Below are 54,421 nucleotides of genomic sequence, written 5' to 3' on the forward strand. Positions count from 1 at the left end.
ATGATGTACTTCATGAAGTAAATGATTTCGTTATTACACCTAATAAAGTTGAAGAATTTTACTTGCCAGAAGTAATAAAACCATATATGCAATTTAGAATAAGGGTTAAATCTAGGTATGGAGACAATTCTTGGGGGATATATGAGTTAGCATTTTATGAGCTGCTTTATGAAAAAAAGATATTGATTAAAAATAATAGTAGTTATTACAAATATGATGGTATATCATGGAGACTTTTAGAAAACTCTGTTCCAACTGAAGAAGATTACTTATTACATGGCATGAATATTGACGACATCTCAACTATTCCCGAATCTGCATGGGCAGAACTAAAGGGTGACGTTGAACTTTGCTACTACACAGACGCTCTAAACAAAACAAAAGTATCATTCAATATCGAAACTGAACCCTTTACCCTTGCTGAAGAGTTTGATGGTCAAACAATCAAAATCATTGAATATACTGATAATCCTACACAAGAAGAATCCATTATCACATTAGAAACTGAACCATTTACGTTTTATGACGAAGTTGGCAATAGCTTCGATGTTCTCTATTACACAGATGATCCAGATAAGACCGAAGCTGAGCTAGAGATAAATCATAACTATTCCCCATGGGATGAGCTTGATGGTGATTTTGAATTAGTTACGTGGACAATGGAAGAAGAAACGGAAGTGCAAGAAGAACTGAAGCCAATATTTAAAGAAAAGATTGAAGATGGCGATTTTTATAGCGCAAAAGTAGATTTATCAAAAGGAATTGTAAATATGAAGTGAGGCAGTCACTAGAGGGCTGTCTCTTTTGTTTGCATATCTATTGAAAGGAGATGATTTTGTGGCAGGAAGTGCAAAGCCGAATGTACCGAATTTAGGTGATGAGGGTAAAATTGAAATAATTGATGCATATAATATTGCTTATATTGACAAACAGTATGGTGGCAAAGAAGATGTTGCAACTTTATTTGACGGTATAGTAACGAAACAAGGTGGTTACAATGCTGTTATATTAAGACAAGATTCCTACATAGAGTTTAGCACAGTCAATAAATTATGTAACATATGGACAAATAGTGGTGGTTACTCTGATAGTGGAGGTAGTGCAGGAAAACAAATTAAGTTAGAAAAATGGAATGGTCAAAAGTATGAAGAAGTTGGAGTTTATAATACAACGAATTCGTCTGATTGGTATTTATTATTGCCTAACTTGGAATCAGGAAAATATAAAATTGCTCCGACAGGAAATTATGTGGCTTTCAATGAATGGTATGTTGAACATGCAATTAAAAATAAAAGTCTAATTCAATTGAGCAACAATGAATATAGAAAATATCATGCGAAAAGAATTGACACTACAACAGCAATTCCTAAAATGAACTCAAATACTGCTCCTATTGGAAGAGCATTTGCGAGAGACGTTTGGAGTACTGGATATGATGCATGGTATGGATTTAATCAAATAGTTGATAGTGAGGGATATTGTTCTCAATCAGGGAGTGGAGGCGTTGGATATTTAGGCTATGAGTTTAGCGAAGCCAATTTGATATTGAAATATTCAATTAGAAGTATGAGTTATGGGGACAAATTCGATAGACTTCCCAGAGACTGGACTTTCGAGGGAAGTAATGACGGTCAAAAGTGGGACATTTTAGATGCACAAAAAAATCAAACTTGGACTACCGTCAACACAGATAAAGATTACTACATCATAAACCCAAAAGCCTATAAAATGTATCGATTGAATTGGACTGCTAACAATGGGAATACAGGATATACAGTCATTAACGAACTAAAAATGTATTCTGGTGAATTGGGTAAAGGATGGGAATTGATAAATAATACTACTCTTACTCAACAAGACTTCGATGAACACGGAATGACCGAGCTATCTATCATTCCACCGGAAGCGTGGCAAGAACTGGCCCAACTCTCCCCCACTATCGAGATCGTTACATACGTGCCAGAGGGCAACAAAGCCAAGCCTTTTACCGAGACATACATGGACATCCCCTTACGCATCGACATGACTGCTTTGCCTATTGAGCAGCTTATCGTACAGCCATCCGATTTTGACTTGCACGGCAACCTAATCTCTATTGTTGCCAATAAACTCCCTGCCGAAGTGAACGCCTATGACGGTACCTGCAAGTTTATCGTGTCGTTCGATAAAGGCGCTACATGGGAAGCTTTCAAAAACGGCAAATGGAAAACAGTGAATGCTGCCGATATGGTGAAAGTCCGAGAACAGGGAATGAGCTTCAAAACCCTTGCTCAAGTGAATGAGAAGCATTTCTTGGACAAAGGCAAGCAGATTCGAATTGGCTATTACTTGGATGACAGCATACACCGCGAGGAAGAAGTTAAGCTTGATAATTCGCAGTTAATTGTGAAATCTGCTCTTGATGATGTGAAATTCGAAGACATGACCTTTCATTTACTCAATACGACAGCGACGATTCATCTACAACTAACCGGAAATAAGCTGACTGGCGAGCTGGATGACGCAGATAAAGGTAAAGTCCAGTATCGGGTGCTGCTGAACGAGAAGCCGTATTATCCAGACAATGGCGAGTTCACGCGCTTGGCTTCTTCTCCGTTGGATATCAATCTTTACATTTCCGAAAGAGAGATTCTGTTCAATCAGGAAAACAAGCTGACGGTCGAGTTCCAAGATTACTGGGGGCAGACCGATCAATGGGAAACGAAGTTTATCGGCACCTATTCCGGCTTGATGTTCATGGACAAGACCGGAAACTATTACTCGGACACGTTCGGCGGGATATTGAAATACCTGGACTTCGGAATCATCATCGCGGGTCAAACGACCGTGGATCAGAAAGTGGTTGTAAAAAACCAGTTGGGATATGAAATCACGAATCTTACACTGGAGGTGGCCAAAGACTCTCTGCCCCAAGGCGTTACCATTGAGTTGTCACGATCCAATAAGCCATTTATCGCCCAGGATAAGCTGCTCTTCAGCCAGATCTTTCAGCAGGATGATACGGTTGAATTTTACGTCCGCATTGCTACTGTAATAGAAGCCGAGCCAACGGTGAATGGTCAATTTGAAATCCGCGCAAAAGCGGATCGGGTATAATCTCAATACAATGAGATCGGATGTGAATAACATTGAATGAATGTAATGATATAAGCTCCCCCTTTTACGTTAAAAAAGCGGAAAACAAACTAAAAGGCAAGTTTTTTCTCTACGGTTCAGGCAGCGATGATGTAAAATCAACCTTTGTGGTCGCGACCCGAGTTCGGGAAGACCTTGATGCGAGCCTATCTGTAAAAGTCGAGAGAGCATATGATTTGTCCTCCCGCTTGGAAGTCATGTATCGCGGCAACGGAGATTTGCCTTCCAGCATCCAAGCGATAGCAGCCGAATATTTGCCGGCTTCGCTTGAGGTTAGACCGCATAATCAAATGTTCGGCAAATTCGAATTGTTAGAAGCTCCAAGGATTGAAACAGGGTTCCCTTCGCTGGAAGACGCAACGACCCGCAGCCGTACCGACCTGCAGACGATTAATTTCGGCGATACGCAGCAAATGATGATAGGCGCGAATAACGGAGAGTTTTTTGATTCATTTGTGAAGTTTGGACGTCTGAAAGAGTTAATGCCTGATTTGCATCTATTAGAAAAGGCAAAATTGAAAATATATTATACCGGATCATTACCGGACGGCACTAACATTGAGCTGCACCAGCCGCATCGATTCTGGGAGGAGCTTGGAGTTACACACGCCAATAAACCCCGCTCCGCTGAGCTCCTGTCAAGTGAATATACAATCAATCGGCAAAAACGTTACATTGAATTCGATGTGCTGGACATCATGAAGCGATGGCAGACTGGCAGCTTGGTGAATTATGGGTTTCTGTTCAAATCTTTTAACGATTACCCCGTTTATTTCTATACTCGGGAATCAAGCAAGCCGCCACTTTTAGAAGTAAAATATATATCAAATCTGATTTACAGCGTCGGCAGAAGCGCGACTGAAGCAACCATGTTTATTTATGGCGTTGGCAATTCCGAGCGTTCGGCTTCGCTTACCGTGCATAGTGACCGAGGCGAGGATTCCAAAGAGGCTACTATATATATTCATCGGCCAGAAGTGCCTGTGCCTATCGATAAAACGGGAACCATTGCCGTCAGTCGTGCGAACATGATATCCAACATGACAGTTGGCATAAGAAAAGAAGACGTGTTATACGGCAGCATCAGCGTTCCTGATTACGGTGTAGAAGATCTTGATTCAATCGTTCAGATCAACACTCCGGAAAAGCATGCAGTCCTAACAGTCGATCCGAACATCAGTCTGCCAAGTATCATGACGGTAGCCAAGATAGAATGCACGAGTCGCCCCGGCCATATCTATGTATCGGTTCCTCATCTGCATTCGCGTCTCGAAGTTTCCAAATACAGAAGAGCGTCCAATGACTTAGACGCTTCGCTGACCGTACAAAAAGAGAAATACGAAGATCGTAAAGCGTTTTTGACTGTCAATCAACCCGACTTGGGCGGAATTTTTATAGTAAGAGCATATAAAGAAGACGATGTTGCAGGGCGAATTGAGATTCCGCATTACGATGACAAAGAGTCGTTCATCTATGTTTCTAAGCCTAATCTTGCATCTTCCTTGGATGTGAAATATGGGCACTCCTTGAATTCAACGATTTATGTGAAGCATCACGAGTATATGGAGTCGTTCATCGAGATAAAGCGGATTTCTCAGATTCATGCAACAATTGACATTCGACAAGTTGCCGATGCACCTGCACATCTGTCGATAAGCATTCCAGATTTACAGGCTTATTTGTACCCAAGGGTAATCGATAAGGATGATTTACGTGCAATTGCAAGAATCCGGAAGAAAAATGCAACCGACCTTCACGGACGAATAAATGTGAATGGAGTCGCTGGAGCGTATTACTACATCCTGTAATTGATGTATTGAAGTTGAAGTCGTCCCATTATGGGGCGGCTTCTTTTATTTTGAACGAGGAGGATTTTAAATGAATACATTTGATTGGAGTAAATATGGCTTTGTTCGCGTCACCAGTCCATATGGCTGGAGGAACGATCCATTCAACGGGAAGAAAGTATGTCATACCGGCGTGGATGTAGTCAAATTACATCAGGCTCCCATACATGCTTTTGCAGCTGGCGAAGTCGTTCATGCCAGCATGGGTGCTGCAGGAAGCGGCTTTGGCGGCTTCGGCAATGTCGTCGCTATCAAGGATAGCAATGGACATCTGCAATGCTATGCTCATCTGGATAGCATAAGTGTCACAGTCGGGCAAATTGTTAAAGAAGGCCATGAGCTTGGCAAGCAAGGAACGACGGGGCGCTCTACGGGCTCGCATCTGCACTTTGAAGTGCGCAGTAAAGCCTTCCCGAGCTTTGGATTCGGTCATCACATCGATCCGGGGCACTATTTATCGAATTATTTTTCCGAGCACACACGAAGTGAAAATAAAAAAGAATGCAAAACAGTACCCATCCGTCTTAACAATCAAGCGTTCTATGAAGGATTTCTGGAGGGAAGCATTACGTATGCCCCGTTGCGTGCCATCAGTGAGCAATTAGGAGCCCGGGTAACTTGGAACGGCAAGGAAGCAGCAGTCAATGGAACCCGAATATTAGGCGGAAAATTAATCAATGGACGTACGTACATACCTGTTCGAGCCTTTGAAGAAGCCATTCAGGTCAAGGTGGTATGGAACGGTCAAGAGGTTAACATTATGCAGTAAACTGGAAACAGTAAAAACCCCTGCCATCGCGAGGATGACAGGGGTTAAGATTACGCTTCTTCCGTCACTTTTACTTCTTTCATTTTGTCGCCTTGCTTGATTTCATCGACGACATCCATGCCTTCTACAATTTTACCGAACACAGTGTGCACGCCATCCAAGTGAGGGAATGCCGCATACGTAATGTAGAACTGCGAGCCGCCTGTATCTTTGCCGGCATGCGCCATCGCCAGAACGCCGCGTTCATGCTTGTGCGGGTTGCCTTGGGTTTCGCATTTGATCGTGTAGCCAGGACCGCCTGTGCCTGTTCCGTTCGGGCAGCCGCCTTGTGCTACGAAGCCCGAGATGACGCGATGGAATGTTAACCCGTTGTAGAAACCTTCGCTTGCCAGCTTCTCAAAGTTGGCAACTGTGCCCGGCGCCTCTTGATCGTGAAGTAAAACTTTGACGACTCCGCCTTTTTCCATTTCAATCTGTGCGTATTTGCTCATATGTATGAACTCCCTTCAATATGCGTTGTGTTAGAACTACCCTCACGATTATACGATAAATCAGCGTAAAAAGAAAACAGATACGCAAGCACAAACAGACCCCGAGACCCGCTGCCCAACCCTACGCAGCGAAACTCAGGGTACCGTCAATCTTTCCTCGCTTTATTTCAGAACCGCTTGCTTGTTCAGGCGTGCCGGAATGCAATCATTCATGACGATGTCACGATGAGACTCACGGCGTACGACAATGTCGGCTTCGCCGTCTTGAACGAAGACGACAGCGGGACGCGGGATGCGGTTATAGTTGCTGGCCATCGAGTAATTGTACGCTCCAGTGCAGGACACAGCCAACAGATCGCCTTGGTTTACTTTAGGCAAAGCGACGTCCCAAATGAGCATGTCACCGCTCTCGCAGCATTTTCCTGCAATCGAGACCACTTCTGAAGCTTCCTCATTTCCCCGGTTCGCCACCATCGCTTCATAGCGGGATTCATACAATGCCGGGCGCGGATTGTCCGTCATACCGCCATCTACCGCCACGTACTTGCGAACGCCTGGAATGTCCTTGACGGACCCGATCGTGTATAATGTCGTTCCCGCTTCACCAATGATGCTTCGGCCCGGCTCTACCCAGATTTCCGGCAGACGATCGCCGATTCCCGCAAAGCAGCTCTTCACAGCTTCCATAATCGAACGCACATATTCGCTTACTGCAAGCGGTGTATCGCCTTCCACATACCGTATTCCGAAGCCTCCGCCCAGATTAACGACTTGGAACGCCACGCCCGCTACGTCCTTCACTTGACGGGCGAATTGCGCTACGCGCTCCACCGCCAGCTGGAAGCCTTCCGTTTCAAAAATTTGCGAACCGATATGCGAATGAATGCCGAGCAGCTCCAAACCTTCGGCATCCGCAGCCGCTTGTACGGCTTCGAGCGCCGTTCCGTTCCCGATATCGAAGCCGAACTTGGAATCAATCTGGCCTGTGGAAATATACTCATGCGTATGTGCCTCTACCCCTGGCGTGACGCGGAGCAGCACGGAGACGGTCTGTTTGCGTTCTTTTGCCATGGCATTGAGCAGATGCAGCTCGGTAAAATTGTCAATGACGAAGCAGCCGATACGGGCATCCAGTGCCATTGCGATCTCGTCTGGCGTCTTGTTGTTGCCGTGGAAATGAATGCGCTCAGCCGGAAATCCGGCTTGCAGCGCCGTGTATAGCTCCCCTTCAGATACGACGTCAAGCGACAAGCCTTCTTCATCCACGATCCGGCACATCGCCATCACACAGAACGCCTTGCTCGCAAAGGCAACCTGAAATGTCAATCCAGAGGCGCGAAACGCCTCCATATACTCCCGGCACCGTTCACGCACGAGATGTTCATCTACTATATATAACGGAGTGCCGAATTGAGCCTTCAATTCAGCAGCATCACAACCGCCGATTTCCAAATGTCCGTTGGCATTGATTTTACTGGTTCCATGTAAGTACATCATCTTTTCTCCCCATTCCCTAATCTATCCACGCTGTCTGAATCCATTATATTGCATCATGAAAAATATTACATCGAGTATATCAGCTAAGCTTGTCATTGAAGAATGGATTTTTTGGCTCAAGGTTTGCATTATGTCCCTGACATGGTTCACTCCGTTCAGGCTGCGATTTGCATTCATTTTATGAAGCATTCTTTCTGTCAGTGCAATTTATAGGCAATATTCATTTTACATAGTATGCATACAACCAAAACAGGACATACACGAGCAAAAACACTCGAATATAAGGAAAATACAACTGTAATGAAATAGCTTTGGAAAATACGAACAGAAAATCACGCTCAGACTGCCCAGACACCATTTGCAAGTGAATTTCTCTACTTTCTCTACTTTCTCTACTTTCGGTATGCTCCAACAATGTATGAAAACCGTTCTCTCCTCTACGAAAAGGGTTCCAAAAAGTCCTTTTGCCCACTAACCCCTTGATTCAGAAGAACAAGAACTCCTTTGAATCATTAGTAGGTAAAGCTCAATCAATCTTCAGTACTTAAGTTGTTACTTTGCATAGTCTGAATAATGGGGATAGTGAACAAAAGAGCACTTCGACAACTCTTGCCTTACGCCATCTGACTCTCTAGGAGAGTGGACATAAGGGTACAGCAGAACTATTTAGTTACACATCCATTAGCCGACATATTTTTCTCGCCCACCCCCTACTTCAAGAAATTTTTCGCAGACCCCCAATTTATGCTTTCTCATCAATATAAAAAAGCCTTGGATTTTTAAACTGTACCCTTTGTAAAGGACAAATGTAAAAAAGGCTACGCTGCCCTGAGAAGATGATCCCTGTATTGAATGGGGGTCATCTTCTTTAAGTTCCATTGATATCTGTAGTGGTTGTAGTAGGTCATATAGTCCTTAATCTCTCGTCTAAGCTCTTCCATAGTAGTGCAGGGTTTGATGGAGGCCTCATCTTTGAAATGGCCGAAAAAGGATTCTTGGGGTGCGTTATCCCAACAGTTCCCCCGTCTGGACATCGATTGCCCCAAACCCATTTGCTTAACCAGCTTTTGAAAATCAGGATGTGTGTAATGGGTCCCTTGATCAGAATGAATAAAGGCACCTTCCGCCTTTTTAAACCTTCGATTTTTCTTCAGGTTCAGAAGGGTCTCTGTCGCAAGGTCCATGGTGATTCGATCCGACACATGATAAGCCACGATTTCATTGGTTGAACTGTCCTTGATCGTTGACAAATAGGCTTTCCTGCCTGTGCCGTAATATAAATAGGTGATATCCGTCAGTAATACCTTACCGGGGATGTCCTGCTTAAACTCCCTGTTCAACAGGTTAGGCACAACGCGGTGCTCCTGTGTTGCCTTCATCATCCGTTTATAGGGGTTTGCCTTGCGGAAAGGACACATAATGTCGTATTTCTTCATAATTCTCCTGATCCGTTTCAAATTGTAGACAATCTGAAACTGCCCCTCCAGTGTCATCTTTATGGAACGGGCTCCTTTCTTGCGTCTTTTGAAATGGAAGGCATTTAGTATAATTTCTTTTACTTGTTCATCTTTCTGTTCTCTTTGGTTCCGCATCTTCACGGATGCGGAAGACCAGTACCTGTAATAGCCGCTTCTAGAGATCCCGGCTATCTTACATAAGTAGTTCAACATCCGGTGAAGGTGATATTTCTTGATAACAGTGCGGATTAGGATATATTTCTTACAAGGCGGCAATTCTACTTGTCTTTCAACCCCCATCCCGCAAAACGGATCTTTTTTAATAGCTCGTTCTCCGCTTTCAATAAGGTGTTTTGCGCTTCGAGCCTGGCATTCTTCTCCTCCAGTGTCAGTTCCCTTGAGGATGGCCTTCCTGATGATTGGCCTCTTGCATCTTGCAGACCCAGGACACCGCTCTCCCTGTAGCACGCACGCCATCTTTTGCCCGAGGATTGTACCCTTTTCAGTCCAATCACATTGACGTCAAACCCGCATTCTTCAAATATTTCTCTCGGCAACTTGCCTTTTTGATTGGATGCAATAAAGAGTTGTTTGAATTCGTCAGTATAGGTGATTCCTCTGGATGTCACTGACTTAACATAAGGATTTTGGGAAAGCTTTTCGATTTCTTTCTCTGAAAATGTCTTTTTACTCATTACGTTCACCCTGTCCCATTTATTTCGTTAAACAAAAAATACCCTATAGAGAGACTTTTTTAAAGTGTCTACTCTACAGGGTACAGTTTATTTCTCCAGGGCTTTAATGCTTAAGTGAAGTATATGTGCAATTCGGTTTTTTCGCCAGGGATACACTATCTATCAGCTGGGTGAGTTCTATTGGAAAATATGTAGTGTAATGTTTCGGTTAGGCGGGTAAACGACAAGTTGACTGCATTTTGTACAGTGGATCCGGCTGTTTTTCTGCATTTGCTGCTTAGGAGTGTCAAACCATTGGATGAAATCCAATGAAACTAACCAATAAAGTAATTCAGGAGCTTTTTCACTGTACAAAATCCAATGTGAACAAGAGTTACCAAGCCTTCATTCCGCATTGTGTTGAATGATCATAACAAATCAGGCTCCTGCGGGAGCCCAAACGTTGCTGATGCTTAAAGATGCTCACGATTCATGTCCGAAACTTGCACCAAATTGTGCATTTACGTCACATCCACCACTGGAAATCAGTTACTACGGCGTTGTATCCGGCGGCATTTTTGTATTATCCCGCGTTTTGTTAAAGCTCGGACGCTGCTTCATGTAGAGAACGGGCTGGCGCACGAGGATGTTGAATAGCGCATTGGCGTTAAACGGAATAAACGGCCATAGATAGGACGAGTTGTACGAGCGATTAACGGCCAGGTACACTACCCATATCGTTGTGCCAATGACCAACCCTGGTACTTTGAATAGCGCCACCGCCACCAATAGGAACAGGCGCACGATGCGGTTCGCAAGTGACAATTCATAGCTCGGCGTGGCGAACATGCCGACAGCCGCAATAGCCATATAGAGAATGACCTCATTGACGAATACCCCTGCTTTGACCGCGATATCCCCGACGAGAATGGCCGCCAGCAAGCCAAGCGCAATGGCAAGCGGCGAAGGCGTATGCACGGCGGCCATCCGCATGAGGTCCACCCCGAGCTCGGCTAGCAGGAACTGAACGATTAACGGGATTTTCCCCGTTTCCATCGGACCGATAATCTGCAGCGCTGCCGGCTTCAAGCCCGGCTCGATAACAAGCAGCAGCCATAAGGGCAGCAAGAACAGTGAAGCAAAAATGCCGATAAACCTCACGCTTCGCAAATAGGTGCCCATGAAGGCCGTCTGCCGATTCTCCTCTGCGTGCTGGCACAAGTCAAAAAACGTCGTCGGCAAAATAATGACGGAAGGTGATGTATCCACGAAAATAACGATGTTGCCGTCCAGCAGATGTGCGGCGACGACGTCCGGACGCTCCGAATAACGGACCAACGGATACGGATTCCAGCCTTTATTGATAATGACTTCCTCCAGCTGCTTATCAGCAAGCGGCAAGCCATCGATATTAACCGCTTTTATCTTTTTGCGCACCGCTTCCACTTGACGTTTATCAGCGATATCATCGATATACGCAATACACACATCCGTCCTTGTTCGGCGCCCTACCTGCACCATCTCATACTTCAGTCCAGGATCACGCAGCCGTCTTCGGACCAAGGTGACGTTCGTGAGCAAGGTTTCGGTAAAGCCGTCCCGCGAACCGCGGACTACTTTTTCCAGTGATGGCTCTTCCAAGCCTCGAGTCGGGAACGACTTCACATCGACCATCAGCGCTGTCGTTTCATGTTCGATGAAGAAAACGCTGCTGCCCGCCAAAACTTTGTTGATTGCTTCACTCATTTTATCTATTTTTTCAACTTGAATGTGCGGGATGTAGCACTCAAAAAATGCTTTTAACGCATTCGAGGTGATGGATAATTTGTTCAGGAACGATAATCGCGCCAGAATCATCGTCATTACTTCATCCTTGGCAAATCCGTTGAGATAGAACAGCCCTACTCGTCGGCCGCCGAATGTCATCTCCCGGAGCAGAACATCAAAGGATTCCTCCAGACCGACCACATTTTGCAACGTATGTCTGATCATCTCCATCTTCTTGGGGATTGCATCATCATCCTGCCAATATTTAATCGATTCTTCTACCGTATTGGATACTTCATGCTGCTTCTTCTCCACATCCTGCTGCTCGTCTTGAGGCTGGCCAGGGGGCGGCATGCTGCCTTCTGGATGGGACGGCTCCGTCACTTGCTCTGTCATCGTTCTTCCTCCTTCTGCCTTCGCGCGCATTGTAGACTCTAGCCAAGCTAATGAGGGTAAATAAAGCAATCAAACCATGAGCCTATAATTTTGCCGAGGACCATGGCGGTTAATAAAAACGTTAGAATACCGGACATCCCAAGGCGCTTCGCCAATATTGGGAGCACATTGAGCACTTCGGTCAAAGCAGCGGCCAGCAAGCCTATGAATACACCGTCCAACAGACCTATCACCGGTGACAACCAGCCGGCATAACGAAGCTTGATGCTCCACAGATCGATAACGGTGAAGAACAGCGCTCCGGTAATGATCGCAGCTTCGAACCAATGCACGCGATGAAAGGAATTTGTTATCTGCGCAAGCCTCGGCAGCATGTCCAGTACGACAAATAAAGCCACCATGCCGCCACCTACCGCGATGCCGCCCGCCAAGCCGAGAAATGCGGCGAATATTTGGATGAATACGTTCACTAGAGCATTACTCACGCTTCTCATCCGCCTCTCGCAGCCGCTGGTACTCTTCCGTCACAATATATTGATTCAAGTTTTCCTGATACAGATACATTTCCACTTCCAGTGGCGTCGGTTCCTCATTGAATTTTTTGCGGAAGATGTGGTTGAAGAAGATGACCATCCCCAGCCCGATTCCGATGGAATAGCATGCCTGAAACCAGAAGGAACTCGCTTCTTTGCGTCCGGTAAGCAGTTCTATAATCCTATGGTGGACTTGCAGCATGCTGACATCGGCATGAAAATTCATAATGGCCAGCCCGGAACCGAAGAATAAGAGCAGCCACACGATTGCAATAAAAAACGGATTCGGCCGCTTCGCCTGCTTAACAATCTCCACAAGTGTATGCGGCTGTCCGAAGCATTCGATGCCAAGAGCGGGAGCTACCGCTTTGATGGCCCTGACGATGGCCATCATGTCGACGAGGAGAATATTGCCGTCCTTAGGCTTCGGATTCAACAGCACTAGCTGCTTCAGCTTCGCCTCCCAAGACGAATCTACGATCACTTCCGCTACGTCCCCCAACCGGACGGGTTGTCCCGGCGGAACCTTGGACTGCTTTCTTAGTCGGATGTAGCATGTCGATGGCTTATCATCCGATATCACCATGTCCATCACTCCTTCCTCATTGTTCTTAGTATGGTTGAGTTGCGCTGCATTATGAGGAGATGGGACAGCAGGAAACATTTGCATTCCTGCTGGAAGAGTAGACACAAAGACACCGCAAGGATGATTCCTTACGGTGTCTGCATCACTGCGCGATTTGCGCCTTTATGGACTGTAATATTTTCTTTTCCAACCGGGACACCTGAACCTGCGAGATGCCCAAGCGGCTGGCAACTTCCGACTGTGTCTGGTCGCGGAAATATCGTAAATAGACGATGAGCTGTTCGCGTTCACTCAATCCTTCGATAGCTTCGTTCAGAGCGAGCTTATCGAACCACCGCTCCTGTGATTCGTCCGCAATTTGATCCATGAGCGTAATCGGATCGCCATCATTTTCAAATACCGTCTCGTGAATAGAGGTCGGAGGCTTGTTCGCTTCTTGGGCGAAGACAACCTCCTCCGGTGTAACACCGAGTTCTGCAGCCACTTCTTTAATCGTTGGAAGACGACCGAATCGCTTCGACAGCTCATCCTTCGTCTTTCGCACTTTGTTCGCCATTTCCTTCAATGAGCGGCTTACCTTTAACGTGCCATCATCCCGCAAGAAGCGCTGGATTTCACCGATTATCATCGGGACCGCGTACGTAGAGAACTTCACGTCGTATGACAAATCGAATTTATCGACGGATTTAAGCAAGCCGATGCATCCGATTTGAAACAAATCATCCGGTTCGTACCCTCGGTTCATAAACCGCTGTACGACCGACCATACGAGACGAATGTTGCAGTTGACAAGCGTATCTCTTGCCACCGTATCCCCAGCTTGGCTGAGCGCAATCAGACGCTTCACTTCCGCGTCGTCCAAATAACTTTGTGACGATTGCTTCAAATCGACTTTCATGGCTTCAACCCCTAATTATAGAGCGCTTTTTTCGATTCTATCCGCTTCTTCATGCGGATGGTGGTACCAACGCCAAGTTCGGTTGTCACTTCAAACTCATCCATAAAGTTCTCCATAATGGTAAAGCCCATGCCAGAACGTTCCATATCCGGCTTTGACGTGAACAGAGGCTGTCGCGCCAGCTCGATGTCTTCAATGCCTTGTCCTTGGTCGGATACCGTCAACGTAATGTCTTCGCCTTCAATCGCAGCAGTAATGCTGACCATTCCAGTCGGTTCATTATCATATCCGTGAATAATACAGTTCGTTACCGCTTCAGAAATGACTGTCTTCAGATCCGTCAGTTCATCCAGTGTTGGGTCCAGCTGCGACACGAATGCCGCAACGGCTACGCGGGCGAATGCTTCATTCTCGGAACGACTGGAAAATTGCAACGTCATAACGTTAGCTTCGCTTTGTCCGTTCATGATACGACCTCCAGACCGTTGAGCGCTAAATGCTCGTTATCGTAGACATGCATAATTTTGAACAAGCCCGACAATTCAAATAATCGGCGCACGGCCGGATTCATCTCACAGACCGCCATTTTTCCGCCTCTGCCTTTGATTTGCTTGTACCTACCCAAGATAACACCGAGGCCAGAGCTATCCATAAACGTCAATTCACTAAGGCTTAGCACCACATGGTTCACTTGTCCGCGTTGAATCACCTCATCGAGCTGAAAGCGTACAATCTCTGCTGTATGATGATCCAGTTCCCCCCTCAAACGGGTAATTAACACGTTACGCCGATGTTCCAATTCCACCTGCAAATTCATGCGTATCACTCTCCTCCCACGATGCCGAAACATTCGTCACAGAGAAACCCAATTCCTGCTAGGCGACAAAACTAGAAGCAGCGCGTCTTTATTTGACAAAAAACAACTTGCCGCAGGTCCGTTTAAATAAAGTCCACCAGCCGGCTTTCGCTACGTTTTGCGTTGCTTCGACAGGAAATTCCCGAATCATTTTATCCCCTTGATACACCACGATGCGTCCAATCGGCTGTCCGGCTTCAATCGGTGCCTTCACTGATTTCGGAGCGTCCAGCTCGAAGCGAATATTTTGCTTGGCGTCGCCCTTCTTCAGCAATACGGTGTACGGCCGCTGCGCTTTGATTTCCAGGTTCTCAATCATCCCTTTTTCCACGCGCACGCCACCGATTCGTTCCCCTGCCTTCAATAGAGGAACATTTGTATATTGGGCGAAGGCATAGTCGAACATTTGAGTCACTTCCGCATTTCGAGTCTTCGTATTCGGTTCGCCCAGCACGACCGCAATGACACGCATATTTTCACGCTTTGCCGTTGCCGACAGGCAGTATTTCGCTTCCGACGTGTAGCCTGTCTTCAATCCATCCGCCCCTTGATAGAATCGAACGAGCTTGTTCGTATTGACGAGCCAGAACTTCTTGCTTGTATTCTGACGTAAATAATCTTCATACGCGCCGGTATATTTCGTCACGTTCGGATATTGCATCAATGCCTGAGACATTAATGCGATATCATGGGCTGACGTATAATGATTTTCAGCAGGAAGACCGTTGCAGTTCTCGAAATGAGTATTCTTCATGCCAAGCTCTTTTGCTCTATCGTTCATCATTTGAACAAAAGCCTTCTCCGAGCCGGCAATCTTCTCCGCCATAGCGACTGATGCGTCATTGCCCGATGCCATGGCAATGCCCTTCATCATTTCTTCGACCGTCATTTCTTCACCGGGCTCCAGAAAAATCTGCGAACCGCCCATCGATGCCGCATATTCGCTGGTCGACACTTTATCTGACAGCTTCAGCTTTCCTTCATCGATTGCTTCCATGACGAGCAGCATCGTCATAATTTTAGTGATGCTGGCCGGAGGAAGCTTGTCATGACTATTTTTCTCGAAAATAATCGTTCCCGTGTCCGCATCCATCAGCACAGCAGAACGAGCATTCTCCGCCAATTGCACTTCTGTCGCATTCGAGGAGGATGTCGCTTGGCTGGACGGTTCAGCATCTGTCCACGGCGGCAAATCTGCTTGGAGCGCAGCGGTGCTGGACGGTAATATAACAGCGCTTGCCAACACGACGCACACACTAGCATGTAGCCATTTGTTCAAAGAATGTCCCCTCCTAAAGAGATGTGCACAACCTTAATGGCAAACTCAATATAGCTGGATGTGCCTTATATCCATTCTTGTCCGAACGCAAGCAAAATATTCCACATTGTCGATGGATAGGCATAAAAAAAGTTTCTACCGAAAAGAGTCTTCGATAGAAACGGATGATTGGCTTTTTATTTTATGAAGCGTGATCAAGAGGGGGATTATGAACAATCTCTTATACGAATCGTTGAACGCCGTCTTTGGTTACAACCGCATATACGAGCGGCTTCGCGGCAACTTCCTGTGGCGTAATCTCGTAGGCCTTCAGAATCCGCTCCTTGGCTTCTTCCATCCGCCCTTTATCATTTACATGCAAAATGGCGAGCACATCGCCAACCCGTACCGATTCGCCGACTTTCTTGCACAAATCAATGCCTACGGCCAAGTCGATGACTGAATCTTTGGTCTCCCGGCCTGCGCCAAGCAGCATCGCGGCAATCCCGATATGCTCAGCCTGAATGGCAGCCACGGTGCCGTCCGTCTGCGCTGCGACCTCAATCCGGTCTCCCGCATGCGGCAGACGGCTCGGGTCGTCGATCATCGAGGCGTCTCCCCCTTGGGCTGCGACTAGCTGCTTCAGCTTCTGCAGCGCGGTGCCGTCCTGCAAATGCTGCTCCAACTGCCGACGGGCATCCGCTTCGTCCTGTGCCTTGCCGCCCAGTACCAGCATATGTGCTCCCAGGATGAGACACAGCTCATGCAAGTCAGCCGGCCCCTGTCCGCGCAGCGTCATAATCGCTTCTTCCACTTCAAGGGAGTTGCCAATCAGATGGCCGAGCGGCTGATCCATATCCGAGATGACCGCAATCGCGTGACGGCCGACTTCCGTCCCGATATCGACCATCGCTTGCGCCAAGGCGATAGAATCATCCAGCGTCTTCATGAACGCGCCGCTGCCCGTCTTAACGTCGAGCACAATCGCATCAGCGCCGGCTGCAATCTTCTTGCTCATGACGGAGCTGGCGATGAGCGGAATCGATTCGACCGTCGCGGTGACGTCTCTCAGCCCATACAGCTTCTTATCCGCAGGCGTAATATTTCCGCTCTGACCGATGAGCGAGACTCCGATATCATTCACTTGCGCGAAGAACTGGCTTCGCTCCAGCTCGACTTGATAGCCGGCGATCGCTTCCAGCTTATCGATCGTTCCGCCCGTATGTCCCAGCCCGCGGCCTGACATCTTGGCTACTGGCACACCCGCCGCTGCGACGAGCGGAGCCAGCACGAGCGTCGTCTTGTCGCCGACACCCCCGGTGGAATGCTTATCCACTTTAATGCCTTGGATCGGACTCAGATCGATTTGATCGCCGGATTTCGCCATTTCAAGCGTCAAGCTAGCCGTTTCACGTGCATTCATACCTTGAAAGTATATAGCCATCGCCCATGCGGCAATTTGATAATCCGGAACTTTACCGTTGCTGTAGCCTTGGATAAGGAATCGGATTTCCTCAGGGGACAGCTCCTGTCCGTCACGTTTCTTCTGAATGATGTCTACCGCTCGCAAAATATAACCTCCTAGGCCTTACATTTTCGGGATGATGGCCAACACAAGCTTCAAAAACGTCTCTTTCACCCGCTCCGCAGTCTCCATCACTTCAGCATGAGAGAGCGGCTGATCCAATATGCCAGCAGCCATATTGCTGATGCAGGAAATGCCGAGCACTTCCATTCCAGCATGCTTAGCCACGATCACTTCGGATACAGTGGACATGCCGACGGCGTCGCCGCCCAAGGTGCGGAACATGCGGATTTCTGCCGGCGTTTCATAGTTTGGACCTAACAGCCCAACATATACGCCTTCCTGCAATGAACATTGCTGCTCGCCTGCAATCTCCTTCGCCAATTGGCGCAGACGGGGGCTATATGCTGTGGACATATCCGGGAAGCGTACGCCTAAGCGATTATCATTCGGTCCGATTAACGGATTGCATCCGGTCATGTTCAAATGGTCTTGAATCAGCATCAAATCTCCCGGTTGATACGCAGTGTTAATTCCGCCCGCCGCGTTGGTCACCAGCAGCTTCTCCACGCCGATCGCCTTCATGACACGTACAGGAAATGCCGTCAGCTCCGGCCCGTAGCCCTCATACATATGGAATCGGCCCTTCATCATGACGACCGTCCGGCCTTCAATCTGGCCAATGAGCAGTTCACCCGCATGCCCCTCAACCGTCGATTGTGGAAAGTGCGGAATGTCCTGATAAGGAATCGTAACCGGATTCTCAACCAAATCGGCCAAAATGCCTAGCCCTGATCCAAGGATAAGTCCAATGTCAGGTGTCGCGTCGATGCGCTTCTTAATATACGCTGCCGCGTCTTGAATGTGGTCATACGTTACTGCGTGGCTCATGAAAGATTCCCCCAATATTGATATGATGCCGAACGACGCTTTTTACAGCAGTTCGGATAAGAAGCTGGTACCGACCTGAGGCTGGCCGGCTTGGAAATTATCCGCTATCGTTGCGCCCAAATCCGCATATGTCGAACGGATGCCAAGCGCTCGTCCCGCCTGAATCGCTGGACTGTACATCAGGAGCGGGACATATTCGCGCGTATGATCGGTGCCGGTATGGGTCGGGTCATTACCGTGATCCGCCGTGATGACCAGCAGATCATTGGGACCGATTCGTTCCATCATAGCTGGCAATGCCTCATCGAATTGCTCTAACGCCTGCGCGTACCCTTCCGCATCGCGGCGATGGCCGTACATGGAATCAAAATCAACCAAATTCGTAAACAACAAGCCGTTGAACGATTGACCCAGAATATCTGTCGTTGTCGTAATACCGTGCGCGTTGCTCTTCGTCGGGTAAGAAGCCGAGATGCCTTCCCCTGAGAAAATATCATTGATTTTTCCGACCGAAATGACGTCTTTACCCGCTTGTTGAAGCAAGTTCAATACAGTATCTTCCGGAGGCACGACGGCATAGTCATGACGATTCGGCGTGCGTGCGAACTGGCCTGGCTGACCAGCATAAGGACGGGCGATGACGCGTCCTACCGTATGAGGCTCTTGCAGCGTCAACCGTCTCGCAATCTCGCAGGCGCGATATAATTCCTCCAGTGGAATGATATCCTCATGCGCCGCAATCTGAAATACGCTGTCGGCAGATGTATAAACGATCCATGCGCCGGTTTTCATTTGCTCTTCGCCGTATTCCTCGATAATCTCCGTTCCGGAAGCAGGCTTGTTCGCCAGCACCTTGCGTCCCGTTTCCTGTTCAAACGCGGAAATCAGTTCTGCTGGAAACCCATCCGGGTACGTGTTGAAGGGAGTCGTAATTCGAAGGCCCATTAGCTCCCAATGGCCGGTCATCGTATCCTTGCCTACCGAAATCTCCGCCATTTTCCCGTAGATTCCTTGCGGCGCGTCAACTGGCTTCAGCGCACCCAGATCGGCGATGTTCCCCAGGCCGAGCTGCTGCAGATGAGGCAGCTTGATATGAGGCACCCGTTCAATAATATGACCGAGCGTGTGCGTGCCTGTATCGCCGAATTGCTCTGCGTCAGGCAGTTCGCCGATGCCTACGCTGTCCAATACGATCACCGCAATGCGATCGAACGGCTTATTGCTTGTGTTCATGCCAATCACTCCTTTTTATCCTTCTTCTTAGCTTGTGTTAAGGAGAAATGGACCATACTCCGATTCAGAGGTTGTTCTAAAGCCCTCTTTTGATTCCGAAGCATCCCACGCACTTTCATTTCATGCTATCATTTCTTCGCCCGTGGATGGGCTAGCGTGTAAACATCCTTCATGCTGCTCTTCTTCATATGCTCGACATAACGCTGTGTCGTGGCAAGTTCCGAGTGCCCCAGCATTTCCTGCACGGAGCGCACATCCGCCCCATTCGACAACAGATGAACCGCGAACGAATGGCGCATTGTATGGGGCGTGATCGGAAACGGCAGATCCAGCTTGTCCGCATACTTCTTAATCATCTTCCAGAAGCCCTGTCTGGACATCCGCTGACCGCGAACATTCAGGAACAGAGCCGACTCGATGGCCGTCTCTGAAGTGGAGTTGGCTCCAATCATTTCCGGACGGGCCTTCTCCAAGTACAATTGAATCGCCTCACCCGCGACTTGTCCTAGCGGGATGACCCGCTCCTTCCCAGAGGAGACGCACCGCAAGAAGCCAAGCTTCGGCTGAACGTCTTCGAGGTCGAGCGCCATGAGCTCAGAGACGCGCACGCCGGTCGCATACAGCGTCTCCAGCATGGCCCTGTCGCGCAGCCCTTGCACGGATTCGCCATCCGGCATCGACAACAGCCGTTCCGTCTCTTGCAACGACAATATATGAGGGGTCTTCGCTTCCGCCTTCGGGCGCTCTACTTGAAGCGTCGGATCTTGGCTCATCGTTCCTTCGATAATGAAAAAATGAAAAAAAGAACGCAACGAGGCAGCGATGCGCGAAATGCTTGAAGCGGCCCGGCCGTCACGCTTGAGTTGATACAAATATTGATTGACATGATAAGAACGCACGTCTGCTACGGATTGAATCTCTTCCTGCGCAATGGCCTTCAAAAAGGTCGAGATATCTCTTATGTACGCTTCCAGCGTGTGCGGAGAGAGGCTTCGCTCCTGCTTCAAATACTGCTCGTAGCTTTCCAATTGCTGTATGATTGCACTTCTCATCGTTAAACTCCTTACTTCCAAAACACTCTCTCCTATATTCCACACGATATCATCAAATTCCTGCTGTTTTGCTATCATTCCATGGACTTCGCACGTTATTTCCCTATTCGCCGAGCCAGTAAAATAACCGCAACCGATCCGTAAACGATGCAGGCTCCAAATCCGCATTTTCATCGGCACGGAATACTTTGACCGCTTTCCCATGCGGCTCACGATACTTATCCACTGGCGATATCCATTCGGTTACTGTGCCGAATAAATGAGCCATCGCATAGGTCATAAGCAGAAACAACGCGATGAACCTCAAGCGTTCCAACAGCTTGCGCAAAGGCACAATCATCGGAAGCACCTCCTCACCTCATGTTTGTCCCGCTAAAATTAACGTATGAGGTGAATTGGCTGGATATGCCGGATGCATTATTTGAAAGGACAAGCCTCCATGCCTAACGCTTCCGCAACCGCTTGATGAACAATGCCGCCCTGATACGTATTCAGCCCGCCTTTCAGCTCCGGCGATCTGCGGACGGCTTCTTCCAGACGATGAGCAGCGAGCTTGCGTACATAGGGCAGCGTTGCGTGCGTCTATGCAAGGTTCGATGGTCGCTTTCAACATGTTACTTCCATTATAACCTCTGCCATTTCTGAAACAATGGGCGAACGATTCAGGTTTGCATTCACCGTTCCACGAACGTCCACATACGATAAATTAGATTTACAGGCGGTGTCAGACGCGCTGTCACAGCAGGTTATCTATTCTTTTTGAAGTGGAGGGCATGAATGCATGCGCACATTAACCCGCATGTTACAGGCGGCCGTACACGGTCAGCCTACTCGTAAGACCGATCGCAAAATGATTATTTTGAAAGACCGCAAAAGCTATGCTGCCTGTATTCAGCAGCTAAAAAAGCAAGGAATCGTCCCCTTAAAGCAGGTAAAATCCGCCCGGATGCTCTGCTGTCATTTAGATCGGCACAAAGATCTGCAGCAGATTATGAATCATCCAAGCATTCGGCGAATCGAAACTGATGCCCGAGTCCGCGCTCATGCCATTAAACCCGCGAAGGGCACAAAGCGGAGCTCGTCAACTTCCTCTAGGTTGCGTCTAAAGAAACGCAACCATTCAACTCCCTACGCCATAACTTCCCAAATTCCTTGGGGCATCAAGCGAATTCACGCTCCCCGCGTGTGGCCGAAGACGAAAGGAAAAGGCATCAAAGTTGCAATCGTCGATACAGGGATTTCAACTCATCCGGATTTGAATATTGCCGGGGGAATCAATACGATTCGAAGAGGGATGCCCCATCAGGATGATAACGGGCACGGAACCCACGTAGCAGGAACGGTAGCTGCAACCGGCACAGGAAATATGCTGTACGGAGCGGCTCCAGAAGTAGATCTGTACGCTGTGAAAGCGCTTGATGAGAACGGCGATGGATATGTATCGGACATCGTCGAAGGCATAGAATGGTGTATAAAAAACAAAATGGATGTCATTAATTTGAGTCTTGGATTAAACGGTCCGAGCGATCTGCTGCGTTCTACCGTAAGAAGGGCGTACCGAAAAGGCATCGTGCTTGTCGCGTCAGCCGGGAATGAAGGCAGTGATGCGGATATGATTGATGTTCCCGCCAGTTATCCGGAGACGATCGCGGTAACGGCAACCGACAAAAACAATCAAATTGCTGTTTTCAGCAGCCGCGGCAAAGGGATTGATGTGGCCGCACCAGGAGAAGATATCGTATCGACGAACAATAAGAATAGTTTTTCGAAGGATTCAGGCACTTCCATGGCCGCACCGCATGTATCCGGGACCGTCGCCCTCATGCTGGCCAGCAATCCCGAGCTAACGCCGCAAGACGTGAAGTCCGTACTGATCGATACGGCGAGTGAACTGAAAGGTTACTCCGACCGTTCGCAAGGCGCTGGCCTTGTTCGTGCAGATAAAGCGACGGCATGCGCCATGGATTCGTTGAAATCGTCTTTCCCGTTAACAGGCATTTCTGCCGTGAGTGGTCCAATTAAAAAAGCGTTGGCGCGCCGCACGGCAACTAGCCGCTCCCCTGCGTGCAGGCCGAACAAATCGGAAGCCCAAGCAGCAGCGGCATCACGCCAGCGAACAAAGAAGGCAGGAAGGGGCACAGCCCAGTCCTCGAAGCTGTACAACGTAGTTAAGCCTCGGCGCAGTTAGCGCTGAGGCTTCTCTTCATTTCATACGGTTAAATTGCTTCGTTATACGCATTATACAAGCATTATACGTCCGCGTTATCGTCCTTTTGGGCTTGCTGTTCTCGTTCACGTTCACGTTCTTTTTCGCGACAATGCTTGCATATTCCTTGAAAATCCAAACGGTGATCGATCACCGTAAAATGAAATTCTTGCTCCAGGCGTTCTTCCAATGGCCCGAGCCAGTCTTCCTGAATTTCCTGCATGGACCCACATTGGACACAAATGAGATGGTGATGGTGATGCTTGTTGTTGTCTCCACGCAAATCATATCTAGCTACGCCATCGCCAAAATTCATTTTTTCCACAACGTGCAACTCATTCAACAATTCCAATGTACGGTAAACGGTGGCAAGACCGATTTCTGGCGCTTTTTCTTTCACGAGCATGAAGACATCTTCCGCACTAAGATGATCCTCTTCATTCTCAAGCAGGACGCGAACGGTTGCCTCGCGCTGCGGTGTCAGCTTGTACCCTTGGGATTGCAGTTGTTGTTTAATCTTCTCAATCCGCGCTTCCATGGTCTCCCCCCTTGCCCGCCAAGCCACATTTCGATTTCACTTCTATTATTATAGGGGGAGAATGCAAGCAGTGTCAAATCATTTGCACGAAGGCAAGTTTTCTTCTTCACTGTGCATTAGCTTACCCGGTTAGAAAAGGCGCGGCCCATTTCATTAATCCAGGTGATACCCAGGTCACGACGGCGGCAACAGCCCCCATACCAAGCGCTGCGGACGCTTGCAACGCAAAGAAACGGCCGATCGGTTCCCGCAGCGACTGCAGCTTGGGCATGAATAGCCTGTGCTTCAATACGTGCATGGCAAGTGCCATCGACGCGACGCTTGCAATCATAATTAACGGAATGGCAATCATGTTGTGCGGGGCTACCGACACGAAGGCGAACAAGACGCCTTTCCAAGCATATTGTCCGACCAGCGTTCCGACCGTGAACCCGACGAACACACCTTTGGCGAACACGAGCACCAATACGAGCGGAAATCCTACAATGGAAATGCCGAGCAGCGCTATTACGGCGATCCATTTCAAATAGAACAATGCCGAATCAAGAAAAACTTCCCCGCCATTTGCTGAAGTTCCGTTCTGTTCGATTGTCGTGAAAAAATGCCCGAGATGGCTTCCGATATCCTGCTGCTGCTCCAAGGTTAACGCATTGACCAGCAGGGCACCGAATACGACACCGACAAGAAACAGGACCGATACGAAAATATAAAGGTGGAGCTGTGCGCGCAATGAATGAGCTAATGGCTTCATAGGGGATGACTCCTTTCACAAGCAGCTTGCGAATCTTCCAGTCGATCCACTCTATGCGGAAGCCCGTCCATTTATGATAATGGCTGCCGCTTATGCATCGATCACTTTGCCGTACGTGCCGCCGCCTCCGCTCTGCAGCGCCAGCTGCCCGCTCCGAGCCTTTACGATCAGATCAGCGGTCTTCCCGCCTACCGTCTCCTCCAATTCTGCTGCCGTCGCTTGATGGAGAATGGCCATCTCCGTGCCGAACCGCTCCAGCAGCTTCGCCATCGTCTTCGGCCCTACCCCTGGAATGAATTCCAATGGCACCTGCATAATGTAGGGCGGCCGATGTGCAGGTACAAGAGACTGTTCGCGATCTCCAATATGCTGAATCCTATCCCACACGCCCTGCACGAATCGGGTGCTTCCGCATGAGGCGCATGCCAGCTTCGCTTCCATCGCTTTATCGGCAATCACCTGACCGCATTTGACGCATGAGGTGCGATGATACTTGCCAAGCCGGGGGTTCAGGCCATAGTTGGCTTGAATGCCGCGTCCATTCTGACGACGCAGCGCCAGCGCCCATTCCTTAAAGGTCGGCTCAGCCAAGGTCAGCGCATTATATTCCCGCGCAATTTTGCTTAAGGAATGCGCATCCGAGTTCGTCAGCAGCGTGTAGCGGTCCAGTTCCGAAATGCATCCCGCCATGTCCGTATCCGCACTTAGGCCCAATTCGACCGCATCGATCAATTCCATATCCAGCACATCCGACATCCGGTCGGTGCAATTGCCGTAAACACTCTTATAAGGTGTGAATACATGCGCTGGAATAAAGATACCGCCATGAGCGGCTGTCTGTTCCTGCAAGGTACGCCCGGATACATATACCCGCTGTGAGGACAGATTCATGTTCGTCACGTAGGACGACAGCCACTCGGAAAAGTGCCGCATGGCGCTGAAACTCGGCATGAAGCACAGGACATGAGCCATTCCGTATCCTTCCTCCCGAATCTCCAATTCCGTACCGAGAAGCAGCGTCGTTCCTTTGTATGCAATCCCTCCATCCGCCAGTTCCTCCATCTCGCCTCGATCAAGCAGACTGGCAATATCGTCTTGAACTCCAGGCGCATGAGCGTCAATAATCCCGATGAGCTGAAGTCCTTTCCGTTCCGCTGCCTCCTTGGCGATCGCTTCGAAGGTCAAGCTGCGGCTGGCACTTATTTTAACCGGCTGATTGCGCGAGGTGCTGCCAATATGAATATGGAAATCCCCATACATGGTCACAAGTGGAGAGGGTTCATGTCGTTCATTCGATTCATGCAACGCTGTATCCTTCATCGGCTTCACTTCGGCCATTTCCCTGTAAGCTCGCGCAGATGCCAAGCATAGATAGCGTTGATCGTCTTCGCGTCGCTAATGCTTCCTTCACGCATCGCCGCATACGCTTCCTCTAACGTCATGGCGCCCACTTCAAGAAATTCGTCTTCATCCGTATGTGCTTCGCCGGACACCAGCTCTTCAGCCGCATAGAGATGAATAATCTCATCCGCGAAGCCTGGAGACGTATAGAATGCTCCGAGCGGAATAAGCGACTGTGCCCGGAAGCCTGTCTCTTCCTCAAGTTCACGGCGTGCTGCCGCTTCAGGCTGTTCTCCTGGATCAAGCTTGCCTGCAGGGATCTCTATCTGCGTTCGGCCCAGAGGCTTGCGGTATTGTTCCACAACCAACATGCGGTTGTCCTTCAACGCCAGTACGGCAACGGCTCCCGGGTGACGCACGATTTCACGGGTAGCTGTCGTCCCATCAGGCAGACTAACGGTATCTACCTGCAGCGAAATCACTTTCCCGTCAAATATCGGTTTCGTTTCTAATGTAACTTCTTCGAACTTCGCGCCATTCGGCTGCTTGCTGTCATTCTTCGAGCCAATCATTAGTCAGCCACTCCTTTGTATACATAAATCCGTTCTTCATTACATACCCATTATACCAAAACGGCTTGTCCGATATGAAATGAGGAACGATAATAATGAAACAATATGTTTCCAAGCATGATTTGTTGTTTGTAGGAAAAGGCTATGAAATTACTGCGGAGCTGCGGCGGTTGATAATACGTGACGGCCAGTCTTCCCTCCTTTCTCATACATTGCAGAAGCAAGCGACACGCGTACACAAGAAAAAATAGTAGCCCTCCCCTCTCCTCCTGTTGACATCTCTCTTCCTTCAACGATATAATCGCATCAAAAGATTAATCCGACCAGTTAGTCTAATAATCTAATCCACACATTACATATTGAGAAGGAGTCATTGTCCTATGGCGCGGCGTACGGCGGAAGAAGCTGAACAGACGAAGAAGTCGATTGGCGCGGCCGCAAAACAACTCTTTATCCAGCAAGGGTACCAAGCCACCTCGATGGATCAGATATGCCAACAATCTGGTGTGAGCAAAGGAAGCATCTACTACCACTTCAAAAATAAAGAGGCATTGTTCATCTACTTGCATGAAATGGATATGGAACAATGGAATGAGAAATGGTATGAGACCGTCGAGCCTGCCATGAGCGCAACCGACAAGCTAATTCTGCTCGCTGAGCATTATGCGAAGGATTTCAACAGTCCGCTTATGAAAGCGAGCGAAGAATTCATGCTCTCGCGCGGATCCGACACGAACATCATTGATGTGATGCTTGAAATATCCCGCAGGCCATTTCCAATCATTTCTGAATTGTTGGAGGAAGGAATGGCGAAGAGAGAATTTGCGCGCGCGAATACGGAAGACCTTACGTTGATTCTTTATAGTATGCTTGGCGGTTTGGGAATTACCTTTATGGAGGGGCGACCTGAAGAGGAGATTTGCGAACTGTATGACAAAGCGATTCGTATCTTTCTGCAAGGGATAAGTGTGCAATAACCTTTCTGCGGTACACGCATAGACTAGTAATCATTCTGCATCGGATCGGTGGTAAATTTACGATTCTGGTGACGAAATGGAACGGTAACCCGTTCCTTCCTTTTTCAATATATTTATACCGACTGGTCGGATTAATTATTTAATATTATGGGAGGAGATATCATATGAGCGCTTCCCCCGCGCTTCCCCTATGGCGTAACCGCGTATTTCTCGTCGTTACGACTGCGGATGTACTACAGGAACTGGGAATTTGGATTCGAAATATAGCCATTCTGTTCTATGTCATGGAGATGACGAACCACAATCCCGTCGCCGTCTCATTAATAACCGTGTTCGAGTATTTGCCTATCTTTCTGTTTTCGTTCATCGGCGGAACATTGGCCGATCGATGGAACCCGAAGCGAACGGTCATCACAGGAGATATATTAAGCGCCTTATCCATCGGCCTGATCCTTATTTGCATGCAGTCCGGTATATGGCAGTCCGTCTTCGTAGCGACGGTTGTCTCCGCCATGGTCAGCCAGTTCTCGCGCCCTTCGTCGACGGTGCTGTTCAAGCGCCACGTTCCGGAAGCGCAAGTTCCTGCCGCCATCGGCATCGGACAAAGCCTGAGCTCGTTGTTCCTTATCGTCGGGCCGATTATAGGCACCTTTGTGTATCAGACCTTTCATGTGGAAACGTCTCTTACTGTGCTCATGTTCATTTTTCTGCTCGCTGCTGCGATACAATTCTCACTGCCGCACAGTCCGAGAAAGCCTAAGGATGAACCATCTCGCATCATCGGAGAAATGAAAGATGGTCTGCGCTATGTCATACAACACGCCAATCTTCGCAACATTGCGCTCATGTACGGCTTGATTAGTCTGGGTGTGGGCTTGATACAGCCCATGGAAGTGTTTCTAATCACACAGAGGCTGGGATTGGAAAAAGAGCAGCTGCAGTGGTTTTCAACCGTTGCAGGCGTCGGCCTGTTCGCCGGCGTTGGGATCGCCGCTCTGATGGGCAATGCTGTTCGCCGCCATGGGCGTGCCATTATGTGCTTCGTCATTCTGATCTTATCCGCTGCCACGCTCTTTGAAGTATGGTCTACTTTCGCTTGGCTTACCGGTTCTCTGCGGTTCCTTGTCGGATTTATTATGGCGTTCTTCCAAGTCGTCATCAGCACCTTTTTCATTACCCTTGTGACTGACGAGTATATCGGACGCGTCAACGGCATCATCACACCAATATTTACAGCCGGCATCCTGATCGGTTCCTCGGTTAGCGGGTTTCTGATGCAATATACGTCACTCTTTGCAGTCTTTGCGTGCTCTGCCTTGCTCATTGCTCTCAGTGTCTTGTTCTGCTTCCAACTCGAGCTGCATCCCGGCGAGTCTCAAAATGGCCAATTAGAATCGGCCGGCGTATAACATAAAAAAACTTGGGCAGAGAGCATCCATGATCTGGTTTCTCTCTACCCAAGCTCAAGCTCTCTATCTATCGTGAAGCAACAGCATCTTCCTGGTTGCGGCATTTCGTGACCGCTTCCCACAATCCGTTCAAATAGACGGCGCCAAGGGCGCGATCATACAGTCCGTAGCCCGGACGCCCGGTCTCCCCCCAGATCATCCGGCCGTGGTCGGAGCGCAACGGTCCCTCATAACGGATATCGGAGAGTGCACACATGATCTCGGCCATATCTACCGAGCCTTCTTCTGACAGATGTGCCGTCTCCATGAAGGAATGATGTCCTGTTACTTTCACATTGCGCGCATGCACGAAGTGAATGCGTCCCTCACTCCCTATTCTGCGAATCATGCCCGGCAGATCGTTATCTGGATCGGAACCCAGTGAACCCGTACAGAGGCAAATTCCGTGTGAAGGGCCATCGTGCAATGCCAGATAACGTTCGAACTGCGCTTCTTTCCCGAGAATGCGCGGCAATCCGAATATCGGCCATGGCGGATCGTCCGGGTGCACGGCCATCCTTATGCCAAGCTCATCGGCGAGGGGCATAATCTCGCCAACGAAGTACGCGATGTTCACCCAGTAATCCTCTTCATCCAACTCATGGTACTGTGCAAATAGCTGTTCCAGCTCGCCATCCTTGTAGCTGGTATCCCACCCCGGCAGACGCAGCTTACCGGTTACCGGATCCATTTGCGTCACGACCTCATCTTCATAAATGAGCGTTGTCGATCTGTCAGCCAGCGGAAAATCGAGTCTGGAACGCGTCCAATCGAAGACCGGCATCACATTGTAGCATACGATATCGACTCCAGCCTGCGCGAGATTCCGTAACGTTTCCTTGTAATTGTCAATATAGCGTTCCCGCGTCGGCAGCCCCAGCTTAATATGTTCATGCACCGGCACGCTCTCGATTACGCTCAGCTTCAATCCGTGTCCTTCTATGGTATGCTTCAGTTCTGTGATGCATTCGAGGCTCCACGCTTCTCCGACAGGAACATCGTAAATAGCAGATACGATTCCCTTCATGCCAGGAATTTGCCGGATATATTCCAGCTTGACAGGGTCCTCTTTCCCATACCAGCGAAACGTTAATTCCATAAGTGCCCCACCTCCCGGAAAATGAAGTCATTATTCGACACGCACCGCTTGGGCTTGAGCGAGCAACGCACATTCGGCGGCCTTGAATGCATGCTGCTGCGTCATCGCGCGTTCCGTTCGTTCCAGACAGTCCAGAATGAGCTGTCCGAAGAACGGAAAGCCGACTTTCCCTGCGGTCTGTATATAATATTCGCCTTCATGGTTCGCCATGTAGACATGGTCGGTCGTATTGGAGCGGGCAATATCGATATATTTACGCAGCTCGATATAGCCTTCCGTCCCTAGAATAATCGTTCGACCGTCCCCCCACGTACCTAGCCCGTCAGGCGTAAACCAATCCACGCGGAAATAGTTGGTCGCCCCGTTGTCCCCCACGAGCGTCGCATCTCCGAAGTCTTCCAGCTCCGGGTAGCTCTTATTGGCATAGTTCGCAACTTTGCTGTGAAGCACACGCGCATCCTGGCAGCCGGCAAAATATAAAAATTGTTCAACCTGGTGACTGCCGATGTCACATAGAATGCCGCCATATTTCTCTTTGTCAAAAAACCATCCCGGGCGCGACGGCGCATTCAAACGATGCGGTCCGGTTCCCATTACTTGAATGACTCGGCCGATCGCTCCTTGTGCAATCAGTTGTCCAGCATATACGGCACTTTCTACATGCAGTCGTTCGCTGTAGTACACCATATACTTTTTCTCCGTTAGTTCTGCCTTCTGCCGCGCCGAAGCCAATTGCTCCAACGTGGTGAACGGAGTCTTATCTGTAAAATAATCCTTGCCGTGATCCATCACCCGCAGCCCCAGAGCACAGCGCTCGGATGGAATCGCTGCCGCCGCGACGAGTTGCACCTCGCTATCCACCAATATTTCGGCTTCGGAGCGGGCCCGCCGGACGGAAGGATAGGCGTTGACGAAAGCTTCCACCTTGGCCGGGTCCGGATCATACACCCACTTTAATGTTCCGCCCGCCTCGATTAATCCGTTGCACATCCCGTATATATGTCCGTGTTCCAGCGCCATGGCTGCAAACACGAACTGTCCAGCATCACACACCGGATTCGGTTTGCCTTGCGGGGCATAACGCATTCCGTCTTGTCGGTTCATTTTGGTTGGCCTCCATCTATTTGCTATGTCGCCGGTGAGGTCGTCTGCTTCGACAATTCATTCATCCAGCTCACGAAATGGTGAATCATCTGCACGGAGCTTCGCGTCCCGCTGAAGTCCTCCACACCGCAAAATCCGTCATATCCCACCGCTTGCAAATCAGCCATCACTTGCGGCCAACGAACGAAGCCTTCCTCAGGCGGCGACCAGACCAGCTTCGGTGCAGAATCGTCCCGTTCCGGAGCGACATCGGCATTTTTAACATGCACATGAGCCAAATAAGGCCCCAATATTTCAAGTCCCATACGATGGTTCTCATAGCCTTCAAAGACCATATTGCCCGGGTCGAACAGCACGCCGACATCTTGCGGATCAAAATGCGATACTAACCGATGCGCTGCGCTGGCACTGGCCGCTATCGTTCCATGATGGGTCTCGACCAAGCCTTTCATTTCATATTTCCGCAGCAGCGGAATCAACTGCTCCATATATTTTACTTGCTCGTCATAGAGCTCGTTATAGGACTTCGAACGATTGTAGCCGTGAACGCCAAGTCGCATCATCGGGGCGCCGAGCGCATGCGCAATGCGCAGCACCTGCTCCGCCGCATCCATATCCCCCACCTTCAAATAAGGCATGACGGCTGCACTGGCCAGCTCATGATCATCCATTTCTTTGCGCAGCGATTGCAGCAGCGAGATATCAGCATCCGGTTCGATGGTGCATTGGTGATTTCCCCAAAATGAAAACGGCTTGCCTTTGTTTTCAGGCGCGATCGTGCAGCAGCGCCATTCGATGCCGTTCAGACCCGCTTCTTTTGCAATTGGAAGTAGTTCAAATACAGAAATGTCAGGTACCGCAACCGTAAATAATGACCATTTCATTATGTTAGCCTCCTATATTCAGTGAACTATTTCGTCATGGACCTAAATGGTCATGGCCCCGAAGCCACCGTCTACCCGCACAAGCGAACCGGTGACGAAGCTCGAAGCGCGCTCCGATGCCAGCCAGACGACGGCCCCTTGCAGCTCATCTGGATCCCCGAAGCGTCCCATCGGCGTATGCTTCATAATGGACTGAACACGCTCCGGCGCCAGGATGGCGCGGTTCTGCTCCGCCGGAAAAAAACCGGGTATAATCGCGTTAACGCGGACACCATGCGGCGCGAACTCGCGTGCGAGATATTGCGTCATATTGTTAATCGCCGCTTTGGACATCGAATACGAAAATACTTTGGATAATGGCGGATCAGACGATACCGAAGAAATCAGAATGATGGAACCGCCCAAGCCGCTGTCCGTCATCGATTGCCCGAACAGCTGGCAGCTGCGAACCGCTCCTTTCACATTCACATTCATGATGTGTTCCCATTCTTCCATCTCAATGTCAAAGAAAGGCGTTGCGCTATTCACGCCTGGGCAATAGAGTAAGATATCGACGCGCCCGTAGTGCTCCATAATCTCGCGATGAACTCGCATTAGATCCGCCTCGAGGGTAACGTCGCCCAGAAACGGCTGCGCATCCCCGCCCAGCTCCGTGAGCTGCTCCACAGCTTGCGCAACGGTATCGGCATTGCGGCCGACGATAGCTGTTCTGGCGCCGTGGGCAATAAGCCCCTCCGCCATGGCACGCCCTAGCGTGCTGTTGCCGCCCAAGAGCACCGCCGTCTTGCCGCGCAAGTCAAAAAGTGATGACATGCCACCCCTCCTAAGGTCAATCTTTTCGTTCCCTGCCGACAAACTTCCAGAACTGGCCGTTGAATAATTCATCCACGTCACGTTCGATATGGTGCCGTTCCACCTGCCAGCCTTCCCGCTGCAGCCGGATATACTTATGCGCCAGCGCATCGGCGATAATCGTTCTGGAATAGCACCATTTCGTAATGAGCTGCTCCAGCACCCGGCAATCGGAATGCTGAGGAACGAATGACGTTCCGAGCAGCTCGATCCGGAACCGGGTCATCTCATCAATCATGGACTCGATATGGAGGAACCACCAGCAGCCGAACGGCAGCACATTGCGGAATTTGCGCGCAAGCACCGCCAGCTCATGCTGATTCTCGCGCGCCAGCAACGTGACCATGAACCGGTTGGCCGGATGTCGGGCCAACAACCGTTCCAGCGCATTGATATCCGCGCGTTCGCTACGGTCGCCCGCCAGCAGGAGCGCCGGATTAACCTGTCGCTTCACCCCGATCATAAGCGCAAGCGGAAGGTTCAACTCCTTGCATACAGGAAGAATCGCTTCTTCCAACACCGCTGTGCCGCAATCGTCCGCCGGATAATCGAATGTTCCCGGCAAAGAAGCGGCAATGTACAGCGCATCCATGCGCCGTGCCCAATCCCGGAGGAAGCGTCTGGTCTCTTCAAGCTGACTATCTCTGTTCGCTTCCGTCCACTGCTCCGTCACCGTATAGCCTTGAGCTTTCATTCGGTTGCTGGCGAATGTCCAATTAAGCAGCAGCGAGTCTATCCGAAGCGCTGCGCCGAAGCGTTGATCGGATACGCCTTCATTCATCCATACCGGATGCTCCAGTGAATCGAACGGATCGTTCGTCATGACGATATAACGCACATTGGCAATGCGAAGCACATCATCGATATGCTCTGTCAGCTTCCGGCTGCCCCATGCTTCCCGCAGCTCGTCAATGTCCTTGGACAGGATCGGCATGCCCAGACGTTGACAGACGCCCACAACCGCCTGCGTAGCCTCACTAATTGGCGTTCGCTCTACAAATAGCGTCTGGAACACATGATTGGCTTGCTCCTGCTTCGACCATGACCAGAACGTATCCGTGTCCACATCGGAATGCCGGAACATTTCAGCAATCAAATAGTGATAAGTTAAAAGCTCGTCAATTCCCCATAACAATAAAGAATCAAAATCAGCCGAATATAGATGAGTATGCATATCCGTAACCGGACATTGCTGCACGACTTCGTGCGTCAGCCTTCTCAAGGCTTCTTCTTGGGCGAGCAAAGCGGCACCGTCCTTTCGAGGAGCAAATTCATCATAGCGTAAATGTCAATCCATTATGACCCAAATGTCTTGCTCATATCGGCAACTGTTGCATCGCCGGAGGAGTTAGATGAATCAGCCTGATATCTCGATTGCTCGATTCGCTGCTGCAGCTCGCTGTAGAACAACTCCTCGTCAATAGGCAGCGGTACCCAATTATCCGTCCACGTGGATAGCAGCATCGCATTCGATAGCATCAAGCCATGGATGCCCTCCTCCCCGGGCGCCAACAGCGGCGTGCCTTTCTGGATCGCATGGATCCAATCCTGCGTTATGCCGCGATGGGCACCGCCTTGGCCGTGGATCGGGATGTCGCATTTCCAGCATTCCGGCTGGCCAAAGACGCCTTTGAAATCCTTGTTGAATTCAGGCTCCGGCGTGCGGAGTCTCCAAAAGGTCATGCGATCATCCTCAATTACGATCTTGCCGCGGTCGCCTGTTATTTCAAATCGGTTAGTCCCCGGCGCTTCACCAGTCGTCGTGACGAACACGCCACTGGCGCCGTTCTCGTATTCCACATATGCCGTGACGTCATCCTCCACCTCGATGTCGCGATACCGGCCGAAACGGCAGAACGCACGCATGCGAACCGGCATCATGCCAATCGTCCATTGCCATAGATCCAGTTGATGCGGATCCTGATTAATGAGGACACCGCCGCCTTCTCCAGCCCACGTCGCGCGCCATCCGCCCGAGTCATAGTAGCTTTGCGAGCGATACCAATTCGTTATAATCCAGTTCGTGCGGCGTATTTCGCCAAGCTCGCCGCTCTGAACCAATTCGCGAAGCTTCTGATATAGCGGATTGGTCCGCTGATTGTACATAATGCTGAATACTTTCCCGCTTGCTTTGGCTGCTTCATTCATTTCGCGCACTTGCTTCGTATAGACACCAGCCGGCTTCTCGATGAGCACATGCAGGCCGTGCTGAAGCGCATGGATCGCCGATGCCGGATGATGATAATGTGGCGTGCAGATAAGGACCGCGTCCACGAGACCCGATGAGAACAGTTCGCCCTCTTGCTCGTAGAACGCAACTTGATCCCCTAGGCTTTCCATTGCCCACGCCTGCTTCGACGGTATCGCGTCGCATACCGCTGCAAGAGTTGCCCCTTCCACCTGTCCGGCTGCCAAATACGCTGCGTGCGCGGCGCCCATATTGCCTAAACCGATAATTCCAACTCGAACCTTTTGCATGCTTCTGCCTCCTTGAACGGCTGTCATTGTTCTCTTGGCTTGCAATATTGCTAGGACTCGATAGTAGCTTACCACCAATAATGTGCGAACGCTTACATCCAGTTGCGTCCTTTTAAACGTCTATTTAACTCTGATTGGCTTTTTCCCTGTCCCACGACTCTTCTGAAAATCATGGCGTCCCCTCTCCCGTGAAGGGCTTGCCAAAAGGTCCTTTTGTCCACTATCCCAACTATTCAGAAAATAAACTATCGAAATATCACCCGTTTTTTGAGTTTAACCACTCTTTATCTGAAATGAGCATATTCTCACGGGTGCCTGCGATAAGATAATCTTGAATTTTATGTATCGCCATACAACACTATTTACAAAACGTGCTTATTTATTGGAACCATAAATAAATGACTATATTCATATCGAAATAGATTGTCTTTAAGCATAGCAGTGTCATGTCAACTACAGGGAAAAAGCATCATGCAGCAAAAGCCATTCTTCCACTTCTTCCGCGGCATCGCCATGATAATGCTGTAGAGATAGACAGACAGTGATCTGCTAACCGCTCCCAGATCGATACGTTTTGAGATTCAAGATTGTATCGGTAGCAGTATTCGTCCAAATATGCTTGCAAATAGGTCCCGCCTAAGCCGTGAAACGTGTTATTTATCCATGCCTTGGCCTGGTCGGAGATATAACGTAGCGCATTAGGTCTGCGAAAACGGAACGGGTGATTCATGATATCTATGTTGCTTGCATGACAAGATACGTGCTGTGAGACAAATGCTCCTCTCCCCGCACTCACCAAGCTCTTATAGGACAAATGTTCACGTATTACGAGTTTCATTTTTACATAGATGGGGATGTTGTCAGGATTGTTCATGGAGGCAGCTATCAAAAACGGATGCTCCTTGGGATGCAACTCAAATAACGGGGTGAATGGCGGTCCATAACAGGTCAAGGCCGCACGAACGTTCTGATCAAGCGGGCGCTCGGCATCGGCTGCACTCATAACAGCCCTAAGCTTATGCAACATTGCCCATGCGGTCTTATATGTAACTTGAATGAGTGAACTGAGCTGCACCGCATTAATGCCCTTATCTGTTCTCGAAATAAGCCAGATGGCGGCTAACCACTTTCTGAGAACAGTCCGGCTTCCTTCCATGACAGTACCGGCAATGAGAGAGCATTGATGACGGCAAGAGCGGCATTCATAAAGCGGCAGCCTGCGTGATCGTATCGTATATGCCTCACGATGGCCGCAACGAGGGCAGACGAAGCCCTGAGGCCACTTTCTCCGATACACCTCATTCACACATGACTCCTCAGAATGAAAATGTGCCAACAACTGTTCCAAATTCGCAAACGACATCTGCCCCGTCATAGTCCCGCCTCCCAAAATAAGAACATTTGTTCTGCATACAAATTATAACAAACAAATCAAAGAGTTTCAACTCAAATCCGCTGCAAAAATATACATCGCATTCCATTTAACAAGTCATTTTTCACAAGTCATTTTTTGCGTATCTGAGTCATTGGTAGAATGGGCAAAAGAGCCATTATGACATGGATGTGGGCGCTCGAGAGCATAGGTAAAAGTAACAATTACTGTGGATCTGATGAAGAAATAATGATTGCAGTCGAAGATCATCCCCCACATGTCCAGAGCAATAAAACATCGAACCTTTTTTCGCGTAGTCTGAATCGTTGGATGGCTGGGCAAAAGAGCACGTCAAGACAAAGTGGAACGTGCTCGAAAGCATGAACAGAAGCGAGGAACTGCTATGATTTTCATAAAAAAAGAACTGGCTCACGCCAATTCTTTTTTATAAGCTACTGCTTCTCGGGAGAACTGAACAACTGCTTGCGGTACTGTTCGGGAGTGCAACCGACCATTTGCTTGAATAGGCGTGAAAAATGAGGCAAGTGCTTGAATCCCGCGCGAAAGGATACATCCGTGACGCTCCATTGCGGTTCCGTCAAAAACCACACCTTCGCCTGATTAATACGGCGGTGATACAAATACGTGAACACCGTCGTACCGGTTACGTCTTTGAACACTTTGCTCAAATAATATTTGTTCAGATGCTGTCGCTCGGCGATATCGTCTAACGTCACATCTTCTTGATAGCAGCCTTCGATGACGCGAATCGTCTCCTGCACGTACTTCTCGCGTTCGCCTGCCGGCGGCAACGCCGCCATAGGCTCTTTGCACCAGTCGTATATACAATAAAGCAAATCCAAAAATGCCAGCTGCATCCGGCGCTCCCCGACGAAATCGCTTCGTCCTGCGAAGGATTTCATGCGCGTCAGCAGCCGCTCTGCTTCTTCCCGATGAGCACTCGGGAGCTTCAAACGCGCATACTTCAATTCCCGAAACGGGCGCAGCACATCATCTCCGGATTCGACAGGCAAATTGGGATGAACCGCCTCGACATAGCGCGGATCGAAATGGATGATGGAGCGCACATACGGATAACACGTATCGATATTCGGCCGATGCAGCGTGAGGCCATGCATTAGAATCAGATCGCCCGGCTCCAGCATATATATTTGATCGCCGATCAGATAGTGCACTTTCCCGGCATGGAACATGTAAATCTCATAGCTGGAATGGGAATGAAAGTGCGGCACCTCGTAAGGCGCCGCATTCCGGTACTGCAATTCGAACATGCTGGTATGATGAATGAAAGACAACGATCTCTCCCCCTTCACGAATGAGCCGGGCAGAATGGAGCTGTCGTGCTTGCGTTCAGCGTTGTTAAAGTTGTCTGTGCCGATTAGTACTGAGCAGCCTCTTGAATGAGCGCCAAGACAAGCTCGCTCGTCTTCACCAGATCAGATACGTGAATCCGCTCTTTCGTCGTATGGATATCCAAGTAACCGACCGCAAGGTTCACTGTCGGCACGCCCATGCCATTAAAGATGTTCGCATCGCTGCCGCCGCCGGAATGAAATAAGCGAGCGGTAGAGCCGATGCGTTCGACGGCACGCTGCGCCAGCTGCACCACTTCGTCCTTCTCGGTAAAGTTGAATCCCGGATATACGATATCGCTCTTGAATTCCGCACGCGCGCCGCAGTCGGCAGCCGCGCTTTCCAGCGCTTCCTTCATTGCCTTCACTTGCGCTTCCACCTTATGCTGCACGATGCTGCGTGCTTCCGCATCCAATTTTACATAGTCGCACACGATGTTCGTCGCGCCGCCGCCTGCGAATCGACCGATGTTCGCCGTCGTTTCGTGGTCAATCCGTCCCAGCGGCATGCGGGAAATCGCTTTGCTGGCCACTTGAATCGCGCTGATGCCATCTTCCGGATTCACGCCTGCATGCGCGGATTTGCCGTACACTTCCATCGTAATCTTCGCTTGTGTCGGCGCCGCTACCGCAATCGCTCCGATCTCCCCGTTGGAGTCAAGCGCATAACCGAAGTCCGCTTCCAAATGCTTCGCATCCATCGCACGCGCGCCGACGAGGCCAGATTCCTCGCCAACCGTAATGATGAACTGAATTTGTCCGTGCGCCTGATTGTTCTCTTGAATGACCCGGATCGCTTCGAACATAGCGGCAAGACCGGCTTTATCATCTGAACCGAGAATGGTCGTACCGTCGCTGCGAATATAGCCGTCCTCGCCAAGCTGCGGCTTGATTCCGTTGCCTGGTTGCACCGTATCCATGTGGGACGTGAAGAACAAGCGCTTCGCGCCGTCCGTTCCTTCGGTTGCCGGCCAAGTGACAATCAAATTCCCTGCGCCATGACCGGTCGTCCCTGTCGTATCATCTTCCGTAACGCGCAAGCCCAATGCTTCGAATTGTTGCTTCAGCGTATCGCAGATGACACGCTCGTGCTTCGTTTCGCTGTCGATTTTCACCAATTCCATAAAATGTTGCACAAGTCTTTCCTGTTGGACCATTTCGCTTTCCTCCAGACGATTTCTTAGTTAAAATAGTGAGAAGTGCATCATGTATTGCGTAGAAAGGAGTTCTTTATACCGTGAAATCAACTAAATGGTTTAAAATTGTGGTTTACCTCATGCTGGCTGCCATGATCGGGTCGACCTTATTTGCCCTGATTGAACCTTTCATATTCGGTTAGACTGGGAGCCGCATCATACAGAGCAAGCAGCTTATGGGACAAGCCATGCATTCATGCATGGCTTCTCTTATATTTCGCGTAATGCGCTCAGACAGGCTTATTGCAGCTGCGTCCTGATGAGCGCGCGCTCAAAGCCCAGCACTTGTGTGACATGCGGCAGCAGCATCTGTCCTACCTGGTTCACGGAGAAGGTCTGACCTGTGCAATCCTCCAATGAGGTGACGCCATATTCGCTTATCCCGCAAGGGATAATTCCGCTAAAGCCTTCATGCTGTATGCCGCTCTTTACGTTCAGGGCAAAGCCGTGACTCGTCACGAATCCACGACGGTGGCGGCAGCGGTTGAACTTGACGCCGATGGCAGCAATCTTCAGATTTCCCACCCATACGCCAGTATACTCCGGTTTACGGCTGCCTTCGATGCCGAACGTTCCCAGAAATTGAATGATGGCTTCTTCCAAAGAACGCAAATAGCCGTGCAAATCGAGCTGAGGACCTTCAAGCAACAGCAAAGGGTATCCTACCAATTGCCCTGGACCATGGTATGTAATATCCCCTCCGCGATCGATTTCATAGACCGCGATTCCTTGCTGCTGCAGCTGTTCCGGACTGAGCAGCAGATGCTCGGGATGGCGCTGCGAGCCGATGGTATAGGTCGGAGGATGCTCCAGAAGGAGCAATGAATCTTGCTCCGTACCGTCATCGATAGCGTGCACCAATTCTTTTTGCTTATCCCAAGCGGCCCCATAGTCGATTCGATCCAAATAGTGAACGTTTATAGCTTTTCCTGAGCTTATCATTACCTTGTTAGGGTTCATCGTCTCACGCTTTCTTCTGTCGATTCGTGCCCGTGCTTAATATACCTTCGTATCCAGCGAATAGCCTTCCAGGTTCTCCTTGACGCGCTGCAGGAAGCGCCCGCAGATTACGCCATCCAAGATGCGGTGATCCAAGGACAGACACATATTGGCCATAGAGCGGACGGCAATCATATCGTTGATGACGACAGGCTTCTTCACAATGGATTCAAAGGTCAAAATAGCTGCTTGCGGGTAATTAATAATCGGATAAGACAGAATCGATCCGAACGACCCCGTGTTATTAACGGTGAACGTGCCGCCTTGCATATCGTCGAGCCGCAAGCGTCCCTCCCGTGTCTTGCGGGCCAATTCCTCAATTTCACGCGCCAACCCGGCAATGTTTTTCTGATCCGCCTGCTTGATGACAGGCGTCAATACCGAATCCTCTGTGCCCACTGCCAAAGACAAATTGATATCGCGCTTTACGATAATTTTGTCAACTGCCCAGTGGGAATTCATAATCGGATAATCTTTAATCGCATTAACTATAGCTTTCAGGACAAACGCCAAGTAAGTTAAGTTGATCCCTTCTTTGCGTTTGAATTCATCTTTTATTTTGCTCCGCAGCAGCACCAGGTTCGTCACATCAACTTCGATCATCGTCCACGCGTGCGGGATTTCCGATACGCTTTGACGCATATTTCTCGCAATAGTTTGACGAATCGGAGTCACGTCAATAAACGATTCCCCATGTCCCGCTCTGTCCCGTCCTTCGACTTCAATCGATGGAATGCGCGGCGTCTCGCCAAGATGAAGCCCTGAATGACGTACCGTCACATTTGCCTCCATGGAGCCCCTATTCGCATCACTTCCTTGCGAAAGCTGACTGCTGCTGACTGACGCGAAGGGAGACGCCGTGGCCGTCCCACGGCCTGCTGCTGGTGTCGTCGCAGAAGCGGCATGCGCCGAAGTCTGCGGCTTCATCGTAGCCACTGCATGGGACTCGATCGCAGCCATCACGTCTTTGCGCGTAATGCGTCCTCCCTGCCCTGTTCCGTTCACGCTTAGCAAGTCAACACCATGCTCCTGCGCCAGACGTTGTACGGCTGGTGAATACCGCTGCCGCATTTCCTGGCCTTGAGCCGTCCCGCTAATCGTCGTCCCCGCTGGAATCGATGGTGTTGCCTCTACTGCTGCTGGAGCAGCCGCTGCCAGTGCTGGAGCTCCTTCCGGCAGCACACGGCAAATTACGGCGCCGACAGCGACCGTATCACCTTCCTGCGCCAAGATTTCGATCATGACCCCAGCTTCCGTTGCTGGAATCTCTGCTACGACCTTGTCAGTGAGCACTTCACAGATCGGTTCGTACGCATCGAACGATTCGCCGGGACGCTTTAACCATTTCCCGATTGTAGCTTGCACGAGTGATTCCGCGAGCTGCGGCATGGTTACTTCTTTTACATTGTCTGAAGACATTGTTTCTCACTCCCGTTCTTGAACCGACAGAGGAACAGCAGGATGCTGACGCTCCCGTGTCCTCGATCGATAGTTCCCGTTCATTAGAATAGCGCCAGCTGACGCATCGCTTCTTTTACTTTATCCTTGCTTAACATAAAGAACTTCTCCAATGGAGGACTGAACGGCATTGCCGGAATATCCGGTCCGCACAGCCGCTTGATTGGAGCATCCAAATCATACAGCAGTTCCTCTGAAATGATAGCAGACACTTCGGCGCCCACTCCGCCTGTCTTATTATCTTCATGAATGATGAGAACCTTGCCTGTCTTCGCTGCAGCCTCAAGAATGGCTTCACGATCGAGCGGCTGGATGGTGCGCAGATCGAGGATGTGCGCGCTAATGCCTTCTTTCGCCAACTCCTCTGCAGCCTGAAGGGCATAGTGAAGCGGCAGGCTGTAGCCAATAACGGTAATATCCGTCCCTTCGCGCAGTACATTCGCCTTACCGATAGGCACAATATAATCGTCGTCCGGAACGTCTCCTGTAATCATCCGATAGCACTTCTTATTCTCAAAAAAGATGACCGGATCGGGATCGCGCACCGCGGCTTTTAACAATCCTTTCGCATCGTAAGCCGTGGCCGGAGCAACAATCTTGAGTCCCGGCGTCCCGAAAAAGACTGATTCTGGACATTGAGAATGATATAATCCGCCTGCCACTCCGCCGCCGATAGGGGCTCGGATAACTAAAGGACACGTCCAATCGTTGTTGGAACGGTAGCGAATCTTGGCCGCTTCGCTAATGATCTGGTTCGTTGCCGGGAACATGAAGTCCGAATATTGCATTTCCGCAATCGGCTTCATCCCAACCATGGCCGCACCGATAGCGACCCCGGCAATTGCCGATTCGGCCAGTGGCGTATCCAACGCACGCTCCTCACCGAATTGCTCATACAGCCCTTTCGTTGTGGTGAAGACGCCGCCCTTCACGCCGACATCCTCCCCAAGCACGAACACTTCGCTATCGCGCTCCATCTCTTCTTTCATCGCCAGTCGAATGGCGTCGATATATTCCATTACTGCCATGTTCCGCGTTCCTCCTCTGCGTAGACATGTGTCAATGCATCTTCCGGCTGTGGAAATGAAGCCTGTTCCCCATAAGCCGTCGCATCGTCGATAATGGCTTTCAATTCCGCAAGCAGCTTGGCCTCATCTTCTTCCGACCAAATGCTGCATTCCATCAAATACGCTTTATAGCGAGGTATTCCGTCCTTCTCCCAATTCGCGTCGACTTCTTCCTTCGTCCGATAAGCCAAGTCGTTGTCTGAAGTGGAGTGAGGCGATAATCGGTACATCATCGCTTCGATCAGCGTCGGTCCTTCACCGCGCACCGCCCGTTCACGCGCTTCTTTCATGACGCGAAATACTTCCAGCACATCACAGCCGTCGACGCGCACTCCTGGGAATCCGTAGCCTAGCGCCCGATCGCTAATTCGACCGGCCACCTGCTTGGCGATAGGCACCGAAATCGCATATTGGTTGTTCTCAACCATGATGATAGCCGGTACTTTGTGGACTCCTGCAAAGTTGCAGCCTTCATGAAAATCTCCCTGATTGCTAGAGCCTTCTCCCAAGGTGACGAAGGACACCGAATCTTCCTTACGCATCTTGGCGGCAAGCGCTATGCCTACAGCGTGCGGAACCTGAGTCGTTACTGGACTGGAGCTGGTAACGATACGCAGCCGTTTGCAGCCGAAGTGGCCCGGCATTTGGCGTCCGCCGCTGTTCGGATCCTGCACTTTCCCGAACAGGGCAAGCATTAATTCGCGCACGGTCATGCCGACAGACAGCACGAAGCCGTAATCGCGGTAATATGGCAAGAAATAGTCTTTATTCTGGTCAAGGGCAAATGCGGCTGCGACTTGGGCCGCTTCTTGGCCGATGCCGGAGACATGGAAGTTAATTTTCCCGGCACGCTGCAGCAGCAACGCGCGTTCGTCATATTTACGGGCAAGCACCATCATGCGGTACATTTCAATGGCTTGCGCATTCGTTAATCCGAGTTCTTCATGCTTCATCTTCTGACGAACAGTCACGTCAGGCGTCATGGAGTCATCCTCCTTTAATATCAACGTAATCCATCCATTCCGGTCAAGCAATTCATTACATAATACCAGGTACTAAGACTTGAGCCTAACACTATTATAACCTTAACCTTTTGAAAAAGAAAACGTCAGATCCGTCCAGCTTGTCACATGCTTAACGATCGCCCTTCCATCGCCAACATCGCTTCTCCCATAATTTCAGACAGAGACGGATGCGGATGAATGACATGGCCCATTTCCCATGGCGTGGCATCCAGCCATTTGGCCACTGCCGCCTCGCCAATCAATTCGGTAGCATGCGGACCGACAATATGAACACCAAGCAAGTCGTTGCTCTTCGCGTCGGCGATCACTTTCACAAATCCGTCCGTTTCCCCGTGCACGATGGCCTTGCCAATCGCTTGAAACGGCATTTTGCTCACTTGAATATCCATTCCGGCTGCTCTCGCTTCCTTCTCCGTCCAACCTATAGAAGCCGCTTCCGGCATCGAGTAGATACAACGCGGAATACGACGGTAATCGAGGGAAATAGCTGCCTGTCCATTGAAGTGGCTAACTGCGGCGAGCGCTTCTGCGGAGGCTGCATGGGCAAGCTGGAGTCCGCCAATCACATCGCCAATCGCATATATATGTGATTCATTCGTCTGCATCCATTCATTGACTCGGATGAATCCATCCGCAGACTCGATTCCTGAATTTTCCAGTCCGATATTTTCAATATTGGCTTGTCTGCCTATACATACGAGAAGCTTGTCTGCAATTATGCTAGATGTCTCTCCACCCACTTCAACGAGCAAATGCACCTCGCCGGCAGCTTCATCCACATGTATTTCTTCAGGTTGTATTTTCGCTTGCGTATGTATACGGGCCCCTCGCTTCTTCAACTGCCGCTCAAGCTCGTGCGAGGTGTCTTCATCCTCCTGCGGCACGATATGCGAGGCAGCTTCGATGACATCCACCTCCACGCCGAAATCGACGAGCATGGACGCCCATTCCATTCCGATAACTCCGCCTCCCACGATGGCGACGCGACGTGGCAAAGCCGTCCATTCCAGCGCCTCATCCGTCGTCACCACATAGGTTCCATCTACTTGAAGTCCTGGTAATGCACGCGGTCTTGAACCTGTCGCTATAATCAACTGCTTCGGAACGAGCGTCACCGCTTCTCCGTTATCACACTCAACGGCTACTGAGCCGCTCTTCGGCGAAAAAATAGACGGCCCCATAACTCGTCCATTGCCTTGGATGACTTCGATATGGTGCTTGCGCATCAGGAATTGCACTCCGCGATGCAGTTGCTCGACGACTTCCTGCTTCCGGGATTGCACGCGCTCAAAGTTCAGCTTCACCCCTTCGATCTCGATACCGAACGTGCTGCTATTCTGTGCTTGTCTATATAATTCTGCGCTCCGCAATAGTGCTTTGCTCGGTATGCAGCCGCGATGCAGGCAGGTTCCGCCCAGCTTCTCCCGTTCGATGACAACTACCTTCTTCCCTGCTTGCGAAGCCGCGATTGCTGCAATATATCCACCCGTTCCGCCACCGAGTATGGCGACGTCCACTTGTTTTGTCATTGATCAACACTCCTTTAGACGATATTTCCGCTATAAGCGCATGTTCAAAAAGGAACTTTCTGAACAACCTCTATAAAACGTACAACTCCAATGGTTCTATTGTACTCTCTTTTTGTTCACCCGCCAAACATGTTTCCCAGATGCGCACACCAGCAGGAGCAGGAAAGATTAGACATGTGCTGCAAATCACGGTAAGATAGGGGGTGATACGAATCTAACAATGAACTGACAGGTGATATCATTATGAAGCAGACGCATGTCATCACTCGTTTTATCGCCATATTGTTGCTTGTCCTGCCAGGCATAGCGGCTACATACGGCTTTCTCGTTATAAAAAATGTCATCTTCCAATACATCGCCGACAAAGGGAATGATGCAATCGCCAACCCGGCATTCGGATGGTTGTCGCTTTTAGGCGGACTTGTGCTGTTCCTCATTGGCGCAGGCTTTATAGGCGGATGGATCTTCTATCGTGACCGCAAGCGCAACTATGTGGCGGCCCGCTTCCGCAAGAAGCGGCCCAAGCCCGCTTCATTGAAATAATAAAGGCCCCTTCCATTCGACTTGACTCGTGGGAAGGGGCCTTACTCTATGGATAGGGCGGTTGCGCCTTTCGTCCGTAAGAGTCCGCCCTGTCTGCGCGGCTAGAGCTCCCGCTTTACTTGCCTTTGTCTTCGTCAGCTGGACGGTCCCCGGCAGTACGTTGTGTGCCACCGCTTGTTAATCCATCCTGCTCGGAGCCTGCCGGCGTTGAACCCGATTGCGCCAACTTCGCCTTCAGTCTGGCGAGTTCCTGAGCGATGAACTCCTCTTTTGAGAGCTGTTCCCGCTCGGTACGTTCAGATTCCATTTCGCTCGTTGACGGCAGTTCCTGCGCATCGTGAAGCGGCTCTTCATTTGTATCGTTATACGATGTGTCAGGAGAACGTTTCGTCGCCTCCTCATTCATCGTTTCTTCTTTTTCTGGAGTGGTCGGCAGCAGATCCATATCGCGCAGCATGCGCTCCGGTATCATAATGACGTTTCGAGTGCCGCTTATTTTTTCGTAGAAAAGACGCTTATCTTTTTTAAACAAATGAAGCAAGAGATGAATGAACAGCACTCCATTGAAAATGAGCCACGCCAAGAAAATCGCTACCATAACAAGAGGGGAATCCATCACTTCGTTGAAATTCAATACATACCAGAACACGTAGTTGATGCCGCCAACACCGAAATAGAGAATCCCGTACCGTTTGAGCAATCCAGAGAAGGATACGACACGTTGTTGTTCTTCTGAATCCAATCGGTCTTCTTGCAGATGAATCCGTGTCACCCATTTACCGAACGTCTTGCCTTCCGTAAATAGCGGCAGCACAATGAAGTAGATGAATATGCCCGCTGCCAAATAAATAGGATTCATGCTTAGTAAATCGAATTTCGCCATTCTTTCTTTATATACTAGAGCAGTGAACACGATGTACACGCAGCCCATCACGATGGACAAGACTATTGAATCGAGCCATACGGCGATACCTCTGCGGATAAATCCAACCGGCTTGCTCTTCAAATCGACTTTATCGTCCAATTGATGCGAACGAGGCAGGAAATACGTAATCAGTGGCGCCAACAAAAATCCGGCCATACCGCCTAACGTATTCAGAAGCAGATCATCCACGTCAAACAAGCGATACGGACAGTCGTAAATGCCATACAACCCGGTACGCTGCGTTACTTCAAAGAACAAGGATACCAGCAATGCAATCACGGTCGTCTGCAAGAAGGAGCGGCGGAAGTAATAGCGCAAGTACACTCCTAGCGGCAGTGTCAGCACCATATTAAACGCCGCTTGAAAAAATGCCCGCTCCTGCAACAAATAGACATAGGTGCTCGGATGTGACCATTCAACTCTGGATTCTTTCACAATATCGCGAACGAATTGAAACGGCCTCAGCTGCTCAAATACGGCGCTCGACCGCTCCACGCAATTATGTGTCTGCGCAGGCAGCGGCAAAATGACGAGATAAAAAGCGGAAATAAAATAAAGCAGCATGGAATACAGCACGAGAGAACGCACTTTATTAACGTAGCCGTATTTGCGGTATTGCACGATAAGAAACGGGAGCGTCAAAAAAAGCGCTACGAAAGGAAATGTAATGAGGGCAATCTTAATCGGAAACAAATATGTGTTCATGAATAATCCTTCCTATATCAAATTGTCGCAAAAATTAATGTACCGACTTCACAGGCGGTTGTCAACCTTTTATAATTGACGCAATAAAACAAATAACCGCCCTTCATTAGCCTTCGTAATGATCTAATGAACGAGCGGTACCTATGTATTCGGATCCGGTCTAACGAATGAATATCCCGCCAAACGGTATCGTCTCCCTCATGATTCTTTTAACCAAGCCGTCCCCTTCTAAATCATGCTCCAATTGACGATCGTTTATGTTCGTTTGCAGCAGGACATGCCCTGTTCCGGTTATTTCCCATTGGACATTCATGTTCTGGCTCGCTATGGAATTACCGTACACGCACGGCTTCAACGTCGCATTCTCAGGATAGGCGACAAGGCAGCCGATATTCACATAGGTGGGTTGCTCTGGATGCAGCTGCATCGAATACAAGGGACCGTTCGACAAGATGCCTAACAATCCATCGTCAGCATGGAACTTCATCTTTACGATTTCTTTTGTAATGAGCACATTTTTCAACTTTTGGATGCGCCGCTCTACATGAATGCCTTCGGTGTAGAACAGAATATGCTTCCATTCAAACAGCAGATCGCTGCCCTCCGTAATATGCAATGTCTTTAAGCAATAACCGTTCGGCAAGCCGAGCATAACGGTAGACGGTCCACTGATTCTAGATTGTATAAATTTGCGTTTGCGGTACATCCCGGCAATGTCCATGAACCGATCCTCACGATTGGCGGAATTGCCTTGGAAGGCGATAATTTGCCGCGGGTGCAAAATATAAACGGCCTCATCCCCGCTCAGATGCAGGGAAGTCATCTGTGCATGCAATTCTTGGGCTTCTTGAATGACTTCCATCAGCTTCTCCTTTATTTCATCGTTCGGCGCCAGACAAAGATACGCAGTACCCGGGTCATAATAATATATAGCAGAACCAGACCAATCCCTGTAAATACAGTAATCATAATCCGGCGAAATTGCAGCTTCTCCTGCAGCTTCGCTTCCACATCTTTCTGCTCCCATTGATCAATGCGCTGGAGCAATTGCTCATTTTGCTGCCTGAGCGATTCGTTCTCGGCCTGCAATTGCTGCTGCATGGCGTCGGACTGACGTTTTGCATCCTCAAGTGACTGCCGTGTTTCTTCATATTGCTGCTTCATCTTGTCAAAATCAGCCGGAAGCTCTGACAGCTTCTGCAGGAATCCAGCATGAGCGGACGGACTGGGAACAAGGAACATAATACTAAAAAAGAGCAGCATACTTAGCCATAATGCCGGCCTTTCCCTTTTTTTTCTTGGTTGCATACCATCCGCCTCCTTTTGAGATGAATTCAACTATTCACCTATCAATCGACAATTTCCATCAACATTATAGCATATCTTTGTCGGTTGAAAAGGAAATGTAAGGTTACAAAATCGTTAGATAACAGTTGATTTTTTGGGGAAATGGTCAACCACCGGAACCTTTTACAGCACTTTTGCTTACTATATCAGTAATGCAGGACTCATAAGGGGGAACCGTGATGCGTGATGAGGATCAACGAAAAGTACTGCTTATTGTCGTCATTTTATTAGTTATTGTTTTCTCATCCGGTCTTGTGGAACCTATACCTGAACCAAAAGAAACCGTCTCTTAACATGTTTGCAATAGATTCGTCAATCCAACATGGATAATTTGACAAGAAGGTGAGTGTCAGTGACCTTTTCGAAAGGACGGCAAAAAAAATGTAACGATAAAAATAAAAACAATAAAAAAAAAAGCAGTACCCCAAAACTGACTGTCGATCAGATCGCGGTCATCGCCGCCTTGTTAACAAATTCACTTAAAGTGCAGTCAATCCTCGTTGACCGAGATCAAGCAGTGGAAGTGCTGCTTATCGGATCTCTCCGCAAAAAGACACAAATGGATCAGCTTGTTGAGCAAATAAGCGACCTCTCCATCGGAGATTTTTTAGACAGCTTGAACAATCTAAAAAAATAATGGGGCGGCATCAATATATCTGGCTATTGTCGTGCAGAAGCAACTTCTGATTGTTCGCCCTGCTTTATACGAAACGGGGACAAGCCTGTTTACTTTTTAATGGAGAATATTACTTTTGGTTGCTGATGATTAGGGCGGGCAGAAGACGAGCGGAAGAAATCGTTAGAGCCGATTTCTTATCATGAGCGCATGCGTCCGGATGTCGGTCACTTTGCATTCATAAGCGACGTAGGCATCCGTCAGCACCGGCACATTGACTTCACGACCTTCTTCAAATTGATCAGAAGAATTTGCTGGAAGAATGCACGATAATCTATAACTTCAATTGGTAAGTGTGTAGGGTTAACCCAGCCGGCAGTGACGGAACGTGTCCGTCGATTAGAGGAAAACGGGATAATTACGGATTACCGTACGGTGGTCTCCCATGAAAAAATGGGAATGAATACGGTGGCTTTTATGCTCTTTCGTACAACACAATGCAATTCATTTATGACTATTGTCACCAATTGATTACAAATTGCTGGTTTTAGAAGAGAATGACTAATTATGGTCATTGAAGGAGATTAAGTTGCCTATAATAAGAGCCGCGTTTTCCTTGCATCGTGGAAACACTATCCACTTCGAGAAACTTGAAATACGGAGCACATCTTCGCGACACGGAGCTGAAAGTGGTGTTAGTATACAAATCCGTAGATCAGCGCCGGTCCTTTGCGAAGTAGTGCATTACCTTTTTTAGAATTACGTTCTCTTCTTCAACGTGTCTCGAATCTTTTTCTATAGTTCATGCATTGCTTGGTGTCGGGCTTCAAATAGACTACTACCGACAATCAAACCACTACTATTTTATATACGGTGTCTAATTTTCCACCCAGTCTTTTATTTAAAGGGACTTTAATATCTCTAGCTAATTCTTTAAAAAAGATAACTGCGTCACATTTCACGTTTTCAGCCACCACGGTTATAACACCTTCTGCAACAATATTCTGATTAAGCTCAGTGGGAACAGTAACATCAATCGGATAGTGCTTTGCTAATGTTTTACTATATCTAGCGAATATCTCAATTAATTCTTCATTATTGAATTTTTCTATTGCCGTTTTTCCTTTATTAGTAAAAACCAAATTAATTTTCATTTTCATATTTCCCCTTTTCTATTTAGTTCAAAACCGAAATCAGTACTTGGCAGGATGACGTAAGGCGGAAAATAGAAAAAATCTGCTTTTCCTTTATTGTTGTAAGCACCACACCAACAAAAAAAAGGAGCGAACAGATGCATTATTAGTATATCAATCTTTTGCTGAACTTGCCAGAGGTTCTGGTTATCCAAATCATACTTGTAAGCCAAACGAGCAGCCAGGATTGGTTCTTAGGGATAGATGATGGCAATTTAGTCGGAAGTTAGACATGTCATATTCACGCGATAACGCTTCAAAGGCGGCGGCTGTACGGAAACGATTTACGATAGACCGCTAACCTTTTCCAGAGGGCGGTCTATTTCTTTTTGTGCAGGACAAATGGTATTTACCTTATCAGTATATCAAAGTAAAATAATATTATTCGCGAAGTTCGTGAATAGCACATCTCTATCAATGTTTATGTGTTTCTTGATTAAGACATTCGCAGAAATTGATGCAGAAGGTTTTAACCAGTAATTCTAATAATAATGGAGGGTATTTTGTGGAGATATTTGGAGAGAAACTATTGCTGTCAAGGATTTCTGTTAATGATTTAGATTTCATTTGCAGGTTAGAATGTGATAAGAACTTATGGTGTTTTGAAGAAGATGTGCCGTCGGATGAACAAGTTGTTCGAGAAAAATATCTGCATAAAATCAATGAAAGCGACCAAACGAGCAGTTATGATTTTATTGTAAGTATTGCAACGGATAAAAGGAAAACGCCCATCGGTTTAGCGCAAGTTTGGAGCTATATCGAATATAGAAAAAGCTGGGAAATAGGGTATGCCATACTTCCGGAATATGGGGGTAAGGGTTACGGAAGTGAAGCGGCCACACTTTTATTGAAATTCGCATTTGAACATTTACATGCCCATAAAGTGGTTGGAATGTGCAATTCAAATAATACTCGTTCCTCATCACTTATGGAACATATTGGAATGACAAAGGAAGCTGTTTTTAAAGAGGAGCTTTTTTGGCAAAATCAATGGACTGATCAATATTATTTTTCAATTCTGGAAAAAGAGTTTTTCGCAAACTAATATATTCATTCAACGGTATGTGAATGATGAGTTTTCATAAATGCAGTCCGCTCTTCGTCAACGTGACGGTATCCTCTGCGTTATTCTCCCGTCTTACGCTCAAGGAATGTAAACGGTTGCCCGACAAGAAGGAGTGCAACCGATACAGAAAAAAGAAACAATCATTGTGGTATTAACTCTCTTTGAAATGAAGCACAAAGCCTGGTCTTCCTGCATTTTCAACTTGGCATTTATAAACAACATTATCTATAGAAATAACTGCAGGTCTATCATATTTGACAAACTCATATGTTACCTTTTCTTTCATACAATAACGTTCAATTTCATCTAAAAATTCTTGTTTATTTTTTGGAAGTTGATCCAATTCAACCGTAAAACCTTTCTTCAAAAGCTTTTTCCAAAGATTTTTCATCATGATTGTATCCCCTCTTTTATAATTGATTACTTCTAATAATTCTATTATACACTATCTTTTATTACTTCATTAATTTTCATCACAACACTTCTTTCTTTATGTATCCGCAAACGCTCCGTCGGTATCACGTAGGCTCCGTTTTTATAACGGGGCTTGTTCGCTATTATAAATAAGAAGAAACCCGGTTGATAAGAGTCTGAATCGGGGGATAACAAGAACAAATGTTCTTATTTAAAGGTGGTTAATGAGGAGCAACAACGGTGGAACTCGAATTGATAAAATCGTATCTTTTACTCCCGATTATTCTGTCAGTATTCGAACGCGACTCGAACTCATCAAGGAGTCATTCAAAACTCCGGGACCGTATACGGAGATGATTACGCATTGGATTGTACAACGACGGTGCTTTCGGATGTTCGACGGGAGTTTCGGAAACGCGGTATAAAGGTGTGCGAAGTCACGCGGGATGGTACCGGAGTTTACTGAGTCGTGGATTCGGGGATGTCGAGAAATATACGCCCACCGACGTATGATTACGTTACGTCAGTGGGCGACATTTACATATACTCAGTTTTTCGGAATTTTAATATCCCCCAGACCGGTATATTTCTGACCATAAAAACCTAAAATTGAGTGGACATTGTGGTATCCTTGTTTGCCTATTTTTATAGTCTGACCAATATGTCCGTTAAAAGCTATGTGACTAACTGGATCACCATATGTTACATAGTTTAAAGGTATACTGTATTTACTCACTTTTGACCAATCATTTTTTGCTATTAAAGCCTGGTAGTCTTCCTGACCTTTAAGATTCGGATTCCAAAAGCCGGGCGCGTTAAATGTCACAGCGTTAAGTAATCTTGCTCTTGGAATTAATCTCTTTTCTCTTATATGATATACCATGTTTTGAGCTAGCCAACCACCTAGTGAATGGCCAGTTAGCGTAATATTATCGTTAGGAAACTCTTTAGCTATTTTTTGAACAAATCCCTTAGCAGGCAACACTTGTATGTTCCTTCCTTTATTGTCCAAGGTCATGTCAATATCTGTATTTATGTCTCTTATGTCACTCGTACCCCGGAACGCTATTACAACTTCATCTTTAAAGCGATTTTTAAATGCGATTGCATCCATCCCATATGGGTGATTAATGGAAGCCACAATAGACCAATCCCCCATTGCATCAAACGAAGTTACTTTTTCCGGATAATTCAATTTGTTGATTTCTTTTTTTAATGCGATTAAACCAGGGTTACTTTCGGCAACATTTCGCAACTTACCTCTGGCAGTTCCAAACTCAAAGTACGCATAATGACTCAACTTCATCAACTCTAAGGTACTAGCGTACCCCGAAGCAGCAAAACTTGTACCCACTTTGAAACTTGACAATAAAGTGAGAAACATGACTACAGCAAGTGAAACCATCGTAATTCTTTTCAAAACACCAACCACCTTCATTTTTATTTTCCATCTACCTAAATAAACAGATACTAATCTCATTCTACCGATGGTTGATTTTACCTTTTGATTTCATCTTACAATAACCTTACATTAGATTCGCTTTGTTCTGCGTCAACTCTCTTCGTTTGGCACCGATGCTTCCGGATACATTTCCAGCAATCACCTAATCGCAACGACAGAGTGGACCGTCCGTCCATCCCCGCAAAGTTTCACGTCACCGCAACGCATCTGTGACGAACCACTCCCGTCGAGGAAACGCCGTCTATCAACGTACCATTTCCGATCTTCTCCTTCACTGCTGCGCGGAACTGTGCCGCCGTACACGTCGTATTCGTTACGACGGCCCATACGTTTAATCCTAGCCATAAACGAACGCAGTCCGGTATACTTTCCCGGCCATGCTCGGCATGTTCTGCGTCTTAGCAACGCGGTCCCATTCGAAGTCATTCCGCCAGCGACATCGAAGCCCACCTTACGCCCAATATCGCGAACGGTCGGATACGACGATTTCATCCGCTGAGCTAACGACCTGTACGGAGTATTACCGGGCGGCTGCGAGAGCAATTCCGATTTGTTCGTCCATCGCGCGGAGGATGTCGGCTTGCTTGTCGGGATGAGCGTTAAGGACTGCCGATATCACTGCGGATAGTTCCGGGACTGGATCGGATATGTCGATGGTGAGTTCGAGTAGCTGTCGTAACTTTATGCGTTTACCCTTTCGTGACAAAAGAAAAAGCCCGCGACATTATGGCGAGGCCACTGAAAAACACAGCTTTTGTACGTAACCGAAAGTGAACACATCAAAAAATACGATTTTCATTCAGATTTCACGAATGAAAATCGTATTTTTTGCTTACTGTCCCACTAGAGGTGAGCATTTTCAACCCATAAGCTTCAGTATTCGCTTTACATTAACCGCAAATATCGCCATTGCCCCCTGAATCTCCATGCCAACCAGACCCGAGGAGGACGCAACGTCGTACCCGTGTCTATGCTTAAGTTCACTGTTCTTGGCCTCAATCTTGTATCGTTCTTTA

54 protein-coding genes and 1 pseudogene (1 of these 55 running past the window's edge) are annotated in these 54,421 nt (G+C 48.6%); 13 read left to right on the forward strand and 42 right to left on the reverse strand.

Going from position 1 to position 54,421, the window contains the following annotated elements; translation table 11 throughout:
* From M3650_RS25015 to M3650_RS32105, 4 genes are all read left to right on the forward strand, one after another.
* Positions 1-779, forward strand: the 3' portion of a protein-coding gene (locus M3650_RS25015; RefSeq protein WP_251578768.1) for a hypothetical protein. It extends 286 nt beyond the left edge of the window; the window shows 779 of its 1,065 coding nt (coding positions 287-1,065); the start codon falls outside the window, past its left edge; it ends in the stop codon at positions 777-779.
* A gap of 58 nt (positions 780-837) precedes the next feature.
* Positions 838-3,096, forward strand: a complete 2,259-nt coding sequence (locus tag M3650_RS25020) for a hypothetical protein (RefSeq protein ID WP_251578769.1) — start codon at positions 838-840, stop codon at positions 3,094-3,096.
* A 146-nt stretch (positions 3,097-3,242) separates the two neighbouring features.
* Entirely contained in the window at positions 3,243-4,943 is a 1,701-nt protein-coding gene (locus M3650_RS25025) for a DNRLRE domain-containing protein (protein WP_251578770.1), read from the forward strand.
* Between the two features lie 70 nt (positions 4,944-5,013).
* On the forward strand, positions 5,014-5,751 hold the full coding sequence (locus tag M3650_RS32105) for a peptidoglycan DD-metalloendopeptidase family protein (RefSeq protein ID WP_285848657.1): 738 nt from the start codon (positions 5,014-5,016) through the stop codon (positions 5,749-5,751).
* A gap of 50 nt (positions 5,752-5,801) precedes the next feature.
* Here M3650_RS32105 and M3650_RS25040 read toward each other — a convergent pair whose 3' ends face one another.
* The 16 genes from M3650_RS25040 to M3650_RS33225 form a co-directional block, all read right to left on the reverse strand.
* Positions 5,802-6,242 (reverse strand): peptidylprolyl isomerase, encoded by a 441-nt coding sequence (locus M3650_RS25040; protein ID WP_233696564.1) that lies wholly within the window; start codon positions 6,240-6,242, stop codon positions 5,802-5,804.
* 162 nt (positions 6,243-6,404) lie between these two features.
* Positions 6,405-7,736, reverse strand: coding sequence for a diaminopimelate decarboxylase (gene lysA / locus M3650_RS25045; RefSeq protein ID WP_251578771.1), 1,332 nt, complete (start codon positions 7,734-7,736; stop codon positions 6,405-6,407).
* An 821-nt stretch (positions 7,737-8,557) separates the two neighbouring features.
* Positions 8,558-9,891 (reverse strand): IS3 family transposase gene (locus M3650_RS25050; protein WP_251578772.1). Its coding sequence is split into 2 segments (ribosomal slippage): positions 8,558-9,504 and positions 9,504-9,891, totalling 1,335 coding nucleotides; the frame shifts between segments, so codons are not numbered across the junction.
* Positions 9,892-10,422: 531 nt separating this feature from the next.
* The gene (locus tag M3650_RS25055) at positions 10,423-12,033 is read right to left on the reverse strand and encodes a spore germination protein (RefSeq protein WP_483311787.1); all 1,611 of its coding nucleotides are present in this window, start codon (positions 12,031-12,033) and stop codon (positions 10,423-10,425) included.
* 47 nt (positions 12,034-12,080) lie between these two features.
* The gene (locus M3650_RS25060; RefSeq protein WP_251578773.1) at positions 12,081-12,527 is read right to left on the reverse strand and encodes a stage V sporulation protein AB; all 447 of its coding nucleotides are present in this window, start codon (positions 12,525-12,527) and stop codon (positions 12,081-12,083) included.
* On the reverse strand, positions 12,511-13,152 hold the full coding sequence (locus tag M3650_RS25065) for a stage V sporulation protein AA (RefSeq protein ID WP_019422853.1): 642 nt from the start codon (positions 13,150-13,152) through the stop codon (positions 12,511-12,513). The genes M3650_RS25060 and M3650_RS25065 overlap by 17 nt, the downstream gene beginning before the upstream one ends.
* Positions 13,153-13,294: 142 nt before the next feature.
* Positions 13,295-14,050, reverse strand: a complete 756-nt coding sequence (gene sigF, locus M3650_RS25070) for an RNA polymerase sporulation sigma factor SigF (protein WP_019422854.1) — start codon at positions 14,048-14,050, stop codon at positions 13,295-13,297.
* 11 nt (positions 14,051-14,061) lie between these two features.
* Positions 14,062-14,517, reverse strand: coding sequence for an anti-sigma F factor (spoIIAB, locus tag M3650_RS25075; protein WP_019422855.1), 456 nt, complete (start codon positions 14,515-14,517; stop codon positions 14,062-14,064).
* Entirely contained in the window at positions 14,514-14,867 is a 354-nt protein-coding gene (spoIIAA, locus tag M3650_RS25080) for an anti-sigma F factor antagonist (RefSeq protein WP_019422856.1), read from the reverse strand. The genes spoIIAB and spoIIAA overlap by 4 nt, the downstream gene beginning before the upstream one ends.
* 88 nt (positions 14,868-14,955) lie before the next feature.
* A complete protein-coding gene (locus tag M3650_RS25085; RefSeq protein ID WP_483311788.1) occupies positions 14,956-16,149 on the reverse strand; it encodes a D-alanyl-D-alanine carboxypeptidase family protein in 1,194 nt (397 codons plus the stop codon).
* 256 nt (positions 16,150-16,405) lie between these two features.
* Positions 16,406-17,734, reverse strand: a complete 1,329-nt coding sequence (locus M3650_RS25090; RefSeq protein WP_251578776.1) for a pyrimidine-nucleoside phosphorylase — start codon at positions 17,732-17,734, stop codon at positions 16,406-16,408.
* 18 nt (positions 17,735-17,752) lie between these two features.
* Positions 17,753-18,580: a purine-nucleoside phosphorylase gene (locus tag M3650_RS25095; protein WP_251578777.1), complete on the reverse strand. Its 828-nt coding sequence runs from the start codon at positions 18,578-18,580 to the stop codon at positions 17,753-17,755.
* Positions 18,581-18,622: 42 nt separating this feature from the next.
* The gene (locus M3650_RS25100) at positions 18,623-19,813 is read right to left on the reverse strand and encodes a phosphopentomutase (RefSeq protein WP_019422860.1); all 1,191 of its coding nucleotides are present in this window, start codon (positions 19,811-19,813) and stop codon (positions 18,623-18,625) included.
* A 128-nt stretch (positions 19,814-19,941) separates the two neighbouring features.
* Entirely contained in the window at positions 19,942-20,865 is a 924-nt protein-coding gene (locus M3650_RS25105) for a tyrosine recombinase (protein WP_251578778.1), read from the reverse strand.
* Between the two features lie 103 nt (positions 20,866-20,968).
* Positions 20,969-21,205 carry a DUF4227 family protein gene (locus M3650_RS25110; protein ID WP_019422862.1) on the reverse strand — a complete coding sequence of 79 codons (237 nt, stop codon included), beginning with the start codon at positions 21,203-21,205 and terminating at the stop codon, positions 20,969-20,971.
* 77 nt (positions 21,206-21,282) lie between these two features.
* Entirely contained in the window at positions 21,283-21,435 is a 153-nt protein-coding gene (locus M3650_RS33225; RefSeq protein WP_483311789.1) for a hypothetical protein, read from the reverse strand.
* Positions 21,436-21,646: 211 nt separating this feature from the next.
* Between M3650_RS33225 and M3650_RS25115 the strand changes: the two genes are divergently transcribed.
* On the forward strand, positions 21,647-23,053 hold the full coding sequence (locus M3650_RS25115; protein WP_251578779.1) for a S8 family peptidase: 1,407 nt from the start codon (positions 21,647-21,649) through the stop codon (positions 23,051-23,053).
* Positions 23,054-23,114: 61 nt separating this feature from the next.
* On the opposite strand, the gene fur is transcribed toward M3650_RS25115, so the two are convergent.
* The 4 genes from fur to M3650_RS25135 form a co-directional block, all read right to left on the reverse strand.
* Positions 23,115-23,609: a ferric iron uptake transcriptional regulator gene (gene fur, locus M3650_RS25120; protein WP_251578780.1), complete on the reverse strand. Its 495-nt coding sequence runs from the start codon at positions 23,607-23,609 to the stop codon at positions 23,115-23,117.
* A gap of 121 nt (positions 23,610-23,730) precedes the next feature.
* Positions 23,731-24,360: a stage II sporulation protein M gene (spoIIM, locus tag M3650_RS25125; RefSeq protein ID WP_251578782.1), complete on the reverse strand. Its 630-nt coding sequence runs from the start codon at positions 24,358-24,360 to the stop codon at positions 23,731-23,733.
* Between the two features lie 90 nt (positions 24,361-24,450).
* The gene (locus tag M3650_RS25130) at positions 24,451-25,680 is read right to left on the reverse strand and encodes an endonuclease Q family protein (RefSeq protein WP_251578813.1); all 1,230 of its coding nucleotides are present in this window, start codon (positions 25,678-25,680) and stop codon (positions 24,451-24,453) included.
* A 5-nt stretch (positions 25,681-25,685) separates the two neighbouring features.
* Entirely contained in the window at positions 25,686-26,273 is a 588-nt protein-coding gene (locus M3650_RS25135) for an NUDIX hydrolase (RefSeq protein ID WP_251578783.1), read from the reverse strand.
* A 95-nt stretch (positions 26,274-26,368) separates the two neighbouring features.
* Between M3650_RS25135 and M3650_RS25140 the strand changes: the two genes are divergently transcribed.
* The 3 genes from M3650_RS25140 (at position 26,369) to M3650_RS25150 (ending at position 28,659) form a co-directional block, all read left to right on the forward strand.
* On the forward strand, positions 26,369-26,524 hold the full coding sequence (locus M3650_RS25140) for a hypothetical protein (protein ID WP_019422869.1): 156 nt from the start codon (positions 26,369-26,371) through the stop codon (positions 26,522-26,524).
* A gap of 129 nt (positions 26,525-26,653) precedes the next feature.
* Positions 26,654-27,250, forward strand: coding sequence for a TetR/AcrR family transcriptional regulator (locus M3650_RS25145; RefSeq protein WP_019422870.1), 597 nt, complete (start codon positions 26,654-26,656; stop codon positions 27,248-27,250).
* Between the two features lie 164 nt (positions 27,251-27,414).
* Positions 27,415-28,659 (forward strand): MFS transporter, encoded by a 1,245-nt coding sequence (locus M3650_RS25150; RefSeq protein ID WP_251578784.1) that lies wholly within the window; start codon positions 27,415-27,417, stop codon positions 28,657-28,659.
* Between the two features lie 67 nt (positions 28,660-28,726).
* Here the strand turns inward: M3650_RS25150 and M3650_RS25155 are convergent, their stop codons facing one another.
* From M3650_RS25155 to M3650_RS25195, 9 genes are all read right to left on the reverse strand, one after another.
* On the reverse strand, positions 28,727-29,797 hold the full coding sequence (locus M3650_RS25155; RefSeq protein WP_251578785.1) for a mannonate dehydratase: 1,071 nt from the start codon (positions 29,795-29,797) through the stop codon (positions 28,727-28,729).
* A gap of 30 nt (positions 29,798-29,827) precedes the next feature.
* Entirely contained in the window at positions 29,828-30,901 is a 1,074-nt protein-coding gene (locus M3650_RS25160; RefSeq protein WP_251578786.1) for a Gfo/Idh/MocA family protein, read from the reverse strand.
* A 23-nt stretch (positions 30,902-30,924) separates the two neighbouring features.
* Complete coding sequence (locus M3650_RS25165; RefSeq protein ID WP_251578787.1) at positions 30,925-31,785, reverse strand: sugar phosphate isomerase/epimerase family protein; 861 nt, start codon at positions 31,783-31,785, stop codon at positions 30,925-30,927.
* A 42-nt stretch (positions 31,786-31,827) separates the two neighbouring features.
* Positions 31,828-32,598 carry an SDR family oxidoreductase gene (locus M3650_RS25170; RefSeq protein ID WP_251578788.1) on the reverse strand — a complete coding sequence of 257 codons (771 nt, stop codon included), beginning with the start codon at positions 32,596-32,598 and terminating at the stop codon, positions 31,828-31,830.
* A 16-nt stretch (positions 32,599-32,614) separates the two neighbouring features.
* Positions 32,615-33,880 (reverse strand): glucuronate isomerase, encoded by a 1,266-nt coding sequence (locus tag M3650_RS25175; protein ID WP_251578789.1) that lies wholly within the window; start codon positions 33,878-33,880, stop codon positions 32,615-32,617.
* A 53-nt stretch (positions 33,881-33,933) separates the two neighbouring features.
* Complete coding sequence (locus tag M3650_RS25180; RefSeq protein WP_251578791.1) at positions 33,934-35,115, reverse strand: Gfo/Idh/MocA family protein; 1,182 nt, start codon at positions 35,113-35,115, stop codon at positions 33,934-33,936.
* Positions 35,116-35,584: 469 nt separating this feature from the next.
* Positions 35,585-36,490, reverse strand: a complete 906-nt coding sequence (locus M3650_RS25185) for a transposase (protein ID WP_251578792.1) — start codon at positions 36,488-36,490, stop codon at positions 35,585-35,587.
* A 449-nt stretch (positions 36,491-36,939) separates the two neighbouring features.
* Positions 36,940-37,803, reverse strand: a complete 864-nt coding sequence (locus M3650_RS25190; protein ID WP_251578793.1) for a helix-turn-helix transcriptional regulator — start codon at positions 37,801-37,803, stop codon at positions 36,940-36,942.
* An 83-nt stretch (positions 37,804-37,886) separates the two neighbouring features.
* Positions 37,887-39,017 (reverse strand): M20/M25/M40 family metallo-hydrolase, encoded by a 1,131-nt coding sequence (locus tag M3650_RS25195; RefSeq protein ID WP_251578794.1) that lies wholly within the window; start codon positions 39,015-39,017, stop codon positions 37,887-37,889.
* Between the two features lie 80 nt (positions 39,018-39,097).
* Between M3650_RS25195 and prli42 the strand changes: the two genes are divergently transcribed.
* The gene (prli42, locus tag M3650_RS25200; RefSeq protein ID WP_019422885.1) at positions 39,098-39,199 is read left to right on the forward strand and encodes a stressosome-associated protein Prli42; all 102 of its coding nucleotides are present in this window, start codon (positions 39,098-39,100) and stop codon (positions 39,197-39,199) included.
* Between the two features lie 97 nt (positions 39,200-39,296).
* Here prli42 and lipB read toward each other — a convergent pair whose 3' ends face one another.
* The 5 genes from lipB to lpdA all read right to left on the reverse strand — a co-directional run bounded on the left by lipB (position 39,297) and on the right by lpdA (position 45,134).
* A complete protein-coding gene (gene lipB, locus M3650_RS25205) occupies positions 39,297-40,016 on the reverse strand; it encodes a lipoyl(octanoyl) transferase LipB (protein WP_251578795.1) in 720 nt (239 codons plus the stop codon).
* Positions 40,017-40,052: 36 nt separating this feature from the next.
* On the reverse strand, positions 40,053-41,474 hold the full coding sequence (locus M3650_RS25210) for a dihydrolipoamide acetyltransferase family protein (RefSeq protein ID WP_251578796.1): 1,422 nt from the start codon (positions 41,472-41,474) through the stop codon (positions 40,053-40,055).
* A gap of 83 nt (positions 41,475-41,557) precedes the next feature.
* A complete protein-coding gene (locus M3650_RS25215) occupies positions 41,558-42,541 on the reverse strand; it encodes an alpha-ketoacid dehydrogenase subunit beta (protein ID WP_019422888.1) in 984 nt (327 codons plus the stop codon).
* Entirely contained in the window at positions 42,532-43,563 is a 1,032-nt protein-coding gene (locus tag M3650_RS25220) for a thiamine pyrophosphate-dependent dehydrogenase E1 component subunit alpha (RefSeq protein WP_251578797.1), read from the reverse strand. Before M3650_RS25220 ends, M3650_RS25215 begins: the two co-directional genes overlap by 10 nt.
* Positions 43,564-43,706: 143 nt before the next feature.
* Positions 43,707-45,134: a dihydrolipoyl dehydrogenase gene (gene lpdA / locus M3650_RS25225; protein WP_251578799.1), complete on the reverse strand. Its 1,428-nt coding sequence runs from the start codon at positions 45,132-45,134 to the stop codon at positions 43,707-43,709.
* A 243-nt stretch (positions 45,135-45,377) separates the two neighbouring features.
* Between lpdA and M3650_RS25230 the strand changes: the two genes are divergently transcribed.
* The gene (locus M3650_RS25230; RefSeq protein ID WP_251578800.1) at positions 45,378-45,677 is read left to right on the forward strand and encodes a DUF2627 domain-containing protein; all 300 of its coding nucleotides are present in this window, start codon (positions 45,378-45,380) and stop codon (positions 45,675-45,677) included.
* A gap of 115 nt (positions 45,678-45,792) precedes the next feature.
* Here the strand turns inward: M3650_RS25230 and M3650_RS25235 are convergent, their stop codons facing one another.
* From M3650_RS25235 to M3650_RS25245, 3 genes are all read right to left on the reverse strand, one after another.
* Entirely contained in the window at positions 45,793-47,307 is a 1,515-nt protein-coding gene (locus M3650_RS25235; protein ID WP_251578801.1) for a VanZ family protein, read from the reverse strand.
* A gap of 160 nt (positions 47,308-47,467) precedes the next feature.
* Positions 47,468-48,169, reverse strand: a complete 702-nt coding sequence (locus tag M3650_RS25240; protein ID WP_251578802.1) for an AIM24 family protein — start codon at positions 48,167-48,169, stop codon at positions 47,468-47,470.
* 11 nt (positions 48,170-48,180) lie between these two features.
* The gene (locus M3650_RS25245; RefSeq protein WP_251578803.1) at positions 48,181-48,615 is read right to left on the reverse strand and encodes a cell envelope integrity protein TolA; all 435 of its coding nucleotides are present in this window, start codon (positions 48,613-48,615) and stop codon (positions 48,181-48,183) included.
* 391 nt (positions 48,616-49,006) lie between these two features.
* Between M3650_RS25245 and M3650_RS25250 the strand changes: the two genes are divergently transcribed.
* Positions 49,007-49,291: a hypothetical protein gene (locus M3650_RS25250; RefSeq protein WP_019422896.1), complete on the forward strand. Its 285-nt coding sequence runs from the start codon at positions 49,007-49,009 to the stop codon at positions 49,289-49,291.
* 324 nt (positions 49,292-49,615) lie between these two features.
* Positions 49,616-49,801, forward strand: coding sequence for an Lrp/AsnC family transcriptional regulator (locus tag M3650_RS25255; protein WP_311295130.1), 186 nt, complete (start codon positions 49,616-49,618; stop codon positions 49,799-49,801).
* Positions 49,802-50,118: 317 nt separating this feature from the next.
* Here M3650_RS25255 and M3650_RS25260 read toward each other — a convergent pair whose 3' ends face one another.
* Positions 50,119-50,424: a hypothetical protein gene (locus M3650_RS25260; protein ID WP_251578804.1), complete on the reverse strand. Its 306-nt coding sequence runs from the start codon at positions 50,422-50,424 to the stop codon at positions 50,119-50,121.
* Positions 50,425-50,968: 544 nt separating this feature from the next.
* Here M3650_RS25260 and M3650_RS25265 point away from each other — a divergent pair.
* Complete coding sequence (locus M3650_RS25265; protein WP_251578805.1) at positions 50,969-51,508, forward strand: GNAT family N-acetyltransferase; 540 nt, start codon at positions 50,969-50,971, stop codon at positions 51,506-51,508.
* A gap of 172 nt (positions 51,509-51,680) precedes the next feature.
* On the opposite strand, the gene M3650_RS25270 is transcribed toward M3650_RS25265, so the two are convergent.
* The 4 genes and pseudogenes from M3650_RS25270 to M3650_RS25285 form a co-directional block, all read right to left on the reverse strand.
* A complete protein-coding gene (locus M3650_RS25270) occupies positions 51,681-51,923 on the reverse strand; it encodes a DUF4318 domain-containing protein (protein WP_251578807.1) in 243 nt (80 codons plus the stop codon).
* 567 nt (positions 51,924-52,490) lie between these two features.
* Complete coding sequence (locus tag M3650_RS25275) at positions 52,491-53,423, reverse strand: Tle-like phospholipase domain-containing protein (protein WP_251578808.1); 933 nt, start codon at positions 53,421-53,423, stop codon at positions 52,491-52,493.
* Between the two features lie 120 nt (positions 53,424-53,543).
* On the reverse strand, positions 53,544-53,897 hold the full coding sequence (locus tag M3650_RS25280) for a hypothetical protein (RefSeq protein WP_251578809.1): 354 nt from the start codon (positions 53,895-53,897) through the stop codon (positions 53,544-53,546).
* 367 nt (positions 53,898-54,264) lie between these two features.
* Positions 54,265-54,421: pseudogene (locus M3650_RS25285) on the reverse strand (IS5/IS1182 family transposase); the annotation flags it as partial.

Source organism: Paenibacillus sp. MER TA 81-3 (assembly GCF_023713585.1).
In the GTDB taxonomy this organism is placed as follows: domain Bacteria; phylum Bacillota; class Bacilli; order Paenibacillales; family Paenibacillaceae; genus Paenibacillus_B; species Paenibacillus_B profundus.

What these genes read in the sequence shown, in the direction of transcription:
- M3650_RS32105 (WP_285848657.1), top strand. Translation starts at nt 5,014, where the DNA reads ATGAATACATTTGATTGGAGTAAATATGGCTTTGTTCGCGTCACCAGT.
- M3650_RS25040 (WP_233696564.1), bottom strand. Translation starts at nt 6,242, where the DNA reads ATGAGCAAATACGCACAGATTGAAATGGAAAAAGGCGGAGTCGTCAAA.
- lysA (WP_251578771.1), bottom strand. Translation starts at nt 7,736, where the DNA reads ATGTACTTACATGGAACCAGTAAAATCAATGCCAACGGACATTTGGAA.
- M3650_RS25055 (WP_483311787.1), bottom strand. Translation starts at nt 12,033, where the DNA reads ATGACAGAGCAAGTGACGGAGCCGTCCCATCCAGAAGGCAGCATGCCG.
- M3650_RS25060 (WP_251578773.1), bottom strand. Translation starts at nt 12,527, where the DNA reads ATGAGAAGCGTGAGTAATGCTCTAGTGAACGTATTCATCCAAATATTC.
- M3650_RS25065 (WP_019422853.1), bottom strand. Translation starts at nt 13,152, where the DNA reads ATGGTGATATCGGATGATAAGCCATCGACATGCTACATCCGACTAAGA.
- sigF (WP_019422854.1), bottom strand. Translation starts at nt 14,050, where the DNA reads ATGAAAGTCGATTTGAAGCAATCGTCACAAAGTTATTTGGACGACGCG.
- spoIIAB (WP_019422855.1), bottom strand. Translation starts at nt 14,517, where the DNA reads ATGAACGGACAAAGCGAAGCTAACGTTATGACGTTGCAATTTTCCAGT.
- spoIIAA (WP_019422856.1), bottom strand. Translation starts at nt 14,867, where the DNA reads ATGAATTTGCAGGTGGAATTGGAACATCGGCGTAACGTGTTAATTACC.
- M3650_RS25095 (WP_251578777.1), bottom strand. Translation starts at nt 18,580, where the DNA reads ATGAGCCACGCAGTAACGTATGACCACATTCAAGACGCGGCAGCGTAT.
- M3650_RS25100 (WP_019422860.1), bottom strand. Translation starts at nt 19,813, where the DNA reads ATGAACACAAGCAATAAGCCGTTCGATCGCATTGCGGTGATCGTATTG.
- M3650_RS25105 (WP_251578778.1), bottom strand. Translation starts at nt 20,865, where the DNA reads ATGAGAAGTGCAATCATACAGCAATTGGAAAGCTACGAGCAGTATTTG.
- M3650_RS25110 (WP_019422862.1), bottom strand. Translation starts at nt 21,205, where the DNA reads ATGATTGTGCCTTTGCGCAAGCTGTTGGAACGCTTGAGGTTCATCGCG.
- M3650_RS25115 (WP_251578779.1), top strand. Translation starts at nt 21,647, where the DNA reads ATGCGCACATTAACCCGCATGTTACAGGCGGCCGTACACGGTCAGCCT.
- fur (WP_251578780.1), bottom strand. Translation starts at nt 23,609, where the DNA reads ATGGAAGCGCGGATTGAGAAGATTAAACAACAACTGCAATCCCAAGGG.
- spoIIM (WP_251578782.1), bottom strand. Translation starts at nt 24,360, where the DNA reads ATGAAGCCATTAGCTCATTCATTGCGCGCACAGCTCCACCTTTATATT.
- M3650_RS25130 (WP_251578813.1), bottom strand. Translation starts at nt 25,680, where the DNA reads ATGAAGGATACAGCGTTGCATGAATCGAATGAACGACATGAACCCTCT.
- M3650_RS25135 (WP_251578783.1), bottom strand. Translation starts at nt 26,273, where the DNA reads ATGATTGGCTCGAAGAATGACAGCAAGCAGCCGAATGGCGCGAAGTTC.
- M3650_RS25140 (WP_019422869.1), top strand. Translation starts at nt 26,369, where the DNA reads ATGAAACAATATGTTTCCAAGCATGATTTGTTGTTTGTAGGAAAAGGC.
- M3650_RS25145 (WP_019422870.1), top strand. Translation starts at nt 26,654, where the DNA reads ATGGCGCGGCGTACGGCGGAAGAAGCTGAACAGACGAAGAAGTCGATT.
- M3650_RS25150 (WP_251578784.1), top strand. Translation starts at nt 27,415, where the DNA reads ATGAGCGCTTCCCCCGCGCTTCCCCTATGGCGTAACCGCGTATTTCTC.
- M3650_RS25155 (WP_251578785.1), bottom strand. Translation starts at nt 29,797, where the DNA reads ATGGAATTAACGTTTCGCTGGTATGGGAAAGAGGACCCTGTCAAGCTG.
- M3650_RS25160 (WP_251578786.1), bottom strand. Translation starts at nt 30,901, where the DNA reads ATGAACCGACAAGACGGAATGCGTTATGCCCCGCAAGGCAAACCGAAT.
- M3650_RS25165 (WP_251578787.1), bottom strand. Translation starts at nt 31,785, where the DNA reads ATGAAATGGTCATTATTTACGGTTGCGGTACCTGACATTTCTGTATTT.
- M3650_RS25170 (WP_251578788.1), bottom strand. Translation starts at nt 32,598, where the DNA reads ATGTCATCACTTTTTGACTTGCGCGGCAAGACGGCGGTGCTCTTGGGC.
- M3650_RS25180 (WP_251578791.1), bottom strand. Translation starts at nt 35,115, where the DNA reads ATGCAAAAGGTTCGAGTTGGAATTATCGGTTTAGGCAATATGGGCGCC.
- M3650_RS25185 (WP_251578792.1), bottom strand. Translation starts at nt 36,490, where the DNA reads ATGACGGGGCAGATGTCGTTTGCGAATTTGGAACAGTTGTTGGCACAT.
- M3650_RS25195 (WP_251578794.1), bottom strand. Translation starts at nt 39,017, where the DNA reads ATGGTCCAACAGGAAAGACTTGTGCAACATTTTATGGAATTGGTGAAA.
- lipB (WP_251578795.1), bottom strand. Translation starts at nt 40,016, where the DNA reads ATGAACCCTAACAAGGTAATGATAAGCTCAGGAAAAGCTATAAACGTT.
- M3650_RS25210 (WP_251578796.1), bottom strand. Translation starts at nt 41,474, where the DNA reads ATGTCTTCAGACAATGTAAAAGAAGTAACCATGCCGCAGCTCGCGGAA.
- M3650_RS25215 (WP_019422888.1), bottom strand. Translation starts at nt 42,541, where the DNA reads ATGGCAGTAATGGAATATATCGACGCCATTCGACTGGCGATGAAAGAA.
- M3650_RS25220 (WP_251578797.1), bottom strand. Translation starts at nt 43,563, where the DNA reads ATGACGCCTGACGTGACTGTTCGTCAGAAGATGAAGCATGAAGAACTC.
- lpdA (WP_251578799.1), bottom strand. Translation starts at nt 45,134, where the DNA reads ATGACAAAACAAGTGGACGTCGCCATACTCGGTGGCGGAACGGGTGGA.
- M3650_RS25230 (WP_251578800.1), top strand. Translation starts at nt 45,378, where the DNA reads ATGAAGCAGACGCATGTCATCACTCGTTTTATCGCCATATTGTTGCTT.
- M3650_RS25235 (WP_251578801.1), bottom strand. Translation starts at nt 47,307, where the DNA reads ATGAACACATATTTGTTTCCGATTAAGATTGCCCTCATTACATTTCCT.
- M3650_RS25240 (WP_251578802.1), bottom strand. Translation starts at nt 48,169, where the DNA reads ATGGAAGTCATTCAAGAAGCCCAAGAATTGCATGCACAGATGACTTCC.
- M3650_RS25245 (WP_251578803.1), bottom strand. Translation starts at nt 48,615, where the DNA reads ATGCAACCAAGAAAAAAAAGGGAAAGGCCGGCATTATGGCTAAGTATG.
- M3650_RS25260 (WP_251578804.1), bottom strand. Translation starts at nt 50,424, where the DNA reads ATGAAAATTAATTTGGTTTTTACTAATAAAGGAAAAACGGCAATAGAA.
- M3650_RS25270 (WP_251578807.1), bottom strand. Translation starts at nt 51,923, where the DNA reads ATGATGAAAAATCTTTGGAAAAAGCTTTTGAAGAAAGGTTTTACGGTT.
- M3650_RS25275 (WP_251578808.1), bottom strand. Translation starts at nt 53,423, where the DNA reads ATGAGATTAGTATCTGTTTATTTAGGTAGATGGAAAATAAAAATGAAG.
- M3650_RS25280 (WP_251578809.1), bottom strand. Translation starts at nt 53,897, where the DNA reads ATGAAATCGTCGTATCCGACCGTTCGCGATATTGGGCGTAAGGTGGGC.